The sequence below is a fragment of the Pseudomonas sp. VEM90 genome (genome assembly GCF_054611535.1).
In genome coordinates this window covers 1-55768 of sequence record NZ_JBTRAR010000026.1, presented here as the reverse complement: position 1 = coordinate 55768, position 55768 = coordinate 1, and the positions used below count along the sequence as shown (strand labels likewise).

52 protein-coding genes and 2 pseudogenes (1 of these 54 cut by a window edge) are annotated in these 55768 nt (G+C 62.3%); 26 read left to right on the top strand and 28 right to left on the bottom strand.

Going from position 1 to position 55768, the window contains the following annotated elements; genetic code table 11:
* Positions 1-129, top strand: partial view of a SirB1 family protein gene (locus ACYCCG_RS21870; RefSeq protein WP_209963528.1) — the 3' portion only. It extends 678 nt beyond the left edge of the window; the window shows 129 of its 807 coding nt (coding positions 679-807); its start codon lies off the left edge, out of view; it ends in the stop codon at positions 127-129.
* On the opposite strand, the gene maiA is transcribed toward ACYCCG_RS21870, so the two are convergent.
* The 3 genes from maiA to hmgA are packed head-to-tail and all read right to left on the bottom strand — an operon-like array spanning position 123 to position 3365.
* Positions 123-755, bottom strand: a complete 633-nt coding sequence (gene maiA / locus ACYCCG_RS21865) for a maleylacetoacetate isomerase (protein WP_209963526.1) — start codon at positions 753-755, stop codon at positions 123-125. The genes ACYCCG_RS21870 and maiA overlap by 7 nt on opposite strands.
* Before the next feature lie 12 nt (positions 756-767).
* Positions 768-2060, bottom strand: a complete 1293-nt coding sequence (gene fahA / locus ACYCCG_RS21860) for a fumarylacetoacetase (RefSeq protein WP_209963523.1) — start codon at positions 2058-2060, stop codon at positions 768-770.
* A 3-nt stretch (positions 2061-2063) separates the two neighbouring features.
* Complete coding sequence (gene hmgA, locus ACYCCG_RS21855; protein WP_019436969.1) at positions 2064-3365, bottom strand: homogentisate 1,2-dioxygenase; 1302 nt, start codon at positions 3363-3365, stop codon at positions 2064-2066.
* Between the two features lie 112 nt (positions 3366-3477).
* On the opposite strand from hmgA, the gene ACYCCG_RS21850 reads away from it, so the two are divergent.
* Positions 3478-4311 (top strand): IclR family transcriptional regulator, encoded by an 834-nt coding sequence (locus ACYCCG_RS21850; protein WP_209963520.1) that lies wholly within the window; start codon positions 3478-3480, stop codon positions 4309-4311.
* Here the strand turns inward: ACYCCG_RS21850 and ACYCCG_RS21845 are convergent.
* The 4 genes from ACYCCG_RS21845 to ACYCCG_RS21830 all read right to left on the bottom strand — a co-directional run bounded on the left by ACYCCG_RS21845 (position 4242) and on the right by ACYCCG_RS21830 (position 10001).
* Positions 4242-7466, bottom strand: coding sequence for a hypothetical protein (locus ACYCCG_RS21845; protein WP_459671748.1), 3225 nt, complete (start codon positions 7464-7466; stop codon positions 4242-4244). The two genes, ACYCCG_RS21850 and ACYCCG_RS21845, sit on opposite strands and share 70 nt — an antisense overlap.
* Before the next feature lie 390 nt (positions 7467-7856).
* Positions 7857-8762, bottom strand: a complete 906-nt coding sequence (locus ACYCCG_RS21840) for an alpha/beta fold hydrolase (RefSeq protein ID WP_392514572.1) — start codon at positions 8760-8762, stop codon at positions 7857-7859.
* 176 nt (positions 8763-8938) lie between these two features.
* Complete coding sequence (locus ACYCCG_RS21835) at positions 8939-9625, bottom strand: LrgB family protein (RefSeq protein WP_459671746.1); 687 nt, start codon at positions 9623-9625, stop codon at positions 8939-8941.
* Entirely contained in the window at positions 9615-10001 is a 387-nt protein-coding gene (locus ACYCCG_RS21830) for a CidA/LrgA family protein (RefSeq protein ID WP_176682534.1), read from the bottom strand. Before ACYCCG_RS21830 ends, ACYCCG_RS21835 begins: the two co-directional genes overlap by 11 nt.
* A gap of 97 nt (positions 10002-10098) precedes the next feature.
* Here ACYCCG_RS21830 and ACYCCG_RS21825 point away from each other — a divergent pair, with 97 nt between their 5' ends.
* The gene (locus ACYCCG_RS21825; protein WP_209963514.1) at positions 10099-10980 is read left to right on the top strand and encodes a LysR family transcriptional regulator; all 882 of its coding nucleotides are present in this window, start codon (positions 10099-10101) and stop codon (positions 10978-10980) included.
* Positions 10981-11001: 21 nt separating this feature from the next.
* On the opposite strand, the gene ACYCCG_RS21820 is transcribed toward ACYCCG_RS21825, so the two are convergent.
* Positions 11002-11457, bottom strand: coding sequence for a flavodoxin (locus tag ACYCCG_RS21820; protein WP_003251656.1), 456 nt, complete (start codon positions 11455-11457; stop codon positions 11002-11004).
* A gap of 115 nt (positions 11458-11572) precedes the next feature.
* On the opposite strand from ACYCCG_RS21820, the gene ACYCCG_RS21815 reads away from it, so the two are divergent.
* Complete coding sequence (locus ACYCCG_RS21815) at positions 11573-12001, top strand: PAS domain-containing protein (RefSeq protein ID WP_209963510.1); 429 nt, start codon at positions 11573-11575, stop codon at positions 11999-12001.
* 59 nt (positions 12002-12060) lie between these two features.
* Positions 12061-12678 carry a hypothetical protein gene (locus tag ACYCCG_RS21810; protein WP_209963507.1) on the top strand — a complete coding sequence of 206 codons (618 nt, stop codon included), beginning with the start codon at positions 12061-12063 and terminating at the stop codon, positions 12676-12678.
* On the opposite strand, the gene ACYCCG_RS21805 is transcribed toward ACYCCG_RS21810, so the two are convergent.
* Positions 12663-13598, bottom strand: a complete 936-nt coding sequence (locus ACYCCG_RS21805; RefSeq protein WP_459671744.1) for a MerR family transcriptional regulator — start codon at positions 13596-13598, stop codon at positions 12663-12665. The two genes, ACYCCG_RS21810 and ACYCCG_RS21805, sit on opposite strands and share 16 nt — an antisense overlap.
* 219 nt (positions 13599-13817) lie before the next feature.
* Between ACYCCG_RS21805 and ACYCCG_RS21800 the strand changes: the two genes are divergently transcribed.
* Genes ACYCCG_RS21800 through ACYCCG_RS21785 form a run of 4 tightly spaced genes read left to right on the top strand, consistent with a single transcriptional unit; the run spans position 13818 to position 15789 of the window.
* The gene (locus tag ACYCCG_RS21800; protein ID WP_209963501.1) at positions 13818-14378 is read left to right on the top strand and encodes an antibiotic biosynthesis monooxygenase; all 561 of its coding nucleotides are present in this window, start codon (positions 13818-13820) and stop codon (positions 14376-14378) included.
* Positions 14379-14411: 33 nt separating this feature from the next.
* Positions 14412-15149: a dihydromonapterin reductase gene (gene folM / locus ACYCCG_RS21795; RefSeq protein WP_209963498.1), complete on the top strand. Its 738-nt coding sequence runs from the start codon at positions 14412-14414 to the stop codon at positions 15147-15149.
* Between the two features lie 9 nt (positions 15150-15158).
* The gene (locus ACYCCG_RS21790; RefSeq protein WP_003260708.1) at positions 15159-15455 is read left to right on the top strand and encodes a DUF1244 domain-containing protein; all 297 of its coding nucleotides are present in this window, start codon (positions 15159-15161) and stop codon (positions 15453-15455) included.
* The gene (locus ACYCCG_RS21785) at positions 15448-15789 is read left to right on the top strand and encodes a HopJ type III effector protein (RefSeq protein ID WP_003251646.1); all 342 of its coding nucleotides are present in this window, start codon (positions 15448-15450) and stop codon (positions 15787-15789) included. Before ACYCCG_RS21790 ends, ACYCCG_RS21785 begins: the two co-directional genes overlap by 8 nt.
* A gap of 44 nt (positions 15790-15833) precedes the next feature.
* On the opposite strand, the pseudogene ACYCCG_RS21780 reads toward ACYCCG_RS21785, so the two are convergent.
* Both ACYCCG_RS21780 and fabV read right to left on the bottom strand, forming a co-directional pair.
* Positions 15834-16743 (bottom strand): annotated as a pseudogene (locus ACYCCG_RS21780) (alpha/beta hydrolase family protein).
* A 143-nt stretch (positions 16744-16886) separates the two neighbouring features.
* Positions 16887-18098, bottom strand: a complete 1212-nt coding sequence (fabV, locus tag ACYCCG_RS21775; RefSeq protein WP_176682524.1) for an enoyl-ACP reductase FabV — start codon at positions 18096-18098, stop codon at positions 16887-16889.
* 301 nt (positions 18099-18399) lie between these two features.
* On the opposite strand from fabV, the gene ACYCCG_RS21770 reads away from it, so the two are divergent.
* Positions 18400-19578 carry an acetyl-CoA C-acetyltransferase gene (locus ACYCCG_RS21770; RefSeq protein ID WP_176682523.1) on the top strand — a complete coding sequence of 393 codons (1179 nt, stop codon included), beginning with the start codon at positions 18400-18402 and terminating at the stop codon, positions 19576-19578.
* A 407-nt stretch (positions 19579-19985) separates the two neighbouring features.
* Here ACYCCG_RS21770 and ACYCCG_RS21765 read toward each other — a convergent pair whose 3' ends face one another.
* The gene (locus ACYCCG_RS21765; protein WP_176682522.1) at positions 19986-20810 is read right to left on the bottom strand and encodes a 5-methyltetrahydropteroyltriglutamate--homocysteine methyltransferase; all 825 of its coding nucleotides are present in this window, start codon (positions 20808-20810) and stop codon (positions 19986-19988) included.
* 231 nt (positions 20811-21041) lie between these two features.
* Between ACYCCG_RS21765 and ACYCCG_RS21760 the strand changes: the two genes are divergently transcribed.
* Entirely contained in the window at positions 21042-22529 is a 1488-nt protein-coding gene (locus ACYCCG_RS21760; RefSeq protein WP_339444713.1) for a methylenetetrahydrofolate reductase C-terminal domain-containing protein, read from the top strand.
* Here the strand turns inward: ACYCCG_RS21760 and yjiA are convergent.
* From yjiA to ACYCCG_RS21745, 3 genes are all read right to left on the bottom strand, one after another.
* Positions 22489-23466 carry a GTPase gene (gene yjiA / locus ACYCCG_RS21755; protein ID WP_339444712.1) on the bottom strand — a complete coding sequence of 326 codons (978 nt, stop codon included), beginning with the start codon at positions 23464-23466 and terminating at the stop codon, positions 22489-22491. The genes ACYCCG_RS21760 and yjiA overlap by 41 nt on opposite strands.
* A gap of 77 nt (positions 23467-23543) precedes the next feature.
* Positions 23544-23741 (bottom strand): YbdD/YjiX family protein, encoded by a 198-nt coding sequence (locus ACYCCG_RS21750; RefSeq protein ID WP_003251633.1) that lies wholly within the window; start codon positions 23739-23741, stop codon positions 23544-23546.
* A gap of 17 nt (positions 23742-23758) precedes the next feature.
* Positions 23759-25825: a carbon starvation CstA family protein gene (locus ACYCCG_RS21745; protein WP_176682519.1), complete on the bottom strand. Its 2067-nt coding sequence runs from the start codon at positions 25823-25825 to the stop codon at positions 23759-23761.
* A gap of 176 nt (positions 25826-26001) precedes the next feature.
* On the opposite strand from ACYCCG_RS21745, the gene ACYCCG_RS21740 reads away from it, so the two are divergent.
* Together ACYCCG_RS21740 and ACYCCG_RS21735 are read left to right on the top strand one after the other, a co-directional pair.
* Positions 26002-26364 carry a PilZ domain-containing protein gene (locus ACYCCG_RS21740; RefSeq protein WP_176682518.1) on the top strand — a complete coding sequence of 121 codons (363 nt, stop codon included), beginning with the start codon at positions 26002-26004 and terminating at the stop codon, positions 26362-26364.
* 263 nt (positions 26365-26627) lie between these two features.
* Positions 26628-28145 (top strand): nucleobase:cation symporter-2 family protein, encoded by a 1518-nt coding sequence (locus ACYCCG_RS21735; RefSeq protein ID WP_176682517.1) that lies wholly within the window; start codon positions 26628-26630, stop codon positions 28143-28145.
* A 35-nt stretch (positions 28146-28180) separates the two neighbouring features.
* Here ACYCCG_RS21735 and radA read toward each other — a convergent pair whose 3' ends face one another.
* Entirely contained in the window at positions 28181-29551 is a 1371-nt protein-coding gene (gene radA, locus ACYCCG_RS21730; protein ID WP_003251626.1) for a DNA repair protein RadA, read from the bottom strand.
* A 176-nt stretch (positions 29552-29727) separates the two neighbouring features.
* On the opposite strand from radA, the gene mscL reads away from it, so the two are divergent.
* The gene (gene mscL, locus ACYCCG_RS21725) at positions 29728-30147 is read left to right on the top strand and encodes a large-conductance mechanosensitive channel protein MscL (protein WP_176682516.1); all 420 of its coding nucleotides are present in this window, start codon (positions 29728-29730) and stop codon (positions 30145-30147) included.
* A 526-nt stretch (positions 30148-30673) separates the two neighbouring features.
* Here the strand turns inward: mscL and ACYCCG_RS21720 are convergent.
* Positions 30674-31450, bottom strand: a complete 777-nt coding sequence (locus ACYCCG_RS21720) for a ferredoxin--NADP reductase (protein WP_459671737.1) — start codon at positions 31448-31450, stop codon at positions 30674-30676.
* 216 nt (positions 31451-31666) lie between these two features.
* On the opposite strand from ACYCCG_RS21720, the gene ACYCCG_RS21715 reads away from it, so the two are divergent.
* A complete protein-coding gene (locus ACYCCG_RS21715; protein ID WP_459671736.1) occupies positions 31667-32374 on the top strand; it encodes an autoinducer binding domain-containing protein in 708 nt (235 codons plus the stop codon).
* A gap of 96 nt (positions 32375-32470) precedes the next feature.
* Positions 32471-33595 carry a methyltransferase gene (locus ACYCCG_RS21710; protein WP_176682513.1) on the top strand — a complete coding sequence of 375 codons (1125 nt, stop codon included), beginning with the start codon at positions 32471-32473 and terminating at the stop codon, positions 33593-33595.
* A gap of 105 nt (positions 33596-33700) precedes the next feature.
* Here the strand turns inward: ACYCCG_RS21710 and ACYCCG_RS21705 are convergent, their stop codons facing one another.
* From ACYCCG_RS21705 to ACYCCG_RS21695, 3 genes are read right to left on the bottom strand one after another with little or no spacing between them, the layout of a single operon-like run.
* Entirely contained in the window at positions 33701-33856 is a 156-nt protein-coding gene (locus ACYCCG_RS21705; protein ID WP_012274180.1) for a DUF2474 domain-containing protein, read from the bottom strand.
* Positions 33857-33865: 9 nt separating this feature from the next.
* Positions 33866-34873 (bottom strand): cytochrome d ubiquinol oxidase subunit II, encoded by a 1008-nt coding sequence (gene cydB, locus ACYCCG_RS21700; protein ID WP_003251612.1) that lies wholly within the window; start codon positions 34871-34873, stop codon positions 33866-33868.
* 3 nt (positions 34874-34876) lie between these two features.
* On the bottom strand, positions 34877-36313 hold the full coding sequence (locus ACYCCG_RS21695; RefSeq protein ID WP_459671734.1) for a cytochrome ubiquinol oxidase subunit I: 1437 nt from the start codon (positions 36311-36313) through the stop codon (positions 34877-34879).
* Between the two features lie 343 nt (positions 36314-36656).
* Between ACYCCG_RS21695 and ACYCCG_RS21690 the strand changes: the two genes are divergently transcribed.
* The 3 genes from ACYCCG_RS21690 (at position 36657) to trmA (ending at position 40484) form a co-directional block, all read left to right on the top strand.
* Positions 36657-37877 carry an MFS transporter gene (locus ACYCCG_RS21690; RefSeq protein ID WP_010955310.1) on the top strand — a complete coding sequence of 407 codons (1221 nt, stop codon included), beginning with the start codon at positions 36657-36659 and terminating at the stop codon, positions 37875-37877.
* 229 nt (positions 37878-38106) lie between these two features.
* A complete protein-coding gene (locus tag ACYCCG_RS21685) occupies positions 38107-39402 on the top strand; it encodes an NCS2 family permease (RefSeq protein WP_176682511.1) in 1296 nt (431 codons plus the stop codon).
* The gene (gene trmA, locus ACYCCG_RS21680; protein ID WP_209963482.1) at positions 39399-40484 is read left to right on the top strand and encodes a tRNA (uridine(54)-C5)-methyltransferase TrmA; all 1086 of its coding nucleotides are present in this window, start codon (positions 39399-39401) and stop codon (positions 40482-40484) included. The genes ACYCCG_RS21685 and trmA overlap by 4 nt, the downstream gene beginning before the upstream one ends.
* 137 nt (positions 40485-40621) lie before the next feature.
* On the opposite strand, the gene pcaG is transcribed toward trmA, so the two are convergent.
* Both pcaG and pcaH read right to left on the bottom strand, forming a co-directional pair.
* Positions 40622-41227, bottom strand: a complete 606-nt coding sequence (pcaG, locus tag ACYCCG_RS21675; RefSeq protein ID WP_459671731.1) for a protocatechuate 3,4-dioxygenase subunit alpha — start codon at positions 41225-41227, stop codon at positions 40622-40624.
* Between the two features lie 10 nt (positions 41228-41237).
* On the bottom strand, positions 41238-41957 hold the full coding sequence (gene pcaH, locus ACYCCG_RS21670) for a protocatechuate 3,4-dioxygenase subunit beta (protein ID WP_009682255.1): 720 nt from the start codon (positions 41955-41957) through the stop codon (positions 41238-41240).
* Between the two features lie 200 nt (positions 41958-42157).
* Between pcaH and ypfJ the strand changes: the two genes are divergently transcribed.
* The 3 genes and pseudogenes from ypfJ (at position 42158) to ACYCCG_RS21655 (ending at position 45232) form a co-directional block, all read left to right on the top strand.
* Complete coding sequence (ypfJ, locus tag ACYCCG_RS21665) at positions 42158-43045, top strand: KPN_02809 family neutral zinc metallopeptidase (RefSeq protein WP_459671728.1); 888 nt, start codon at positions 42158-42160, stop codon at positions 43043-43045.
* Positions 43046-43312: 267 nt separating this feature from the next.
* Positions 43313-44377 (top strand): annotated as a pseudogene (locus ACYCCG_RS21660) (methyl-accepting chemotaxis protein); the annotation flags it as partial.
* Entirely contained in the window at positions 44369-45232 is an 864-nt protein-coding gene (locus ACYCCG_RS21655; protein WP_414814068.1) for a methyl-accepting chemotaxis protein, read from the top strand. The pseudogene ACYCCG_RS21660 and the gene ACYCCG_RS21655, both read left to right, overlap by 9 nt.
* An 87-nt stretch (positions 45233-45319) precedes the next feature.
* Here the strand turns inward: ACYCCG_RS21655 and ggt are convergent, their stop codons facing one another.
* The 3 genes from ggt to ACYCCG_RS21640 form a co-directional block, all read right to left on the bottom strand.
* The gene (ggt, locus tag ACYCCG_RS21650; RefSeq protein ID WP_021784305.1) at positions 45320-46987 is read right to left on the bottom strand and encodes a gamma-glutamyltransferase; all 1668 of its coding nucleotides are present in this window, start codon (positions 46985-46987) and stop codon (positions 45320-45322) included.
* A gap of 117 nt (positions 46988-47104) precedes the next feature.
* Entirely contained in the window at positions 47105-48001 is an 897-nt protein-coding gene (locus ACYCCG_RS21645; protein WP_014592364.1) for a LysR family transcriptional regulator, read from the bottom strand.
* A gap of 183 nt (positions 48002-48184) precedes the next feature.
* The gene (locus tag ACYCCG_RS21640) at positions 48185-48775 is read right to left on the bottom strand and encodes an NADPH:quinone oxidoreductase MdaB (protein WP_176682506.1); all 591 of its coding nucleotides are present in this window, start codon (positions 48773-48775) and stop codon (positions 48185-48187) included.
* 163 nt (positions 48776-48938) lie between these two features.
* On the opposite strand from ACYCCG_RS21640, the gene ACYCCG_RS21635 reads away from it, so the two are divergent.
* Positions 48939-49253 carry a putative quinol monooxygenase gene (locus ACYCCG_RS21635; RefSeq protein WP_176682505.1) on the top strand — a complete coding sequence of 105 codons (315 nt, stop codon included), beginning with the start codon at positions 48939-48941 and terminating at the stop codon, positions 49251-49253.
* Here ACYCCG_RS21635 and ACYCCG_RS21630 read toward each other — a convergent pair.
* Positions 49243-50007, bottom strand: coding sequence for a sulfite exporter TauE/SafE family protein (locus tag ACYCCG_RS21630; protein ID WP_209963472.1), 765 nt, complete (start codon positions 50005-50007; stop codon positions 49243-49245). The genes ACYCCG_RS21635 and ACYCCG_RS21630 overlap by 11 nt on opposite strands.
* Positions 50008-50085: 78 nt before the next feature.
* Here ACYCCG_RS21630 and ACYCCG_RS21625 point away from each other — a divergent pair, with 78 nt between their 5' ends.
* Positions 50086-50967, top strand: a complete 882-nt coding sequence (locus tag ACYCCG_RS21625; RefSeq protein WP_459671725.1) for a LysR family transcriptional regulator — start codon at positions 50086-50088, stop codon at positions 50965-50967.
* 141 nt (positions 50968-51108) lie between these two features.
* Positions 51109-51453, top strand: coding sequence for a cupin domain-containing protein (locus ACYCCG_RS21620; RefSeq protein ID WP_003251579.1), 345 nt, complete (start codon positions 51109-51111; stop codon positions 51451-51453).
* A gap of 192 nt (positions 51454-51645) precedes the next feature.
* Here the strand turns inward: ACYCCG_RS21620 and mmsB are convergent, their stop codons facing one another.
* Both mmsB and ACYCCG_RS21610 read right to left on the bottom strand, forming a co-directional pair.
* Positions 51646-52533 (bottom strand): 3-hydroxyisobutyrate dehydrogenase, encoded by an 888-nt coding sequence (mmsB, locus tag ACYCCG_RS21615; RefSeq protein WP_176682502.1) that lies wholly within the window; start codon positions 52531-52533, stop codon positions 51646-51648.
* Positions 52534-52543: 10 nt separating this feature from the next.
* The gene (locus ACYCCG_RS21610; RefSeq protein ID WP_010955322.1) at positions 52544-54070 is read right to left on the bottom strand and encodes a CoA-acylating methylmalonate-semialdehyde dehydrogenase; all 1527 of its coding nucleotides are present in this window, start codon (positions 54068-54070) and stop codon (positions 52544-52546) included.
* Between the two features lie 132 nt (positions 54071-54202).
* Between ACYCCG_RS21610 and ACYCCG_RS21605 the strand changes: the two genes are divergently transcribed.
* Entirely contained in the window at positions 54203-55153 is a 951-nt protein-coding gene (locus ACYCCG_RS21605; protein WP_459671721.1) for a LysR family transcriptional regulator, read from the top strand.
* Positions 55154-55768: the final 615 nt, after the last annotated feature.

Genomic DNA, 55768 nt, shown 5'->3' with positions numbered 1-55768 from the left:
CTGGATTGCCCGCAGGCCGAGCGCTTCGACCTGGAGCATGCGTTGCTACTGACGGAAGACCCGGTCCAGCGCCTGAAGCTGTCCGAGCAAATCGGCAAGCTTCCGGCGGCGAACCGTTCACTTCACTGAGCCGGGCTGTCCGGTTGCTGGGCGGGGTGGGCCTTGGTGAACGCCGGGTGCGCGGCCGCCAATGCGGCAACCCGCAGGATGCGTGGGAAGCTGTGGAGGTCGATGTTGAAACGTTCGGCCGCGTACAACTGCGGGATCAGGTACACATCCGCCAGCCCTGGTGTGTCGCCAAAGCAGAAACCGTGATCGCCAATCAGTTGTTCCACTGCCGCAAGCCCCTGGGTGATCCAGTGGCCGATCCACTGGTTGACCTGCCCTTCGTCCTGACCGGCCTGGCGCAGCCGGTTGAGCACGCTGACGTTGTGTAGCGGGTGAATGTCGCAGCCAATGATGGCCGCCACCCCCCGTACCTTGGCCCGTGCCTCGGCTGTGGCCGGCAGCAACGCAGGCTGTGGATAAACCTCTTCCAGGTACTCGATGATCGCCGGCGACTGCACCAGCACCTCACCACCATCAGTGCGCAAGGCCGGTACGCGGCCCTGCGGGTTGACGGCTACATAGCCCTCACCGCGCTGCTCACCCTGCAGCAGGTTGACCGGCAGGGACTGGTAAGCCAGCCCCTTCAGCGCCAGGGCAATGCGCACCCGGTAGGACGAGGTGGAACGGTAATAGGTGTACAGCTCCATACCCCTGCCTCCTCAGTTGGCTGCGATGACCGTGCCGCGGCATTCGCCGAAACCGATGCTGGCCACGCCGTCACGTGTGCAGCGGGCACGCAGGATGATTTCGTCGCCGTCTTCAAGGAATTTGCGCACCTCGCCGCTGGCCAGCTCGATCGGCAGTTTGCCGCCTTCGGTGATCTCCAGCAGGCTACCGAACGATCCCGGCGTGGCACCCGACAGCGTGCCCGAACCGAACAAGTCACCCGGCTGCAGCTGGCAGCCGTTGACGCTGTGGTGCGCCACCAGCTGCGCCACGGTCCAGTACATGCTGCGGGTGTTGCTCAAGGTCAGACGGTGCGGGGCAATGCCCTGTTCGCGCATGCGCTCGGTCAGCAGCAGCACTTCGAGTTCGATATCGAATGCACCGCTGGCCTGGTCGCGCTTGTCCAGCAGGTACGACAGTGGCTGCGGGTCGCCTTCCGGGCGGGCCGGCTGGGCGCAGCGGAACGGCTCCAATGCTTCGGCGGTGACAACCCAGGGCGAAATGGTGGTGATGAAGCTTTTGGACAGGAACGGCCCCAGTGGCTGGTATTCCCAAGCCTGGATATCGCGCGCCGACCAGTCGTTGAGCAGGCACAGGCCGGCTATGTGCTCGGCGGCATCGCCTACCGGAATTGCCTGGCCCATGTCATTGCCCTGGCCAATCCAGATACCCAGTTCCAGTTCGTAGTCCAGACGAGCGCAAGGGCCGAAGCTAGGCTCGGTGTGCCCGGCCGGCAGGGTCTGGCCCTTGGGCCGGCGCACGTCGGTGCCGGACGGGCGGATGGTGGAGGCGCGGCCGTGATAACCGATCGGCACGTACTTGTAGTTGGGCAGCAGTGGGTTGTCGGGGCGGAACAGTTTGCCCACGTTCTTCGCATGCTCGATACCAACGTAGAAATCGGTGTAGTCACCGATCTGCGCTGGCACGTGCAGCTGGCAGTCGCTGGCCGGGAGCAGCGCCGGCTTCAGGGCTGCCTGGTGTTCGCTGTGCTCGCCCAGCAGCACCTGCAAACGCTCGCGCAGGGCTACGCGGGCGTTGCGGCCCAAAGCGAAGAATGCGTTCAGAGCCCCACCGCGGGTAGCTTCAACGGCGGCCTTGGCCGCCCCGTCGAACAGGCCGGCGGCCAGCACCGCCTCCAGGTCGAGGATCGCGTCGCCGATGGCCACGCCACAGCGCCTGGCTTCACCCGGCCGGCTGAAGATGCCCAATGGCAGGTTCTGCAGCGGGAAGTCGCTGTGCCCGTTGGCGTGCTCGACCCAACTACGGGCATTGGCAGTGTGGTTCATGGGTTATCTCCGGTTCGGGTTGAAGGTGCTCGGCAAGGTTGCCCAGCAACTATCGTAGTCGGCCTGCAATTGCGGGCATTCAAGGGCTTGCAGGCTCGGGCGCAACACTTGGCTGGTCTCGAACATGAAGGCCATGGTGTTGTCGATCTTGTGCGGCGCCAGGTCAGCGGCAATGGCCTTCTCACAGGTTTCGGCGTCGGGGCCATGGGCACTCATCACCCCGTGCAACGAGGCACCACCCGGCAGGAAGCCCTCGGCCTTGGCGTCGTAGGCGCCATTGATCAGGCCCATGAACTCGTTCATCAGGTTGCGGTGGAACCATGGCGGACGGAAGGTGTTCTCGGCCACCATCCAGCGTGGCGGGAAGATCACGAAGTCCATGTTGGCCATGCCATGCACGCTGGTTGGCGAGGTGAGCACGGTGAAGATCGAGGGGTCCGGGTGGTCGAAGCTGACGGTGCCGATGGTGTTGAAGCGGCGCAGGTCATACTTGTACGGCACGTTGCTGCCATGCCAGGCCACAACGTCCAGTGGCGAGTGCTGCAGCTCGCAGGCCCAGTGCTCACCCAGGAACTTCTGTACCAGTTGCACCGGGCCTTCGGCTTCTTCGTAGTGGGCCACAGGCGTGAGGAAGTCGCGGGGGTTGGCCAGCCCGTTGCTGCCGATCGGGCCCAGGTCCGGCAGGCGCAGCGGCGCACCGTGGTTTTCCGCGATATAGCCACGGGCCTGGCCGTCGAGCAGTTCGACGCGAAACTTCATGCCACGTGGGATCACCGCAATTTCCAACGGTTCGACCTCCATCACGCCCAGCTCGGTGGCGATACGCAAGCGGCCCTGTTCCGGCACCAGCAGTAGCTCACCGTCAGCGTTGAAGAACACCCGTTCCATGGACCGGTTGGCGCGGTAGATGTAGATGCTCACGCCAGCCGGTTTTTCCGCTGCGGCGTTGGCGACCATGGGCAGCCAACCTTCGATGAAATCGGTCGGTTCAGCAGGAATCGGCTGCGGGCTCCAGCGCAGGCGATTGGGGTTGATGCCACCCAGTGGCCCACCGAGCGGCTGGCGCGCCAGACGCTCGAAGCGTGGGTGCAAGGCAGAAGGCCGAATGCGGTATAGCCAGGTACGGCGCAGCTCGCTGCGGGTCATGGTGAACGCCGTGCCCGACAGCAGCTCGGCATACAGGCCGTACGGGGCCTTCTGCGGGGAGTTCTGCCCGACAGGCAGCGCCCCGGGCAATGCTTCGCTGGCGAATTCGTTGCCGAAGCCGCTCAGGTAGTGAAGGTCGGGCGACGTGTCGCGGTTCATCGATGCCTCCGGATTTTGTTTTTATCGTAATCAGATTACGAATAACGTAATTTGCTCCGCTCAAGGCGTCAAGCTATAAAGGCGACACGATAAATCCGGAACCTCCCCTCCCATGGCCAAAGCCAACTCCCCCACCGACACCGGCAAGCAGAAGGTCCGCTCGGCGGAAGTCGGCACCGACATCCTCAAGGCCCTCGCAGAACTCTCACCCTCGACTTCACTATCACGCCTGGCCGAGCACGTGCAGATGCCTGCAAGCAAAGTGCATCGCTACCTGCAGGCGTTGATTGCCAGTGGCTTTGCCGAGCAGGATGCCGCCACCAACCATTATGGGCTGGGGCGTGAGGCACTGCGGGTGGGGCTGGCGGCGTTGGGCAGCATCGATGTGCTCAAGGTGGCGGCAATGCCGTTGTCGCAGTTGCGAGATGAACTCAACGAAAGTTGCTTCATCGCCGTGTGGGGTAACCAGGGGGCCACGGTGGTAAGCATCGAACCTGCCGTGCGCGCGGTCACCGTGGTGACCCAGATCGGTTCGGTGCTGCCATTGCTCAGTTCGTCCACCGGGCTGGTATTCGCCGCCTATCTGCCCGAGCGAGAAACCCAGGAGCTGCGCGACAGGGAACTGGCCGCTTTGCAACAAACCGCCAGTGACTACCACACACTGCTGGCCGGCATCCGCGAAAAGGGCCTGCACCATGTGCATGGCCTGCTGATGCCGGGAGTGGATGCGCTGTCGGCGCCGGTATTCAACGCCATGGGGCAGATCGCCGCGGTGATGACCGTGGTCGGGCCGACGTCGATCTTCCATGCCGATGAACATGGGCCGGCGGCGCAGCGCCTGCTCACGGCCGCACGAACCGTGAGCTGGCGCATGGGTTACGCGGGCAACCCACACTGCGCTTCGACGTCTAGCGTTTCCTCCTCGACCAGCCAGAGCAGTTCCTGAGAGAAACCGTCATAAAGGGCGGGCGCCACCTCGCTCACCAAATCGCCGTAGTCATCGCATAGCCGCCCGATCACACGCGAGAAGGCCGTGGGCTGAGACACCTCTGCCCGGGAAAGCACGGTGATGTATTTCTGTGCGGCACCGAACAGCCGCACCAAGACCCCCGTGGAAGCCACCGTTCCTACAACCCCCGCCGCGAACGACAGCAAGGCGGCGGAACGGTCGCCATCGCTCCACGCGGTGGCCCCGGTGACGAAGGACCTGGCCGCACAGAAAAGCCCGACGGCCATGGCCGCCGGTGGAAACGGCACCGTGAGGATGCCAGCCAGTACGATCCCCCACTCCACCACCACGGCCGAAATACGCTCGGCAGCGTCGGCGCTGTCTTCAGCGGCTTCGTTGATCATCCGCCTGATACGTTTCTCCAGGTCCTGGACAGGATCCCCGATACGCCCGGTCTCCCCTATCGGCGCCCGCACGCCCCTGCCTCGGGCAACGGCGTCCAGCACCACCTCAATGCCATCTCCGGCGCGCAGTTGCTCTTCGATCAATGCGTTCATGCGCGACTGGCTCGATAACGGCACGCGGTCCTGGCAATAACCTGCCAAGTCGTGCTCACGCCAGGTCCTTGCCAGCTCACTGAGGGTCCGCAGAGTGGGCCCTTGCTCGATTTCTGGCAGATAGACCAGAGGCTCAAGTTCGCGGTCCCGAGCAGGTTTCAGCAGGTAGGCACCCTGGACGGGGCAATCGTCCATCCATAACGGATAAAGGTTGCACGCCGCGTCGATCGAGGTCCCGGAAAAGCTGTCGATCACTGACGCCAGCCACTGCGCATGGCGACCCGACAAGCTGCCCTGAAGTTTCTCGCTGAGCACGGCACGCCTGATCTTCAAAGCGAAGAGCGTGCGATAACACTGCCTGAGCCTTTCATATTCAGGCCTGGAACGGTCGAGTAACTGCGCTTTCACTTCTTCGATGTACTTGTTGCCCAGGTCGGCAGCGCGGATGTAGCTCCCCAGCAGCGCCGGGCTCAGGTGCGAGATATCCTGGCCCGTAGCCGAGGTGATGCGGGCAAAGCCGGAAAAATTGTAATACGTGGGATACCCTTTGATGACGGTCTGCGTCAGTGTGCGAAAAGCATCCTCTTCCAGCGCTATCAATACCTGATCCGGGTTGATTGGGCCGCCGCGATTGCCCGGGTATGAATTGACCTTTTCCGTCACCTGTCGATGAGCGAAGGTGCGAAAGCTCGGCATCTTCATCAGCGACTGATACCTGGTCTGTGCCAGCTTGAGCAGTTGGTCGATATCAACCAGTGCCTGCTGCTCGGTACGACTGGCTTTGATGAACCAGCTTGGCGTGGTGGCCTGCTGATCCTCGATCAGGGCAGTGATCTTGCGCTTGGCCAGGGCATTGAGCACATCCGGCCACTGCTGCGACTTGACCGGCGCGAGCGTCACGCTGTGCATGGACCAGTCGGTGGGCAGCATCCCGACCTTGCGCAAATGGCGCTTGAGCGAATCATGCTGGGCCCGCGAGCATTGCCCCAGCAGGTACTCACTGCCTACCGGCAACAAGGTCCAGCTACCGATTTCGAGCGCCATTTTTTCGAGTGAGTCGAAAAGATGAAAATCGCCTCCCGGTGCGCCGGGGGCATAGAGCAGGTACTGATCGCCCTGTACCAGGCACAGCAGGTCCTTCAAGGGCGTTGGCGCACCATTGAGGCAAACCAGACCGGCGCTGATGCCATTGGCCTGCATTTCCCCCCGGCGTGCGTGGTGCAACAGATCGAACGCCGCCGGGTGAAAACCCTGATGACGAGCGGCCTGATTGGCCAGCGCCAGCCGCGCATCAAGCACCTCACACAGTGCGGCCATGGTCAACGTGTCGTCATAGAGCGTACGGATCTGTTTGACGTAGCTGACGCGCAAATCCAGTTTCTCGATCACCCGCTGGACAGAGGTGCCCCCCAACAATGAACGGTGCCGCTCACCCAGGACTTCGACCTTGAGCTGGCACCCGCTGTAGCCACCACTCAACGCCCAATCGAGCAGGGTGTGTTTCATCGCCTGCTCAGGGTCATCGACGTGACTGACTCGCAGCCGCACCTGCTCGGGGTCGATATTCAGCCCAAGGGCTTGCTTGACCTGTTTCTGGGCGAAGCTGCGCAGGTCGCGCCATTGCGCCAGACGCTCGGTGCAACGCTTCTCCTTCACCTGCAGATCATCTTCCAGTTGTCGATAGGCTTGCAGTCCCTCGCCCTGCATGAACCGCCGCCATTCGGGCAGCAGGCTGGTGCGGTACGCGCGCACATGCCGCGTCGCACGTTTCTGCAGCGCAGCCACCAGAGGCTCAAGCCGGGCCGCACTGTCGAGCAGAGTGAGACGCCGGGCGTCATCGACCTTGATCCGCAGGCTGCGCCGGGTGGCTTCAAGCTGGATAGCCTGCAGATCACGGATGAAATACCTGTGAAGTGGCACCTGCAGCGGCACGAAATCGAGTGTCAAACCCTCCGTAGACAACGCCGCCCGCTCTTGCGAAGACAACAGCCAACGCAACGGGCTGCCTTCAGCAAAGGCAGGGGCGAGTTCACGGGCTGCGCGCGCGCGTTCAGTGTCGAACCAGCAACCGCAGGCCAGGCTGTAGATCAGGAAATCCGCAGGTGCGTCCGGGTTCTGTTCGAGGTCATGACTGCTGGCAACGACACCCGGCAAACGAAAACGCAAATCGCCGGCAACCAGGTGCACCTCATGCTTGTTTACGTCCCCGCCCTGCTCGAGGGCCTCGATACCGGCTTCCCAGGCCTTGAACGTAAGGGCCTTGAGGCGCGTTTCAGCAAACATCAGCTGGATCAAATGGGACGCCAGGGTAAGCGGTTTCGAACTTAACCTGGACTGTTGCTCCCACCACTGGTCAAGAACCGCCTGCCTTTGCGGCACAAGCGACTCGACAACCGCCAACGGCAAACGCTTCTGCTCGGTGAACTGTTGTCGATGAGCCTCCGGGATCAGGCTGGCCAGTTGCGCAACCGTAGCCATCAGCTGTTGTAGCTCCTGGGCGTGAGCCATCATGGCCTTCACCTGTTCTTTCACAGAGCGTGCATCCGGGCACCCCTGACCGAAATTGGTGATACCAAGATTGAAATCGAAAGACATGAACTGCGCTCCAAAACAAGGGAGCAGCAGAGTGAACGGATGACAAAGGCAATAGCGCAGGGAAGCTTACCCAGCACTTGGCACTGTTGCCTGAAACGTAAAGGTGAATGTCGACAGAAGCTATTTTTCCAGACGGATCAAGCGCTTATTCTTAACTCACTGGCCGGCTTGAAGGGCTCTCCCCCCCGCCTTTCAAGCCTGCGAGGTTCACCGACGTAGATTTTGAAGCTCCTTGATCTGACGTCTCGATTGGCCGCTGCGGCTTGCAGCGGCCTTTTTTTTGGCGACTGAAAATGCACGCTGGCTGTCAGGTGACCGTCGATATTTTCAGCGTCGATGAGACCGAGCGCCGCACGGACAGCGCTCTGTCCCGTTAGCGCAAAGGCCCCGTCATGACCACGCCACTTTCGGCGGGTAATAGCTCAGCGGCCGCTCACGAAAGGCCAGGTAGTGGCGCAGTACCTGCACTGGCGCTTCCGTATGCGGGTAATGGCCAATGCCCAGTAACTGCACGGTGTCTGGCTCCGGCACCAGTTGCCGGTAGCGCTCAAGCATGTGCGCGCCGGAAAGCGGGTCGACAATGCCATTGATCAAGCGCAGCGGCACGCCTCTACATTGCATCGCCCCTACCCAGCGTTCGCGGTGCAACCTGCGCTCCGGCATGTAGCCCACCAGCTTGTGCAGGATGCGCGTGCCCCGGTTGGCAGCGATCAGGCTCCAGAAGTCATCCAGCGCGCTTTCACTGGGATGGGTGCAGGGGCCGTAGACCTGCATCACATTACGCACCAGATCGTCACGCCCGAACGAGCGCCCGACCAGCCAGCCAAACCGGCTGAGCAGCAGCTTCTGGATCAGTAGCATGCGGCAGCTTTCGGGGAACAGCCCGCTGTTGAGGAACACACAGCTGCCAATGTCGGCACGCTGCTCATGGTGTCGCGCCAGCAGTTCCTGCGCGACGCTGCCACCGTAGTCGTGAGCCAACAGGTGCACCGGCTCCGTGACCTGCAGGTGGGCAAGCAATGCCTGCTGCAGGTCTGCTTGCTCCATCAGGCTGTAAGTGTGATCGACGGGCTTGTCCGAATCACCAAAGCCGAGCATGTCGCAAGCGATCACCCGGAAACGTTGGCTCAGAGGGCCCCACAGGTAGTGCCAGTCCCAACTGGCGGTGGGGAAACCGTGTAACAGAAGCAGAGGCTCTCCTTGCCCTGCGGTCCAGTAGCGGATGCTCTGGCCCCGGAAGATGAAACTCTGTGCCCGGGTACGCCAGACGCACAATGGAATCTCGGCCATAGGCATCAGATGGGTCCCGGTTTAGTGGTGTTGTCGGAATAGGGCAAGGCTGCGTTCATTGCATGTCACCTCGGCACTTACATGTGCTCTCTATGTCGAGGCAAAGTCTAGCCAGCAGCCCATTGGCTGGAACTTGCGTTGCCAGCCAGCTTGATGACTGAGCGAGTCAGTGGCACGAACGGTCAGAGGAGCAAGGCCAACAACGGTGCCGCGAACAGGTTGAGTAGCCCGGTCAGGACCATCACCAGGCCGGCCACCGAGCCTTCCTCACGGCCCACTTCCTGTGCCCGGCTGACCCCGGCACCATGCGCGCCAACACCGAACAGCGCTCCCCGTGCCAACGGTGTGCGCAGCGGCAGCCAACGCAATAGCACACCGCCGAACATGGCACCGAGCACGCCGGTGAACATCACGAACACCGCTGTCAGCTCTGGCACCCCACCCAGGTCATGGGCCAGCGGCATGGCAAAGGGCGTGGTGATCGAGCGCGGCACCAGCGACAGGCTGGTTGCGCTGTCCAGCGCCAACAGGTGTGCCAGCCCCCAGGAGCTGGCGATCGAGGCACTGCTGCCAGCGACCATGCCCACCATCAAGGCCGGCCAGTGGCGCGCCAGCATGGCCCGCTGCTGCCAGATCGGCACCGCGAAGGCTACGGTCACCGGGCCGAGCACGCTCATCAACCAGTGGGTGTTGCGCGCATACTCGGCATAGGCTGTATGCAGTGGCACGGCCACAGCCAGCAGCAACAACGGCACCAGGATCAACGGTGACAGCAGGTAGCGTTTGCTACGCCGGTACAACCAGCGGCTGCCCAGGTAAGCCAGCAAGGTCAAGGCCAACCAGAACAGCGGCATGGGTTCAAGGCTCATGGCGCAACCTCCAGCGGCACACCAGCTCAACGGTCATGGCGGTCACTATCATCACCATCAGCGTGCTCACGGCGATCACCAGCAAGATGCGCCAGCCCTCATCACGGATCAGTGAGCCATAGTCGAGCAAACTCATCAGCGCCGGGATGAAGAACAACAGCATCTCAGCCATCAGCCAGCCAGCACCCAGTTGCAGCATGGCCGGTTTGAGCACACCTGAAGCGAACAGTATCAACAGCAGTGCCAGGCCCATCACACCACCGGGGATCGGCCAGCCCAGCCAACTGGCAATCTGGCCACCAAGCAGGAACAGCGCACAGAGAACCGCCAGCTCGACAAACAGGCGCAGGGCTTTTTTCAATAATGCAGGTTTCATGGCGGGGTTCCTCGACAGGCCCTCATTCTAAGATTTGGCTGCCTAGGCCAGAAGCGAATTGTTAGACTACTCGCCATTCCAAAATGGAATTCGACTCATGGAGTTCAAACAACTGCGCAGCTTCATTGAAGTTGTGCACCGCGGCGGTTTTACCCAGGCGGCACAGACCCTGCACATCAGCCAGTCGGCCGTGAGCAAGCAGGTGGCCCAGCTTGAGCAAGATGTGGGCCAGCCGCTGCTGGAGCGCCAGGCGTCGCACCTGCACCTGACCGCTGCCGGGCGCATCGTGCTGGAACGTGGCGAAGCCCTGCTGCGCATGCGCCAGGCGCTGCTCAACGAGCTGGACGATCTCAGCCAGATGGAGCGTGGCGAACTACGCCTGGGCTTGCCGATGCTTGGCAGCGACACATTGTTCGCCGGCTTGTTCGCCGAGTACCGGCGGCGTCATCCGAACATCGCCATCCAGCTGCTTGAAGGCGGCAGCCGCAACGTCGAACAGGCCGTCAGAAGTGGCGAACTGGAACTGGGCGGCTGCTTGACGCCCACCGACGAGGCATTCGACTACCAGCCCTTCTGCAACGAGCCGCTGGATGCCTTGCTGCCGGCTGGCCATGCCCTGGCGGGCCTGGACGCCGTGGGCCTGAGGCAACTGGCCGATACACCGTTCCTGCTGTACCAGCGCAGTTTCGTGCTCAACGACCGGCTGCTGAAGGCGTGCCAGCAGCAGGGCTTCACCCCCAAGGAAGGCGGGCGCAGCGGCCAGGCGGATTTTTTGGCGGCGCTGGTGGCAGCCGGCCAGGGCGTGGTGATGCTGCCCCGGGTGGTGGCAAAAGCGCTGGAACGCCCCGGGGTGGTGCGTGTGCCGTTGAATACGCAGGAGGATTTGCGTTGGGATATCGCGTTTATCTGGCGACGCGGCGCCTACCTGTCACGGGCGGCGCAGGCGTGGTTGGCCTTGTTGCGCGAGCCCCACGGCTAACACGCCTGCACAGGTGTCGGGTCAGGCGTTCAGTGCGCTCGCCAACTCAGCCAGCCAAGGCTCGGCATCCGCTTCCGGGGTCACCGTCTCGCTCGCATCCAGGCGCAGCATTGGCTGCACTTCGCGCACGCCCAGTTCGGCGAACAGCTCACGCATCTGCTCGCCACCACCGCAATAGGTATCGCCATAACTGGAGTCGCCCAGCGCGATCACCGCGCCAGGCAAGCCGCGCCAGGCCGCGGGCAGCGTGTCACGAAGGGTGCTGTACAGCGGCATGAGGTTGTCCGGCAGCTCACCCATACCGGTGGTCGAGGTCACGGCCAGCAAGGCGTCAGGGGCAAAACCCTGAAGATCCTGAAGGGTGGCACGCGCAGCATGCCAAGCCTCGAAACCTGCCGCCTTGAGCAGCGATTCAGCGTGACGGGCGACTTCTTCGGCGGTGCCATAGACCGAGCCGGAAATAATGGCGACTTTCATCGAGTAGAGGATTCCGAAACTGAGTGAAAACGTAGGATACTAGCATTCAACGCTGGCAAAAGGCCGCCCTTACCAAAGTCGCCATCTTCCGTTTTCCTTCACCTATGGCCCGGACATGATCAACGCGCAATTGCTGCAATCGATGGTCGATGCGTCCAATGACGGCATCGTGGTTGCCGAAAAGGAAGGCGACGACACCATCCTGATCTACGTGAACGCCGCTTTCGAATGCCTCACTGGCTACAACCGTGACGAGATTCTCTATCAGGATTGCCGGTTCCTGCAGGCTGACGACCGTGACCAGCTTGGCCGCGCACGCATCCGCAAGGCCATGGCCGAGGGCCGCCCATGCCGCGAAGTGCTGCGTAACTATCGCAAGGATGGCAGCGCCTTCTGGAACGAGCTGTCGATCACGCCGGTGAAGAGCGGCTTCGACCAGCGCACTTACTTCATCGGCATCCAGAAAGACGTCAGCCGCCAGGTCGAACTGGAACGGGAGCTGGCAGAACTGCGCGCTCATCTGAAACCCGACGAACGCGCCTGAACCAAGTCCGCCACGCACGGTCAATTCCGTTGAAGAAATCGCCACCACCGAGTTCGATCATGCAAGCAGACGCGCTCCTGACCCAGGACGAGCTGGATTTCATACAGAACATGCAGCATTCGCCGCAACTGAACCTGGCTGACACCATGTCGAGCCTGCTGGTCAATGGCGACCGCCGCATACAAAGCTTGCTCACCCGGTTGGTGGCTAACGAGCAGGTGACCTTGCAGGCCCAGTTCAACAACCAGCAAATCAGTTTCCCGCTGCAGTTGGTAGAGGACGAGTTCCACGCCCTGCACCTGCAACTGGGTTCACCGGAAATCTACGAAGACGGCCCCATGCTGCGCCCATGGCGCCTGTCGATGGACCAGCCGAGCGCACTGCTCGATGCCCATGACGAAACAAGCGGCCTGTGGGTACGCGAGATTTCCTTCAAGGGTGTGCTGCTGGAAGTCCGTGATTTGCCAACAGCACCCGCCCGCTTCGCGCTGCGCTTCGCCCCGGGCGGCATCAACCCGATCGAACTGCATGGTGTGTTGGGCCGGCGCATCGGCTCGGACCTGGCTGCCTACGACCTCAGCCAAAGCCCAGCCGAAGAAATCGAACGCCTGCGCGACTACATCCTCCAGGCCCACCGTCAGGCCCACCCCGAGTTGCACACTCAGGTATCGAGCTGACGGGCCAGAAACTGCCGCAAGCGCTGGCGCATCACACTGCCCTGCGCGCCCAGGCAGGCTACAGGGCTGCCAGCCAGGCTGTCCTGTACCGCTTCAGCCGCTTCGCCGGCCAGTAACAACGGACACTCCAGCATCGACGCCAGGCGCTTGAAGTGCCGCGTGAGTTCTGCTGTGGGCGACTGATGGGAAAACAGCACCAGGGCGTCCGGCTTCAGCCGTTCGCAGACCAGCGCAAGCTCTTGCAGCGGCTGCCCGTTCGCCAACGGGATCACGCGAACTTCGTCGCTATCCAGGATCAGGCTGGTTACCAGCAACTCAAGCTCATGGCACTGCCCCGGCAATGGCGCCAATAGCACGGTGCGGCTACACGGCACACGGGCCAGCTGCAAGCGGGCGAAAACCCGACCGCGCAGGAACTGGTCATAGAACAGCCATTCGCTGGCCTGCCCATAGCCGCCTTGCCGGACTACCATGTCATGCCACACCGGCATGAGTACATCCGCGAAAACCTGATCCAGGGTGCTGGCTGCGAACACCTCGTCATAAAGGCGATTCAGGCCCGCCACATCGAAGTGCTGTACCGCCAGGCGAATCTGGTTTTGCCAGCACAGGCTAGTGTCCACCGCGCCGCCAGCCTGCCCGGAGAGGGCATGGCCGCGAGCCAGAATACTGCCCACCTTGCTGACCGCCACGCCGCGCTCCAGCCACCCGAGGATACGGCGGATTTCATCGATATCAGCCTGGGAATACAGGCGGTGACCACTGTCGGTACGGATGGGCTGGATCAGTCCATAACGGCGCTCCCAGGCACGAAGGGTGACGGCGTTGACACCGGTCAAGCGTGACACTTCACGAATCGGAAACAGCTCCTGCTGCTCGAAGCTTGCATCGATCAACGGTTTACGTCCCTGTTCGTTCATCTGCACGAAGTACCCTGAGTGCGAAAAACTGGGCACATAGCTTACTACGACTGTGTCGGTCTGTTGGTGCCACCGTTTAACTGCCGATATTTGCCGAAGATCGCAACTGCGCGATAATGCGCGCCCGATTCTTGCATGCACGACTGCGTCGCCCATCACCCCGGGCCACACAGCCAAAGGGGCCAGCTACCCGCCAGCCCCGTTGCCAGGAGATACACGATGTCTACCCCACCCGTTACCCTCATGGTGTCGCGCCGCGCCGCCCATGGCCGCTACCAGGACCTGCTGGCCTGGCTGCACGAAGGCGAACAGCTGGCCACCGACTTCCCTGGCTACCTCGGCTCGGGCATCCTTGCCCCGCCTCAGGATAGCGACGAATTTCAGATCATCTTCCGCTTCAGCGACGAGCCGACCCTGCATGCCTGGGAGCACTCCGCCTCTCGCCGCGCATGGTTACAACGCGGCAACGGCCTGTTCGAGCGCCCCAAAGAGGCGCGCGTCAGCGGTATCGACGACTGGTTTGGCACCAACAGGGTGCAAAAACCGCCACGCTGGAAGCAGGCCGTGGCCATCTGGCTGGCGTTTTTCCCAGTCTCGCTGGCCTTCAACCTGTTGTTCGGCCATTGGTTGGCGGCACTCGACCTCGTTCCCCGGGTACTGCTCAGCACCCTGGCCCTGACGCCGGTGATGGTGTACCTGTTCATACCGCTGTCCACCCGCCTGCTATCCAGTTGGCTGCAGGCCTCCCCGGCCACTGCCGGCGCCTTGCGCAGCCGCTGAGGCCAGGCCATACAACAGGGAAACAGTTCGGGTATGCTGGGTGGCAACCAAAGGACAGACAAGTTGACCACCCCGAACATGAACAGCCCCATTCTCGTTACCGGAGCCAGCCAGCGCGTCGGGCTGGCCCTGGCCCTCGAACTGGCACAGGCCGGCCATACGGTGGTCAGTGCCAGCCGCAGCATCCAGCCGCAGGCAGCCCACCCCAACATCGTGCAGTTTCAGGCCGACCTGTGCCACGCGGGCGACCGCCAGGCGCTGATCGATCACCTGCACGATCGTTACGACGGACTGCGCGCCATCATCCACAACGCCTCACTATGGCTCGACGATAGCCTCGACAACCTCGAGACCATGTTCCGCCTGCACGTCGAAGCGCCCTACCACCTCAACCTGGCCCTGGGCGACCTGCTGGCCAAGGTGGAAAAGGCCGACATCATCCACATCTGCGACGAAACCTCTTCGCGCGGCAGTAAAAGCCACATCGGCTATGCCGCCACCAAGGCCGCGCTGCAGAACATGGTGCTGTCATTCGCCGAAAAATATGCGCCCAGGGTGCATGTGAACGGTATCCTGCCTGGGCTGCTGATCCTCAAGGAAGGGGGGGACGAAGCCTACCGCCAGCAAACCCTGAAAAAGGCCCTGCTGGAATTCGAACCCGGCGCCGGCCCGCTGATCGAGACCGTCAAGTACCTGCTCGCCAGCCAGTACAGCACCGGCAGCCAGGTGGTCATCAACGGTGGCCGCCACCTGAAGAACCGCATGACTTGAGAGAAGACCATGACCCCACAACAACAGCTTGAGCTCGAGGCGGCCGCATTCCGGCGCCTGGTTGAACACCTGCAAAAGCGCACCGATGTACAGAACATCGACCTGATGAACCTGTCCGGCTTCTGCCGCAACTGCCTGTCCAAGTGGTACAAGGCCGCCGCTGACGAGCGTCAGCTGGACCTGAGCCTGGATGATGCCCGCGAAGCGGTGTACGGCATGCCCTACGCCGAGTGGAAAGCCCAATACCAGAAAGAAGCCAGCGCCGATCAACAAGCGGCGTTCGAAAAAGGAAAACCTCGTGACTGATCTGAATACCCTGCGCGCAAGCCTGGCCAGCGGCCAACATGTTTTTGCCGATACCTTGGCGTTCATTGCCGACAATTACAGCTACCAGCCGCAGGCCTTCAACAACGGCGGCGTGGAGAATGCGGCAGGGCAGAACGAAGGTTCGTGCAAAACCCTGGGCCTGGCCTTGCTTGAAGGGCTGAGCGACCAGGAAGCGCTGCTGGCCTTCGGCGAGCACTACCGTGATGTGGTGGCCACGCCTGAGGGTAGCGACCATGGCAACATCCGTGCGCTGATCAAACACGGTCTGGCGGGTGTGAAGTTTGCTGCGCAGCCGCTTGCGCGCAAGGCTTGAGATAGCCGGGGCCGCTTTGCGGCCCCACTGTCCTGCGCCCACCATCAATCCATGATGGTGCCAGGCCCCCCACCTTCCAGCCTCCCCTGCCGCAACCACTGCAAGGCCACCGGCCACAGGTTTTCGCGAAACCGGTCATGGAAGAACGCGAAATGGCCAATTTCCTCGGCCGAGATATCCACAGGTGCAATGCGCAGGTGCTGGCGCTCGCCCCCCTGTAGATAACCCAATAAACGCTCGGTCGCCGCCACGGTCCCAAAAGGGTCGTCAGTCAGACTGATGGCCAGCGTCGTCGCACGCACCTGGGCGAACGGTAGCGCCGCCAACGCCCGCCCGCTGGGGCGGTGCTCATAACGTGGGGTGCGTGTGGTCCAGTCATGCACCACACCGGCTGGCGTGTCTTCCAGCCAACCCAGGCGCTTGCCGGGAAAGTAGCCGAATACCCGGGTCAGCAGCGGCATGACCACATGCCACTTGCCGAACAGTTGCCAGCGCTGGCTGGCCGCGTAGTCGCGCCAGTAGGCGAACTGCGCGCCAACCATCACGACCCGTCGGATCTGGCCAGCCGACGGTGCCAGGCCTACTGCACAACCGCCGAAACTGTGCCCCACCACGTCCACCGGCTGACCTGGGAAATGCGCTGCCGCATGCGCCATGCATGGCTTCGAAATCCAGCCGGCCCCAGTCGCTCCAGGAGGCCTGGAAACCACGCAGCGACGCAGGCCGGGATTCGCCGATACCACGGTAGTCATAGGTCAGCACATCGCAGCCGTGGGCGAACAGGTAGTCGGCAAAGCGGGCGTAATAGCGGCAGCGTACCGAAGTGGCAGCGTTGATGATCACCAGCGGGCGCTGGGGGTCAGGTTGGGCGTGGCGCCAGCAGAAGCCGCCGAGGCGGTAGCCGTCGGCCGCGGGGTGGTGAAATGGGGTAGCGGGTTGGGTGAGGCTACTCATGGCGCATTCCCTGTCGTTGTGCGCCAAAACTAGCAAAGATTTTGTAGCCTGTACCGGCCTCTTCGCGGGCAAGCCCGCTCCTACAGGGGGAGAACCTGTGGGAGCGGGCTTGCCCGCGAAGAGGCCGGTACAGGCTTACCCGATTACAGCTCGACGCAGTCGAACTTCACATCGGTGGCTACGTCTTCGTCGTAGTTGACGTCAGCGCGCTCGAAGCCGAACAGGTTGAGGAACTGCTTCTTGTAACCGGCGTAGTCGGTCAGCTCGAACAGGTTCTCGGTGGTCACCTTGGGCCACAGGGCCTTGCAAGCGTTCTGCACGTCGTCACGCAGCTCCCAGTCGTCCAGGCGCAGGCGACCCTTCTCGTCGACTTCTGCCGGCGCACCGTCGGTACGGTACATACGGTCGCGGTACATGCGGTCAAGCTGGTCCTGAGTGCCTTCGTGAACACCTTTCTCCTGCATGATCTTGAAGACCATCGACAGGTACAGTGGCATCACCGGGATGGCCGAGCTGGCCTGGGTAACCACCGACTTGAGCACCGCCACATTGGCGCCGCCTTTCACTTCACCGGCCAGCTTCTGGTTCAGACGCAGGGCGGTTTCATCCAGGTCCTGCTTGGCCTGGCCCAGTGCACCGTGCCAGTAGATCGGCCAGGTGATATCGCTGCCGATATAGCTGAAGGCCACGGTGCGAGCGCCTTCGGCAAGTACATTGGCGCCAGCCAGCGCATCGATCCACAGTTGCCAGTCCTGGCCACCCATGACGGTGACGGTGTCGGCAATTTCCTGCTCGGTGGCCGGCTCGATGCTGGCCTCGATGATGGTGTCCTTGTTGGTGTCGATGGCGGTCGACTTGTATGGCTGGCCGATCGGCTTGAGTGCCGAGCGGATGACTTCACCCGTCTGCGGCAGCTTGCGCACGGGCGAAGCCAGCGAATAGATGACCAGGTCGACCTTGCCACCCATTTCGTTCTTGATCAGCTCGATAACCTTGGCGCGAGCTTCGTCGGAGAAGGCGTCACCGTTGATCGACTTGCTGTACAGGCCCTCGGCCTTGGCGAACTTGTCGAAGGCAGCAGCGTTGTACCAGCCGGCAGTGCCGGCCTTGGTCTCGGTGCCTGGCTTTTCGAAGAACACGCCCAGGGTGTCGGCCTTGAAGCCGAACGCCGCCGTGATGCGGGCTGCCAGGCCGTAGCCGCTGGAAGCACCGATGACCAGGACCTTCTTCGGGCCATCCTCGCGTACGCCCAGCTTGCGGGTGGCTTCGATCTGGTCACGGACGTTGAGCTCGCAGCCCTTCGGGTGAGTCGTGGTGCAGATGAAACCGCGAACCTTAGGATGAATGATGGCCAATGTCTGTACCTCGTCAGGTTTATGCCGGGGAAGCGCCGCTTGGGGCGATTCCGATTGATCAGAGGGTGAGACTACCCCCGCAGGTTATCCGACACATATTAAGGGGTGATCATGGGGATGCAAAACCAGAGTTCTTATGTGCAGGAGGCTCACAGCTCCACGAAATCCAGATTGGCTGGTTAGAACCTTCGCCACCCATTGATTTGTTTTTCACATCAATTCGAAAGAAAAACAAACTTAACAAATAAGCCAAACCCGCCGATGCTGGCGGCACTACGCCCATTGCACGGAGAACAACAACATGAACGACGTGGTGATCGTCGCCGCAACCCGTACCGCCATCGGCAGCTTCCAGGGCGCCTTGGCCAGTGTGCCTGCAGTCGACCTCGGCGCCGCCGTGATCAAGCAACTGCTGAAACAAACCGGGCTGGACCCGGCCCAGGTCGACGAAGTCATCCTCGGCCAAGTGCTTACGGCCGGTGCCGGTCAGAACCCTGCCCGCCAGGCGGCGATCAAGGCTGGCCTGCCCTTCAGCGTACCGGCCCTGACCCTGAACAAGGTCTGCGGCTCGGGCCTCAAGGCCCTGCACCTGGCGGCCCAGGCGATCCGCTGCGGCGATGCCGAGGTGGTGATTGCCGGTGGCCAGGAAAACATGAGCCTTGCCCCCTACGTGATGCCCTCGGCCCGTACCGGCCAGCGCATGGGCCATGGCCAACTGATCGACAGCATGATCACGGACGGCTTGTGGGATGCCTTCAATGATTACCACATGGGCATCACTGCCGAAAACCTGGTGGACAAGTACGGTCTAACCCGTGAACAGCAGGATGCCTTCGCTGCCGAATCGCAGCGCAAGGCAGTGGCGGCGATCGAGGCCGGCCGTTTCGACGCTGAAATCACCCCCATCGTGCTGCCGCAGAGAAAGGGAGAGCCCAAGGTTTTTGCCCGTGACGAGCAACCACGCCCGGACACCACCGCCGAGTCCCTGGGCAAACTGCGCCCGGCCTTCAAGAAGGACGGCAGCGTTACCGCAGGCAATGCTTCCAGCCTGAACGACGGCGCCGCCGCCGTGCTTCTGATGAGCGCAGCGAAGGCCGAGGCTTTGGGCCTGCCGGTGCTGGCGAAGATCGCCGCCTATGCCAGTGCCGGGGTAGACCCCGCGATCATGGGTATCGGTCCGGTTTCGGCGACCCAGCGTTGCCTGGACAAGGCCGGTTGGCAACTGGCCGAACTGGACCTGATCGAAGCCAACGAAGCCTTTGCCGCCCAGGCGCTGGCCGTGGGCAATGCGCTGGCATGGGATGCCGCGCGGGTTAACGTCAATGGAGGGGCGATTGCCCTGGGCCACCCGATTGGTGCTTCCGGGTGCAGGGTGCTGGTGACCCTGCTGCACGAGATGATCAAACGGGATGCCCAGAAAGGCCTGGCCACCTTGTGCATTGGTGGCGGGCAAGGGGTGGCGCTGGCCATCGAGCGCTGATTGATTCAAGCAGGCCCGGCCTCTTCGCGGATAAACCCCAGCCTACAGGTAAGTAAATCCTCGTAGGAGCGGGTTTACCCGCGAAAGGGCCGGGCCTGCTGGCCAATCTCCACCAGCCATTCACCGTTGCATTCGCCACCGTATTCGCGGGTAAACCCGCTCCTACACTGATCGGTGGTGGGCACACATCGGTGATTGGGCGCAGGCCATTGTAGGAGCGGGTTCACCCGCGAAAGGGCCGGACCTGCTGGCCAATCTCCACCAGCCATTCACCGTTGCATTCGCCACCGTATTCGCGGGTAAACCCGCTCCTACACCGATCGGTGGTGGACACACATCGGTGATTGGGCGCAGGCCGTTGTATGAGCGGGTTCACCCGCGAAGAGGCCGGCACAGGCAGCAACCGTTCAAGCCGCGGCTCGGTCCTGCTCCAGCGAAGCAGCCAGCACCGCCACTTCCTGGCACTTCTGCACGGCCAGATCCACTGGGCTCTCCAGCAGCGAACAGGCCGGCGCCAACCACAGCCGCTCACCCAGGCGTTCATGGGCCTCGTGCAGCAGCCCCAGGGTCTTGCCCAGATCGCAAGGCAAGTCGTTGCGACCGTCGACCAGGCCCAGCGACAGTATCTTGTAAGCCGGCAGGCGGTCGAGAATGCTCTGGTATTGCTCAGGGGCTTGAACCAGATCGACGTGCAAGCCATCCACTGGCAGGTTGGCGGCCAGGCCGAGGTTGCCGTCAAGGCCACCGAAGTACGTGGCGATCAGCTTCTTCAACGGTGCGCGTTGAAGGATGTTGTAGACGCGTTCATAGGCATTTTTCCAGTCCTGGGGCAGCGCCTGGGCGAGGATGGGTTCATCGATCTGCACCCATTCAACGCCCAAGGCGGCCAGGCGGTTGAGGAGCTGGTCATACACGGGCAGCAGGCGGTCAAGCAGCTCCAGCTTGTCGAAGTCACCGCCCAGGGTCTGGCCCTGCCACAGGTAGGTCAAGGGGCCGATCACTACCGGCTTGACTGCATGGCCCAGAGCCTTGGCGTGCTCCACTTCTTCGAACAGTGGTTCCCAGTTCAGAACGAACGGCTGATCGCCTGCGCTAAGCACGTGGCTGTCCCAGGCGAAGTCGCCGACCGGCAGCAGCTCGATGCCAGCGTCTTTCTGCACCTGCCAGTGGCGGGCACGCAGCTCGCGGTCACGGCCGATGTGTGGAAAGCCCAGGTTATGTGCCAGTGCCATGTCTTGTCCCTTCAGCATGCTTGAATGAATGAGGGGGATTCTCCAGCTGGTGGGGGTATTGAGACAAACTCATTAAATTTGAGATGAACCCAAGAAATCTTCATGATCATGCTGCCATGATCTTCGCGCCCCCCATGTCTCATTCAGATCACCACCTTGCGCATCCGGACATGACCCGGCTCGCCTTCTGCCGCACAATGCCACCCTGACCACACCAGGTGCCCGGCCAACATGAGCCTGCTGAAAACCGCCCTGCGCGAAAAGAACTTCGTCTGCGTCATGGAGTTCGTCCCCAAACCTTCCGCAGAACGCTTTGCCGCCATGGAAGCGATCATGGCCCGTGCGCACCTGTGCGGCTGGCCTATGACCGTGGCCATCGGTGATCGTGTCGGCAGCCCGCTGGACATGTCACCGCTGGACGCCCTCGCCTCGTTCAGCAACCCGGTGCCTGCCCTGCCGCATTTTTCGGGCAAGGATCGCGAGCGCCACCACCTGCTCGCCCAACTGCAGCGCATGGACGCCGCCGGCCTCGACCAGCTGTTACTGCTGACTGGCGACCGCCTGCCCGGCCATGAACCTGGCCAGCGCCCGGTGCGCTATCTGGAATCGGTCGCTGCCCTGCAGATTGCCCGCCAGGCTTGCCCGCACTGGCTGCTGGGCGCGGCGCTGAACCCGTTCAAGTACCACGAGGAAGAAGGCGGCGCCCAGTATTTCAAGGCCGAGAAAAAGCTGGCAGCGGGGGCTGACTTCTTCACCTTGCAGCTGGGCTTCGATGCCGCCAAGCACCAGGAAGCCATACACTGGATGCGCCGCCAGGCGTCACCCAAGCCCATGCTGGCCTGCCTCATGAGCCTCACCCACGGGCGCGCAGCGATGCTCGACCACGTGGCCGGCGTCACTGTCACGCTCTCCATGCGCGACATGCTCGAAGCGGAAACGGCGCAGTCCAAGGCCTTTGCCCAGGCGCGCAGTGTTGACCGGCTGGCCCTGCAGATTATCGGTACAAAGCTGATGGGTTACGCCGGTGTGCACCTGTCAGGGGTTCACACACTCGAACAGCTGCTGGCCCTCGAGGCCCGTATCGAGCACTGGCAAACCCAGGTTCAGTCAATGGAGCAATGGACACCGGCCTGGCACGCCAGCTGGCAGATGCCCGGCCTGCCAGCGGTAACCTTCCATCCGCCACAGGCGGGCTGGCGCCTGGGCGAGTCACGGGTCGATGCCTCATTCAAGGAAAAAGCCCGCTATCACCTGATGCATGGCATGCATTCACTGCTGTTCAGCCGGCGCAACGGCCTGAGCAAGGCCTTCGGTTGGGCAGTGCGCCAGCCTCTATGGGCAACACGCGTTGGCGCACAAGTGCTGCACACGCTCGAGCGCAGTGTGAAGCGCCCGCTGGTGGGTTGCGACACCTGCGGCCGTTGCCGCCTGGAAGACACCTTGTACACCTGCCCGGAAACCTGCCCTAAAGGCCTGGCCAATGGCCCCTGCGGCGGAACCGCCCTGAACCGCTGCGAGTTCGGCGACCGCGAGTGCATCCACAGCGTCAAATACCGCACCGCCAAAGCAGTGCGGCAAACCGCTGTGCTGACCGAACGCCTGATCCCGTGCATCGAGGTCGAAACCCGCCACCGCAGCTCATGGCCGCAGTGGTTCGCAGGGCAGGCGCCGCAGCGGATCAGCCCGCAGCCATTGCCTCGAAGCCAGCCCGAATCGTAGCCTCGGGCAGTTCATCGGCAATGAACACCATCACGCTCTCGCGCGCTTCGCCTGCGGCCCACTCGGCGTCCCAGTCGAAGCCATAAAGCTTGAGCACGCCCTGGAACACCAGCTTGCGCTCCTCGCCGGCAATGTTAAGCACGCCCTTGTAGCGCAGCAGCTGTTTGCCGTGGGTTTCCAGCAGCGCGTTCATGAAGCTGCTGAGGCGGTCGATATCCAGCGGCGCTTCAGTGCGCAGCACCATCGTGGAGATGCGGTCCGGGGTGGCAGGCTTGAGCACGGGTCGCAACATCGGTTTCAGGTTTACCCCAAGGTCAGGGTTGAGGTTGAAACCGCGCACATCCAGTAGTTCAGCCAGGTCGATGCAGCCGTGTTCGACCACACGGATCGCAGCCCTGCTATTGATGCGGCCCAGGCGTTCGCGCAGGGCTTCAACCGCAGCTGGCTCGACCAGGTCGGTCTTGCTCAGCAGCAGACGGTCGGCAAAGCCGACCTGGGCCTGAGCGATGGTCTGGGTCAGGTGCAGTTCGGCATGCGCGGCATCGACGAGGGTGATGATGCCGTCGAGGATGTAGCGCTCACGCAGCTCCTCGTCGATGAAGAACGTTTGCGCTACCGGCGCCGGGTCGGCCAGGCCGGTGCACTCGATCACCAGGCGGTCGAAGGCAATCTCGCCGGCATCCAGACGTTCAAGCAGCAGGTACAGGGCGCGGGTCAAGTCGCCATGGATGCTGCAGCATACACAGCCGTTGGCCAAGGTCATTACCTGCACCGGCTGATCACCCAGCAGTTGGCTGTCGATGCCGGCCTCGCTGAATTCGTTTTCGATCACGGCGAGCTTCAGGCCATGCTCGGCCTTGAGCATGTGCCTGAGCAAGGTAGTCTTGCCGGCACCGAGGAAGCCAGTGAGGACGGTTACGGGAATGGGCGTCTGCACGCAAAATACTCCTGAATCTGAAAATGACTGTGGGAGCCGGTTACCCAGGCTCCCACAGGTTCACACGTACCGCAGGCTCAACAGCACTTGGGGCCGGATTTGCCACCGTAACGTGCTTCCTGGCGTTCGCGGAAGAACGCCTCGTAGCTCATCACCGGCTTGTCCGGATGCGTTTTCTGCATGTGTTCGACATAGTTGTCGTAGTCGGGCATGCCGACCATCAGGCGGGCTGCCTGCCCCAGGTATTTTCCCAGTCGACCCAGGTCGTTGAACATGATTGCAGTCCTCTCTATTACGCGTCAGGCAGCGCCTGGAACGGGGTTTCCTTGTCGCTGCGCTCCTTGCGGCCCAGGGCGACGTAGCCGACCTTGATGGCGAAGAACAGGATGCTGAAGACCACCAGCAGGAACAAGACCGTCAGGCCCGCGTTGGTGTAGGCGTTGAAGATCACGTGCTGCATCTGCCCGATGTCTTTGGCCGGGGCCAGTACCTGGCCGGCGTCCAGCGCAGTGCTGTACTTCTTGGCCAGGGCCAGGAAGCCGACAGCCGGGTTCGGGTCGAACAGCTTGATCAGGCCTGCTGCAGTGGTGCAGATCAACAGCCACACGGCCGGCAGCAGGGTGACCCAGATGTAGCGCTGACGCTTCATCTTGATCAGCACCACAGTACCGAGCATCAAGGCGATACCGGCCAGCATCTGGTTGGAGATACCAAACAGCGGCCACAGGGTGTTGATGCCGCCCAGCGGGTCGATTACGCCCTGGTACAGCAGATAGCCCCAGAGTGCCACGCAGCCAGCGGTGGCGAGCAGGTTGGCCCCCCACGAGTCGGTGCGCTTGAGCGCCGGCACGAAGCTGCCCAGCAGGTCTTGCAACATGAAGCGCCCGGCACGGGTACCGGCATCCACCGCAGTGAGGATGAACAGCGCCTCGAACAAGATCGCGAAGTGGTACCAGAAGGCCATGGTGTTTTCACCTGGCAACACCTGGTGCAGGATCTGCGCGATACCGACCGCCAGGGTTGGCGCACCGCCAGCACGGGCCAGGACGGTGTGCTCGCCGATGTCACGGGCGACCGCTTCGAGCTGCTCAGGTGTAATCAGGAAGCCCCAACTGCTGACCGTCTGCGCTACCGACACAACATCGGAACCGACCACGGCAGCCGGGCTGTTCATGGCGAAGTACACGCCCGGCTCGATCACCGAGGCCGCAACCATGGCCATGATGGCGACGAACGATTCCATCAGCATGCCGCCATAGCCGATATAGCGGGCGTTGGTTTCGTTATCCAGCAGCTTCGGGGTGGTCCCCGAGGAAATCAGCGCGTGGAAGCCAGACACCGCACCACAGGCAATGGTGATGAACAGGAACGGGAACAGGGTACCCTTCCACACCGGGCCGGTGCCGTCGGTGAACTGGGTCAGCGCCGGCATTTTCAGCTCGGGTGCGATGATCAGGATACCGATGGCCAGGCCAAGGATCGTACCGATCTTGAGGAAGGTCGACAGGTAGTCACGCGGCGCCAGTACCAGCCATACCGGCAGCACGGCGGCGACAAACCCGTAGCCCACCAGCATCCAGGTGATCTGTACGCCGGTGAACGTGAACGCCGGGCCCCACACCGGATCCGCAGCGATCACGCCCCCCAGCCAGATGGAAGCCAGCAGCAGTACCACGCCAACCACCGAGATTTCGCCAATACGGCCCGGACGGATGTAGCGCATATAAATGCCCATGAACATCGCGATCGGGATGGTCGCCATCACCGTGAACATGCCCCACGGGCTTTCGGCCAGGGCCTTGACCACGATCAGCGCCAGCACCGCAAGGATGATGATCATGATCAGGAAGCAGCCGAACAGGGCGATGGTGCCCGGGATTTTGCCCATCTCCTCGCGCACCATGTCGCCCAGCGAGCGGCCATTGCGGCGGGTAGACATGAACAGAACCATGAAGTCCTGCACCGCACCGGCCAGCACCACGCCGGCGATCAGCCAAAGCGTGCCGGGCAGGTAGCCCATTTGCGCGGCGAGTACCGGCCCGACCAAGGGGCCTGCGCCGGCGATGGCGGCGAAGTGGTGGCCGAAAAGAATGTGTTTGTTGGTCGGAACGTAGTCCAGGCCATCGTTGTTGAGCACCGCCGGGGTGGCACGGCGCGGGTCGAGTTGCATCACCTTGGTGGCGATGAACAGGCTGTAGTAACGATAGGCGACCAGGTAGATGGCCACCGCCGCGACCACGATCCACAAGGCGTTGATCGCCTCGCCGCGACGCAGGGCAACCACACCCAGTGCGCAGGCGCCTATGACTGCCAGCGCCAGCCACGGAATATGGCGTAGCAGGCTATTATTGTTGTTCATGGTTAGCTTCCAGCTGGTGGATTGGAAAGACCGCCCACCGAGTCTAGGGCGAGTCAAGCGGCATTGCCACACTTGCTTTGTTCTAGAGCCTCTGCGGCCAGATTGCAGTACCTGATGCACATGCAGTTCTAAATATAGTCAGGATGACACCTGACGACCTATTGAGGATCCATGCCATGAGCGATCACGACGAACGCCGCCGCTTTCAACGCATCGACTTCGATGCGCCCGCCGAGCTACACCAGGGACTGAAACGCTGGCCTGCAAAACTGCTGGACCTTTCACTCAAAGGCTTGCTGATAGAACGCCCGGCAGATTGGGATGCCGACCTGACGCAGGACTTCGACGCCATCATCCACCTGGGCGAAGATGCCCGCGTGCAGATGCAGGTCGAACTGCGCCACGAGGAAGCGGACCGCCTGGGCTTCATCTGCCTCTACATCGACCTCGACTCGCTGAGCCACTTGCACCGTCTTGTGGAACTGAACGTGGCTGACAGCACCGAAATGATGCGTGAGCTGCGCGAACTCATCGAATAATGAAATCTCTTAGCTAGCTAATAGCCTCCCCACAGAGTGTTTCTTGTCTACCCAGACAGCTTTAAGCCTGGGTAGCGTTGCTTTGTACACACCCTTCTAATACAGCTTCTGCCAAGTTGGTACGCCTTCTGCATTGGGTTTTAGCACGCCCTGCGGCCGGATCTGTTCGCGCTCCGATCAAAATATTGTATACAATTCTTGTAGCAATCAATTGAGTGAAGTGTCTACAGTAGCGGCACAACAATAAACAGAGAGCCTGCTCCATGACTACGTCCCCTAGCACGTCTCCCGCCAAGCGACCCGAGGATGAAAACCTCGGCCTTGGTGCCAACCTGGCCTATGGTCTGCAGCATGTGCTGACCATGTATGGTGGGATCGTCGCAGTACCCCTGATCCTGGGGCAGGCCGCGGGCCTGAATGGTGCCGAAATCGGCATGCTGATCGCCGCCTCGCTGTTTGCCGGTGGCCTGGCCACCCTTCTGCAGACCCTTGGTCTGCCGTTCTTTGGTTGCCAGTTGCCGCTGGTACAAGGCGTGTCGTTCGCCGGTGTGGCGACCATGGGGGCGATTCTGAGCAGCGAGGGGGGCGGTGGCCTGCCAGGCGTACTCGGCGCGGTCATGGCAGCGTCGCTGATCGGCTTTCTGATCACGCCGGTGTTCTCGCGCATCACCAAGTTCTTCCCGCCGCTGGTGACCGGTATCGTCATCACCACCATCGGCCTGACCCTGATGCCGGTTGCCGCACGCTGGGTGATGGGTGGCAACAGCGCCTCGCCGGAGTTCGGCAGCATGGCCAACATCGGCCTGGCCGGGCTGACCTTCGCCATCGTGCTGCTGCTGAGCAAGCTTGGCAACGCAACCATCTCACGCCTGTCGATCCTGCTGGCCATGGTGGTCGGCACGTTGATCGCCTGGGCATTGGGCATGACCGATTTCAGCAAGGTCAGCGAAGGCCCGATGTTCGCCTTCCCCTCGCCGTTCCACTTTGGCATGCCGGAGTTCCACATCGCCGCGATCCTGTCGATGTGCATCGTGATCATGGTGACCCTGGTGGAAACGTCGGCCGATATCCTCGCCGTCGGTGAGATCATCGACACCAAGGTGGACTCAAAGCGCCTGGGCAACGGCCTGCGCGCCGACATGGCATCGAGCATCCTGGCGCCGATTTTCGGTTCGTTCACCCAGAGCGCGTTCGCCCAGAACGTTGGCCTTGTGGCGGTGACCGGGGTCAAGAGCCGCTACGTGGTGGCTACCGGCGGCGTGATTCTGGTGGTACTCGGCCTGCTGCCGGTCATGGGCCGGGTGATTGCCGCCGTGCCTACCCCGGTACTGGGCGGCGCCGGTATCGTGCTGTTCGGCACCGTGGCGGCCAGCGGTATCCGCACCCTGTCCAAGGTCAGCTACAAGAACAACGTCAACCTGATCATCGTTGCCGCCTCGCTGGGCTTCGGCATGATCCCGATTGCCGCGCCGACCTTCTACCACCACTTCCCGAACTGGTTCGAGACCATCTTCCACTCCGGCATCAGCTCGGCGGCGATCATGGCCATCCTGCTGAACCTGATCTTCAACCACTTCACCACCGGCAACTCGGAAAACCAGTCAGTGTTCGCTGCCGCCTACGAGCGGACCATCCAGTATTCGGACATTTCCGCGCTGCGTGATGGGGACTACTTCAAGGATGGCAAGCTGTTCGATGCCGAGGGTAACGAAGTGCCGATGCTGGAACTGGACGAGCATGGCAATGAAACGGTCAAGCGCACGCCAGTTGCCGAGCATTGACTGTGTGCAGGAGCGAGCTTGCTCGCTCCTGCACATTATTCGAACAACGCATCCAGCGCCTGTTCCAGGCGGGTAACGGCAATCACCTGCAAACCCGCCGGCGCTTCTTTCGGCGCATTGCCCTTGGGTACGATGGCACGCTTGAAGCCGTGCTTGGCCGCTTCCTTCAAGCGCTCCTGGCCACTGGGCACCGGCCGTACCTCGCCCGACAAGCCAATCTCGCCAAACACCAGCAAACCATGGGCCAGTGGCCGGTTACGCAAGCTGGACATCACCGCCGCCAGCAGCGCCAGGTCCGAAGCCGTTTCCAGCACCTTCACCCCGCCGACCACGTTGAGAAACACGTCCTGGTCATGGGTCGGGATACCGCCATGACGGTGGAGTACCGCCAACAACATGGCCAGGCGGTTCTGGTCCAGGCCCAAGGTCACCCGCCGCGGGTTGGCCAGATGGCTATCGTCGACCAGCGCCTGCACCTCGACCAGCATCGGCCGGGTCCCCTCCCAGGTTGCCATCACCACGCTCCCCGGCACCTCTTCCTGGGTACGGTTGAGGAAGATCGCCGACGGGTTCGAGACCTCCTTGAGGCCACGATCGGTCATGCCGAACACGCCCAGTTCGTTGACCGCGCCAAAGCGGTTCTTGACCGCCCGCAGCAAGCGCAGGCGGCCATCGGACTCACCTTCGAAATACAGCACAGTGTCGACCATGTGCTCCAGCACCCTTGGGCCAGCCAGCGAGCCTTCCTTGGTCACGTGGCCGACCAGGAAGATTGCCGTACCGCTTTGCTTGGCGTAGCGCACCAGCAACGCTGTGCTTTCGCGCACCTGGGCCACGCCGCCCGGGGCCGATTGCAACTGCTCGGTGAAAATGGTCTGGATCGAGTCGATCACCATTACCCTCGGCTTCTCGACCCGCGCCGTGGCAATGATCGTCTCGATGCAGGTTTCGGTCATCACCTTGAGCTGGTCCTGGGGCAGGCCCAGCCGCCGGGAGCGCATGGCCACCTGCTGCTGCGACTCCTCCCCTGTGACATACAGTGCCGGCATGCCCACGGCGATGTTGCACAAGGTCTGTAGCAAAATGGTCGATTTGCCGATGCCGGGGTCACCGCCGATCAGCACCACCGAGCCATCCACCAGGCCGCCACCCAGCACACGGTCCAGTTCGGTGCTGCTGGTCGTGAAACGCGGGATTTCCTCGACACTGACTTCGGCCAGGGTCTTGATCTGCGCCTGCTGTCCCGTCCAGCCAGCGCGGCCACTGCTGGGTGCAGCAGCGCCGCCGCTTTCGATCATGGTTTCGACCAGGGTATTCCAGGCCCCGCATTCGCCGCACTGGCCGGCCCATTTGGGGAAAGTCGCGCCGCATTCGGTGCAGCCATACAAGCGCTTGGCCTTGGCCATGGGTGGGGTCTCCTGGAAAAATTCGCCATGATAGCCGAGCAGGACGTGTCTCGAACGCCTCGGGATGCGACAAAACTATTCGTTCTAACTGCAGTCAGTAGCCCTGAACACAACGCATGAAGCGTTTTAGTGGCTTACACTGCCTTAACCTTACCTTTTGTTACAAGGAACCAAACATGGGCATGCTCAACGAGTTCAAGGCTTTCGCAGTCAAAGGCAATGTCGTCGACATGGCGGTCGGTATCATCATCGGCGCGGCCTTCGGCAAGATCGTCTCGTCCTTCGTCGGCGACGTGATCATGCCGCCACTGGGCCTGTTGATCGGTGGCGTGGACTTCAGCGACCTGGCCATTACCCTGAAGGCTGCCGAAGGTGACTTGCCAGCGGTGATGCTGGCGTATGGCAAGTTCATCCAGACCGTGATCGACTTCGTGATCGTGGCCTTTGCCATCTTCATGGGCGTGAAAGCAATCAACAAGCTCAAGCGTGAAGAAGCCGTGGCACCGACTACGCCGCCTGTGCCTTCGGCTGAAGAGACGCTGCTGACCGAAATTCGCGATTTGCTCAAGACGCAGAACCAGAACCGCTTGCCTTGAAAATTGCCGGAGGCGCTGTGGGGAGCGGGCATGCTCGCGAAGAAAGCAATATACACGGCGGGCTGTGTCCAACCTCCGATGTGTGTCCACCCCCCATCTGTGTAGGAACGGGTTTACCCGCGAATACGGTGGCGACAGCAAAGGTGAACGGCGGGTGGAGATTGGCCAGCAGGCCCGGCCTCTTCGCGGGTGAACCCGCTCCTACGGCGGCCTGTGTCCAACCTCCGATGTGTGTCCACCCCCCATCTGTGTAGGAAGGGGTTACCCGCGAATACGGTGGCGACAGCAACGGTGAACGGCGGGTGGAGATTGGCCAGCAGGCCCGGCCTCTTCGCGGGTGAACCCGCTCCTACGGCGGCCTGTGTCCAACCTCCGATGTGTGTCCACCCCCATCTGTGTAGGAGCGGGTTCACCCGCGAATACGGTGGCGACGGCAAAGGTGAACGGCGGGTGAAGATTGGCCAGCAGGCCCAGCCCTTTCGCGGGTAAACCCGCTCCTACAGGCCCCACAACGGCCGCAATGGTCTTACCAGTAGTTCTCGACAGCCACCTGCCCGGGCCGCTTGCTCAGGCTCAGTTGCAGGTCTCGCGCCTTGAGGACCTTGCGGGTTTCGTCGATCATTTCCGGGTTACCGCACAGCATCACCCGCGAATGCTCCGGCGACAGCTCAAGCCCCGCCGCCTTCTCCAGCTCGCCATTCTCGATCAACGTGGTAATGCGCTGATTCAACGCCCCGGGGTGCTGTTCACGGGTCACCACGGGAATGAACTGCAACTTGCCCGCGTACTCAGCCAGATAATCGCGCTGTTCCAACCCGGCAATCTCATCCACATAGGCCAGCTCCTTGGCTTCGCGTACCGAATACACCAGCTTGATGCTGTCGAAACGCTCCCAGGCCTCGAAGTCCTGCAGGATCGACATAAAGGGCGCAATGCCGGTACCGGTGGCCAGCAGCCATAGATCACGACCACCGACGAAGCGGTCGAGGGTGAGGAAGCCGAACGCCTGGCGGTCGATCAGCAACGTATCGCCTGCCCCCAAACGGCTCAGCTCACTGGTGAACTCACCACCTGGCACCACGATGGAAAAGAAGTCCAGATACTCATCATGGGGCGCGCTGACCATGGAATAGGCGCGCCACACCACGCTACCATCGGCCTTGGTCACACCTAGCCGGGCAAATTGGCCGGAACGGAAGCGGAACCCCGCGTCGCGCGTAACCCGCAGGCTGAAGAGGTTCGGCGTCAGTGGCTGAACATCGAGCAGTGTCTGGCGGGTGAACTTGTCGGCGCTAGCGGTCATATCGGGCTCCAGGGTTGGCGTGTGCACAGTGTCGCCTAAAGTGGCCAGGATAAAAACCACCGCTTTGTAGGGCCTCATAGAGTGCAACCGGGCCGAAGTCGCAGAAAATCCTGATCGCTATAACAAAAAATTCCCAACAGGATGGTAGGTCTTTTCCTACAATCTTCCGGGTACTCAAACGGATTGGATTCTGCGCGCCTCCAAGGAGTGCCTCAGATGTATCAATGGAAACCTGAACATCTTCATGCATTCGTCAGCGAACGGAGCCCGCAGAAGCTGTTCGACATCGCAGTCCACCTGGCTCAGGGCCTGGGCATGGATTACCTTGGGCTGAACATCCGTATTCAGATCGCTACGCAAACGCCAAGGCTGTACCTCTACAGCAACTACCCAAGTGAGTGGATCGAGCGCTACCAGCGCGACGACTTCTACAAGCAGGACCCGGCGGCGAACCTCAGCCACAGCTCGACGACGCCGGTGCTGTGGACCGATGAACTGTACAAGGAAGCCCCGCAATTTCGCGAAATGGCCTGCCAGCATGGCTTGCGCCACGGCTGGACACAGTCGCTTCACGATCTGCAGCACAACGAAAGCCAGATCAGTGTCGCTCGACCAAACGACCACATCGATGTGTTCGAGCTGTACGACAAAGCCGGTAGTGTGCAGTGGCTGTGCCACACCCTTCACGCGGTACTGGGCGAGCATCACCTGAACGCACTGTGCCCACCCCAACCGAAAATGAGCGAGCGTGAACTGGAAGTGCTGAAATGGTCTGCCGCCGGCAAGACCGCTGCCGATGTAGCCTGCATCCTCTCCCTGTCGCAAAGCACGGTCAACTTCCATATCCGCAGCGTGATCACCAAGACCAATGCAGCCAACAAGGCCGGAGCCATCGCCATTGCCGCCTTGCGTGGCTGGATCTGACCTCCAAGCCTGCGGCCTTGGGCAAAGCCCTGTAGAATCGCCCGGCAAAGCCCGGGGCGAACCGCAACGGGCAGTTTCGTACCCGAGCCAGACGCCATGCCCCTGTTGACCACCCCCTACGCCGAACTCGACCTGATCCGCCAGCCGGAGCAGGCCAACGACCCGTTGCAGGCTTTCGATGCCGCCGACGAGTACCTGCTTGCGCAGCTACACGATCAGGCACCTGACGCCAATTGCCGGGTACTGGTGCTCAATGACAGCTTCGGTGCCCTGGCAGCCAGCCTGGCGGGCCAGCTGCAGGTGGTCAGCAGCGGTGACTCGCACCTGGGGCATCTGGCCCTGGAAAAGAACCTGGCGCGCAATGGCCTGCCATTCGACAGTGTGCCGTTCGTACCGGCCAGCGAGCACTGGCAAGGCCCGTTTGATCGGGTGCTGGTGCGTGTACCCAAGACCCTGGCCCTGCTCGAAGAACAACTGATCCGCCTGCAAGGCCAGCTGGCCCCCGGTGCGCAGGTGATTGCCGGGGCGATGATCAAGCACCTGCCACGGGCGGCCGGCGACCTGATGGAGAAGTACATCGGCCCCGTACAGGCTTCGCTGGCACAGAAAAAAGCCCGCTTGCTGACTGCAACGGTTGCCGAGCGGCCGCTCGCCAAGTCCCCCTACCCTAGCGGCTACCGCCTCGACGTGCCGGCACTGGAATTGATCAACCACGCCAACGTGTTCTGCCGTGAAGGCCTGGATATCGGTACCCGGGCGTTCCTCCCGCATCTGCCACGCGACCTCGGCCGTGCGCGGGTGGCAGACCTGGGCTGCGGTAACGGCGTACTCGCGATTGCCAGCGCCCTGGCCAACCCGGAGGCCGAGTACACCCTGGTCGACGAGTCGTACATGGCGGTGCAATCGGCGCAGGAGAACTGGCAGGCAGCGTTGGGCGAGCGCCCGGCGACCTTCGTCGCGGCCGATGGCCTGGCCGGGCTGGAGAAGCAGTCGCTGGACGTGGTGCTGTGCAACCCGCCGTTCCACCAACAGCAGGTAGTAGGTGATTTCCTGGCCTGGCGCATGTTCCAGCAGGCGCGTGAAGCGCTGGTGGTAGGTGGGGCGCTGTACATCGTGGGTAACCGGCACCTGGGCTATCACAGCAAGCTGGCGCGGTTGTTCCGCGGCGTTGAGCAGGTGGCGGCTACGCCCAAGTTCGTCATTCTGAAAGCCCGCAAGTAAGCGCGCCACCGCCCCCGTAGGAGCGGGCTTGCCCGCGAACACCGGCAACGCCGGTGCCATCTAGCGCGTTGCCTGCTTCGCGGGCAAGCCCGCTGCCGCTCTTTATCAATGTGTGGTCAGGCCCGCCGCCCCCATGAACAGCCGCATCACCCAGGCCGCCACACCCAGCGCCGCGACGCTCATCGCCCAGATCAGCAACAGCCAACCCAGTCGCTGCCACAGCGGTTTCTTGTCTTCCAAGCCATGCTTGCCAGTCATCATGCGGCCCTCCTAGTGATAGCCGTCTTCGTGGGTCACCTTGCCGCGGAACACGTAGTAGCTCCAGAAGGTATACATGAGGATAAACGGCAGGATGAACAGGGTACCCACCAGCATGAAGCCCTGGCTTTGCGGTGGCGCTGCGGCATCCCAGATCGAGATCGACGGCGGGATGATGTTAGGCCACAGGCTGATTCCCAAGCCGCTGTAGCCAAGGAAGATCAATACCAGCGTGAGCAGGAACGGCGTGTAGTGCGCGTTGCGCGCCACCGCTTTGAGCAACCCGTAGAACGTCACCAGCACCAGCAGCGGTACCGGCATGAACCAGATCAGGTTGGGCATGCTGAACCAGCGGTCGGCAATCTGCGGGTAGGCGATTGGGGTCCACAGGCTGACGATACCGATCACCACCAGCAGCACCAGCGCCAGCGGCCGGGCCATGTCGTGCATCTTCTGTTGCAGCGGCCCTTCAGTCTTCATGATCAGCCAGGTACAACCCAGCAGGGTGTAGGCCACGATCAACCCCAGCCCGCAGAACAGGCTGAACGGGGTCAGCCAGTCCAGGGTGCCACCGGCGAAATGCCGGTCGACCACCTTGAAGCCTTCCAGGAACGCACCCAACGCCACGCCCTGGAAGAAGGTGGCAATCAGCGAACCCCAGATGAAAGCCTTGTCCCAGATATGCCGCTTGTCAGCCTTGGCCTTGAAGCGGAACTCGAAGGCCACGCCCCGGAAGATCAGGCCGATCAGCATCAGGATCAGGGGCAGGTACAGGGCCTCGAGGACCACGGCATAGGCCATCGGGAAGGCCCCGAACAGTCCGGCACCGCCCAGGATCAACCAGGTTTCGTTGCCGTCCCATACCGGCGCGACAGTGTTCATCATTACATCACGGTCCTGCTCGCCCTTGACGAAGGGGAAGAGCATGCCGATCCCCAGGTCGAATCCGTCCATCACCACGTACATCATGACGCCGAAGATGATGATCACGGCCCAGATCAGTGGAAGGTCGATACCCATGGTTCAGTTCCCCTTGTTCAAGCTGGCAGAGGTGGCCTCGCGGCCATCATCGGCGGCGGACAAAGGCCGTGCCGGCGTGCGTTTCTGGCCTGGGCCTCCCGGTGTGTGCTCGTCACCCTCGCCGGTCTGCGGCCCTTTGCGCACCAGGCGCATCATGTAGCCAAGGCCGGTGCCAAACAGGGCGAAGTACACCACCACGAACGCCACAAGGGTGAAGCCGAGCTGGGCGTAACTGTGGTTGGAAACACCGTCCGCCGTGCGCATCAGGCCGTACACCACCCAAGGCTGGCGGCCAATTTCGGTGGTGAACCAACCGGCCAGTAGCGCGACCAGCCCGGATGGGCCCATCCACAGCGCCACATACAAGAACGGTCGCGAACTGTACAGCGTGCCGCGTTTGCGCAACCACAGGCTCCACAGGCCGACGAAGATCATCAGGAAACCAAGCCCGACCATGATCCGGAACGACCAGAATACGATGGTCGAGTTAGGCCGGTCCTCGGGCGGAAACTCCTTCATCGCCGGCACCTGCTTGTCCAGGCTATGGGTCAGGATCAGGCTGCCGAGCGCCGGGATCTCGATCTTGAACCGGGTAGTCTCGGCCTCCATGTCGGGAATGCCAAACAGGATCAGCGGAGTCGGCTCACCGGGCACGTTCTCCCAGTGGCCTTCGATCGCGGCAATTTTCACCGGCTGGTGCTTGAGGGTATTGAGGCCGTGGAAATCACCGATCACTGCCTGAATCGGGGCGACGATCAGTGCCATCCACATGGCCATCGACAGCATCTTGCGTACGGCCGGGTTGTCACGCCCGCGCAGCAGGTGCCAGGCCGCCGAGGCACCGACGAAGAACGCGGTGGAAACGAACGCGGCAGTGGCCATGTGCATCAGGCGGTAGGGGAACGAGGGGTTGAACACCACCGCAAACCAGTCCACCGGCACCACCCGACCATCGATGATCTCGTGACCTTGCGGGGTTTGCATCCAGCTGTTCGAGGCGAGAATCCAGAAGGTCGAAACCAGCGTACCGAGCGCTACCATCACCGTGGAGAAGAAGTGCAGACCACGGCCGACGCGATTCCAGCCAAACAGCATGACGCCCAGGAAGCCGGCCTCGAGGAAGAACGCAGTCAGTACTTCGTAGGTGAGCAGCGGGCCGGTGACGGCGCCGGCAAAGTCGGAGAAGCGGCTCCAGTTGGTGCCGAACTGGTAGGCCATGACCAGGCCGGAGACCACGCCCATGCCGAAGTTGACGGCGAAGATCTTCGACCAGAAGTGATAGAGGTCACGGTAAACCTGGTTGTGGGTCCGCAGCCAGAGGCCTTCAAGGACTGCCAGGTAGCTCGCCAGGCCAATGGTGATGGCCGGGAACAGGATGTGGAATGACACGGTAAAGGCAAACTGCATTCGGGCGAGCTCTAAGGCCTCTATTCCGAACATGGTGCTTCCTCTTCAGATAATCCGGCGTCCGGGCTTGTGGCCCCAGTCGCCCACTGCCCCCACTGGGTCGAGTACGGCGTGTTGGAATTGTTCTGTTCGATCGCAGGGATTCCGGCCAGACGGCCAATTCATTGATCTGGAACGATTGACCCAGATCAATGAATGCTTGGAAGCATAGTCCCGAATGGCCCGATGGGGCGTGTGGTGGATTGCCGCGTGACCTGTTGCCTCACCCTCTTTAATAAACAGTAGAAAAGTGCCGACCTGAGCAAACAGTAACTGCTTGTTACAAACAGGTGATACGCTGCGCGCCCCTCTACTGCGCCGAGGCCACTGATTTCCGATGTCCGATTCCGCACCGCAGTTGTTGCGTCACCATCGTCCTTTTCTGGCCTTCTGGCTGGCCCGTGTGTTCACCGCCAGCGGCTTCCAGATGCTCACCGTGGCCATCGGCTGGCACCTCTACCAATTGACCGGCAACGTACTGGACCTGGGCCTGGTCGGCCTGGTCGAGTTCGCCCCACGGGTGCTGTTCATGCTGCACACCGGCCATGTCGCCGACCGCTATGACAGGCGCAAGGTCGCCGCCCTGTGCCAGAGCCTTCAGGGGCTGATTGCCCTGGCACTGGCGGTGGGCAGCGCTACCGACAACGTCACCCGCGAACTGATCTTTGCCCTGGCCTTCCTGCTCGGCGCCAGCCGCTCATTCGAAATGCCGGCAACCCAGGCGCTGTTGCCCAATGTGGTACCGGCCGGGCTGTTCCCGCGGGCAGTGGCGGCGTCGGCCTCGGCCACCCAGTCGGCGACCATCGTGGCGCCGGCGGTGGGCGGTTTCCTGTATGCCTTTGGCAGCATGTGGGTGTATGGCCCGACGGTGGCCCTGTACGCCATTGCCTGCGTGCTGACCCTGAGCCTGCAGGCGCGTGGCCAGGTCGCCCAGCGCGGGCGCGCCAGCATCGAATCGCTGCTGGCTGGCATCCGCTTCATTCGCAGCCGGCCCGACATCCTCGGCGCCATCTCGCTGGACCTGTTCGCAGTATTGCTGGGCGGGGCCACCGCGTTGCTGCCGGTATTTGCCAAGGACATCCTGCTGACCGGCCCGATGGGACTTGGCCTGTTGCGCTCGGCGCCAGCGGTGGGGGCGTTGCTGATGTCGCTCTGGCTGGCGCGCTTCCCGTTCCAGCGCAACGTCGGGCGGACGATGTTCACTGCGGTCGGCGTGTTCGGCGTGGCGACCATCGCCTTCGGCCTGTCGACCTCGTTCTGGTTCTCGCTGGCGGTACTGGTGGTACTGGGTGCGGCAGACATGATCAGCATGGTCATTCGCAGTTCGTTCGTGCAGCTGGAGACACCGGATGAAATGCGTGGGCGGGTGAGCGCAGTGAACGGCTTGTTCATCGGTGCCTCGAACCAGCTCGGTGAGTTCGAATCGGGGGTGACCGCGCACTGGTTTGGTACAGTGCCGGCGGTGGTGCTGGGTGGGGTGGGCACCTTGGTGGTGACCGGGGTGTGGATAAAACTGTTCCCTACCCTGGCCAAGCGGGATCGGTTGCATAACGGGTGATGGGTTACCTGTGCCGGACTCTTCGCGGGCAAGCCCGCGCCTACAGGGGACCTTACCCGCGAAGAGCCAGAAAAACCCATTCCCCAACGGCCATAGGCCCCCGCCATGCATGCTGGTATGATGCGCGGCTTTTTTCCTCCCCACACAAAACCACGGCATCCGGTACGGTCTGTGCTTTGCTGATGGGGTCGATACATTCATGGCGCCGGGGGCGCCTTGGGGAGCGGGAATGCTGGAAAGGCTGTTTCAACTAAGAGCACACAACACCAACGTGCGCACCGAGATTCTCGCGGGCGTCACCACCTTCCTGGCCATGGCCTACATCCTGTTCGTCAACCCGAGCATCCTCGGCGAGACCGGCATGGACAAGGGCGCGATCTTCGTCGCCACCTGCCTGGCAGCGGCCATCGGCTCCGCCACCATGGGCCTGATTGCCAACTACCCGATCGCCCTGGCACCGGGCATGGGCCTGAACGCGTTCTTCACCTACACCGTAGTGCTGCACATGGGCCACACCTGGCAGGTGGCATTGGGTGCCGTGTTCCTGTCGGCGGTGATGTTCTTCCTGCTGTCGATCTTCCGCATCCGCGAGTGGATCGTGAACAGCATTCCGCTGCCGCTGCGTTCGGCGATTGCCGCCGGTATCGGCCTGTTCCTGGCATTGATCGCCCTGAATAACGCCGGCATCGTCGTCGATAACCCAGCCACTTTGGTGGGCATGGGCGACCTCAAGCAGCCTTCGGTGATTCTCGCCACGCTGGGCTTCTTCCTGATCGTCGGCCTTGAGTCGCTGAAGGTGCGCGGCGCGGTATTGATCGGCATCCTGGCCGTCACCGTCGCGTCGATCGCCATGGGCGTCACGCCGTTCGGCGGGATCGTGTCGATGCCACCGTCGCTGGCACCCACCTTCCTGCAGCTGGACATCGCCGGCGCCCTCGATGTGGGCCTTGTCAGCGTGATCTTCGCGTTCCTGTTCGTCGACCTGTTCGACAACTCCGGCACCCTGATCGCCGTGGCCAAGCGCGCGGGCCTGATGGGCAAGGACGGCCACATGCCGAAGATGGGCCGGGCCCTGATCGCCGACAGCACCGCTGCCATGGCCGGTTCGCTGCTGGGTACCTCGACCACCACCAGCTACATCGAATCTGCTGCAGGTGTGAGCGCCGGTGGCCGTACCGGCCTGACTGCCATCGTGGTTGCCGTGCTGTTCCTGCTGGCGCTGTTCTTCGCTCCGCTGGCCGGTAGCGTACCGGCCTTCGCCACGGCCCCGGCGTTGCTGTTCGTCGCCGTGCTGATGGCCTCGGGCCTGGCAGAAATAAACTGGGACGACGTGACCGAAGCCGCGCCGGTTGTCGTGACTGCCCTGGCCATGCCGCTGACCTACTCGATCGCCAACGGCATCGCCTTCGGCTTCATCGCCTGGACCGCCGTCAAGCTGATTTCGGGCCGCCACCGCGACCTGAACCCGGCGCTGGTGATCCTTTCCATCCTGTTCGTCATCAAGCTAGGCTGGTTCAACGCATGAGTGCTGCTTTCGACCCCTCCTCCTACGCCCCCCAGCTGGATGCCAAAGTGGCCCGGCTGCGCGAGCTGCTGGCGCCGTTCGGCGCGCCGGAGCCGACTGTTTTCGACTCACCGCGCGAGCATTACCGCCTGCGCGCCGAGTTCCGCCTGTGGCGCGAGGATGGCCAGCGCCACTACGCCATGTTCGCCCCGGGCGAGAAGCACAAGGCAATCCTGATCGACGATTTCCCCATTGCCAGCCAGCGCATCAACGCACTGATGCCGCGCCTGAAGGCGGCCTGGCAAGCCAGCGAAGAACTGAGCAACCGCCTGTTCCAGGTGGAGTTCCTCACCACCCTGGCTGGCGATGCAATGATCACGATGTGTTATCACCGCCCGCTGGACGAGGCCTGGGAAGTGGAGGCACGGCAACTGGCGGAAGCGCTGGGCGTGAGCGTCATTGGCCGTTCCAAGGGCAAGCGCCTGGTTATCGGACGCGACTACGCGGTGGAAAAGCTCGACGTGGCTGGCCGCGTGTTCAGCTATCGCCAGCCTGAGGGGGCGTTCACCCAGCCCAACGGCGCAGTGAACCAGAAGATGCTCAGCTGGGCCTTCGAGGCCATTGGCGAGCGTGAGGATGACCTGCTGGAGCTGTATTGCGGCAACGGCAACTTCACCCTGCCGCTGGCCACGCGTGTACGCCAGGTGCTGGCCACCGAAATCAGCAAGACGTCGGTCAATGCTGCACTGAGCAACCTCGACGAGAACGCTGTGGATAACGTGCGGCTGGTACGTTTGTCGGCAGAGGAACTGACCCAGGCACTCAATGAGGTGCGGCCGTTCCGTCGCCTGGAAGGCATCGACCTGAAGAGTTATCAGTTCGGTACCGTGTTCGTCGACCCACCGCGTGCGGGGATGGACCCGGATACCTGCGAGCTGACCCGTCGTTTCGAACGCATCCTGTACATCTCGTGCAACCCGGAAACACTGGCAGCGAACATTGCCCAGTTGCAGGATACCCACCGCATCGAGCGCTGTGCATTGTTTGACCAGTTCCCGTATACCCACCATATGGAAAGTGGGGTTCTGCTGGTTCGGCGCTGATCGTTGTATTGCCGGGGCTGCTTTGCAGCCCATTCGCGGGCAAGCCCGCTCCCACATTGATCGGCGTCGGTGTACGCAGATCGTTGTAGGAGCGGGCTTGCCCGCGAATGGGCCGCAAAGCGGCCCCAAGCTTCACCTCAGAAGTCGAAGAAGACGGTCTCCCCTTCCCCCTGAATACGGATATCGAAGCGATATGCCGTCTTCCCGTCCACTTCACAACGCTTGGCAATCAAGGTTTCACGCCGCTGCGGCTGCTCGATCAGGTTGAGCACCGGGCACTTGGCATTGGCCTGGGCTTCATCATCGAAATACAGGCGCGTGTGCAGGTGGATATTGATCCCACGAGCAAACAGGCTGATGTTGATGTGCGGTGCCATCGGCACGCCAGCAGCGTTGTTCACCACACCCGGCTTGACCGTTTGCAGCGTCCACTCACCGGCATCGAAGGTGGTAGCCGTGCGGCCAAAGCTGTTGAAGGCGTATTCCAGGTTGTAGGCATCCTGGTACTCACCGTTGGCGTCGGCCTGCCACACTTCCAGGAACGAATCGCGCACCAGGTGGCCGTTCCCGTCGTATACATGGCCGATCAGCAGAATGTGCTCGCCCGGGGCGTCTGGCTTGGCCAGGCAGTTCCAGATTTCCTGGTCGCGGGTCGGGTTGCCGGCGGCTTCCAGGGCCAGGCCGATGTGCACGTAGGGGCCGGCAGTCTGCGAAGGGGTTTCCGGCAGCAGTTCGATTGGCATGGCGGGGTCCTCAGCAGTTTTCGAAGTGGGTCTTGCGCTGGCCGCGCAGCACGATGTCGAAGCGGTAGGCCAGGCAGTCCATCGGGTTGGCGTTGCTCATGTCGAGCTTGGCGATCAACTGCTGCACGGCTTGCGGGTTGGCGATCGACTTGACGATCGGGCACATCGGGATCAGCGGGTCACCTTCGAAATACAACTGGGTGATCAGCTTGGTGGCGATCGACGGGCCGCTGATGGCGAAGTGGATATGCGCCGGGCGCCAATCGTTCGGGCCGTTGCGCCATGGGTACGGGCCCGGCTTGATGGTGCGGAAGCTGTAGTAGCCGTCGCGGTCGGTCAGGCACCGGCCAACACCGCCGAAGTTCGGGTCCAGTGGCGCCAGATAGCGGTCGTTCTTGTGGCGATAGCGGCCGCCGGCGTTGGCCTGCCACATCTCCACCAAGGTGTTCGGCACAGGCTTGCCGTACTGGTCGACGACACGACCGGCGACGATGATGCGCTCGCCGATTGGCAGGCCACCGTTATTGAAATTCAGCAGCAGATCATGGTCGTGGGCGCCGAAGCCCAGGTGGGAAAAGTCCGGACCAGTGGTTTCGCTGATCGACTGCGGAATGCTGACCAGGGCCTGGCGCGGCGAGCGGGCAACGGAGGTCTTGTAGTCAGGCGTAAGGGCTTTGGGGTGCCAGTTGCGATCACGGATCACGAAGCGGCTGTTGTCCTGGGCGGGCATGCCGGTTTCCTCTCTTGGAATTGTGAGAACGCCTGGGCGTGGCAGGCGGACTTGCAGTTTCCGGCAGGCGGTACGCGATGAATATTGAAATCGACCACTTGATACATAACCAAATGGTTATGTATCAACACCTCAGCCTGACACGTACCGCCTTCGTGAACTAATCTTTGTCTTCTTGTTTCACGCTCGGGAGAGCACTCATGGAATGGCGAAAAGGCCGACGCAGCGACAACGTGGTCGATGCCAGAGGTGGCGGTGGCGGCGGCATGCGTTTCGGCGGCGGCAAAGGGCTGGGCCTCGGGGCGATTCTGCTGATCGTCGGCATCGGCTGGCTCACCGGGCAGGACCCGTTGCAGATTCTTGGCCAGCTTGCCGGCCAGATGGAGCAGCAACAACAGCAGACGGCGCCCAGTGGTGCGGGCGGCAAGGCGCCACCGGCTAACGACCAGCAAGCCGAGTTCGTTGCCTCTGTGCTGGGCGACACCGAGGACACCTGGAAAGCGCTCTTTGCCGAAGCCGGCAAGCAATACCGCGACCCCAAACTGGTGCTGTTCAGCGGCCAGGTCAACTCGGCCTGTGGTTTTGCCTCGGCAGCGGTCGGGCCGTTCTATTGCCCGGCGGACCAGCGGGTGTATCTGGACATGTCGTTCTTCCGCGAAATGGAAACCCGCTTCGCTGCAGCTGGCGACTTCGCCCAGGCCTACGTGATCGCCCACGAAATCGGTCACCATGTGCAGACACTGCTGGGGGTTTCGGCCAAGGTCGATGCCGCACGACGCAGCGGCCAGCGTATGGAGGGCGACAACGGCCTGTTGGTGCGCCAGGAGTTGCAGGCCGACTGCCTGGCCGGGGTATGGGCCTACCAGGCGCAGAAACGCCTGAACTGGCTGGAGCCAGGCGATGTCGAGGAAGCGCTGAATGCAGCCAATGCCATTGGCGACGACCGCCTGCAGCAGCAAGGCCGCGGGCGCGTGGTGCCGGACTCGTTCACCCATGGCACTTCCGCGCAGCGGGTGCGTTGGTTCAAGATCGGGTTTGCCGAAGGTGAAGTGAACCGCTGCGATACCTTCAGTGCGCGCAACCTCTGATACTCGGTCCAACAGGCAGACGCGGTCCTTGTAGGGCGTTAGCCGCGAACACCGGCAAAGCCGGTGCCATTCACGGCGTCGCCTGCTTCGCGGGTGAACCCTCTCCCACAGGGACCGAGCGAGACCGCTTGCTGATATTTTGCTGAAAAAGCGTTTCAGCTTCCCTATCCATTGCCGATAACCCCTGCACGAATCAGCGGGCATCCAGAACAACAACGCCTGGCGATCGAAGATCAAGAGAGCGAAATCAACTTCTGGAGAGCGTGCATGAACAGCTGGTTCGCCAACATCAGCGTCAACCTCAAACTCGGCCTGGGCTTCGGCCTGGTGCTGGTCCTCACCGGCCTGCTGGCCCTCACCGGCTGGACCAGCCTGGGCAGCCTGATCGACCGCAGCAACTGGATGGGCGATATCGGCCAGTTGAACAAGGACCTCACCAACCTGCGCATTGCGCGCCTGCAGTACATGATCGCCAACGGCGACGATACCGCCGCCGCCAACACCCTGGCCAAGCTGGATGCATTCAGCAAGCAGCAGGCCTACCTGGCCACCACCTTCAAAAGCCCGGAGAACATCAAGCTGTTGGGTGAACTGGGCGAAACCATCAGCGCCTACAAGGTGTCGCTGAACAAGATGCGCCAGGGCTATGACGCCACCCGCGCGGCGCGCGTTTCCATGGACAGCTCGGCCATCCGCGCCGACCAGGCCATGGATGCGCTCAGCCGGGAGGTGATGGCTCGCCCCGAGGCTGACAGCGTGCGCCTGGCCCAGTACCAGCTGATCAGCAAGGCCCGCCAGCAATTGCTGCAGGTACGCATCGATGTGCGTGGCTACATCGCCGACAACAGCAGCGCCAACGAGCAGGCTGCCCTGCGCCAGCTGGATGCAGCACTGGCCGATACCGACAACCTCAAGCGCCAGCTGCCCAGCGAAGACACGCGCCTGCAACAGTTCGAAAACGCGGTACTGGCCTATCGTGAGGCCGTGCGCCAGTTCCGCGACGCGGTTGCCAACATCACCACCTCGCGCGCCGAAATGACCGTGCAAGGCGCCGACATCGTCAAGCGCAGCGACGCGCTGTACCAGATCCAGTTAGAGCGCCGTGACATCGAGAGCACCCAGGCCCGCAGCCTGCAGGCCATCGCTACACTGCTGGCGCTGCTGGTCGGCGTGCTGGCGGCGGTGCTGATCACCCGCCAGATCACTCGCCCCTTGCAAGACACCCTGATGGCCGTGGAAAAGATCGCCAGCGGCGACCTTACCCAGCATATGCGCGTCACCCGCCGCGACGAACTGGGCGTACTGCAGCAAGGCATCGCACGTATGGGCACCACCCTGCGCGAGCTGATCAGCGGCATCCGCGATGGCGTCACCCAGATCGCCAGCGCCGCCGAAGAGCTGTCGGCAGTCACCGAACAGACCAGCGCCGGCGCCAACAGCCAGAAAGTCGAGACCGACCAGGTGGCCACCGCCATGCACGAAATGGCCGCTACCGTTCAGGAAGTGGCGCGCAATGCCGAGCAGGCCTCACATGCAGCCACCGGTGCCGATGACGAAGCCCGGGCCGGCGACCGCGTGGTGGGCGAAGCGATTGGCCAGATCGAACGCTTGGCCGAAGACATGCACCGCTCTACCGAGGCCATGAACCTGCTGCAGCAGGAAAGCCAGAAGATTGGAAGCGTGATGGACGTGATCAAGTCGGTGGCCGAACAGACCAACCTGCTGGCGCTCAATGCAGCGATCGAGGCGGCACGCGCCGGCGAGGCGGGCCGTGGCTTTGCTGTGGTTGCCGACGAAGTGCGCGGCCTGGCCCAGCGCACACAGAAGTCTACCGAAGAGATCGAAGAGCTGATTGCCAGCCTGCAGCACGGCACCCAGCAAGTGGCGAGTGCCATGCAGGGCAGCCGCACCCTGACCGACAGCAGCGTCGAACTGGCGCGCAAGGCCGGGTCATCGCTGGAGAGCATTACCAGTACGGTATCGAGCATCCAGTCGATGAACCAGCAGATTGCTGCGGCGGCAGAGCAGCAGAGTGCGGTGGCTGAAGAGATCAGCCGAAGCATCCTGAATGTGCGTGATGTGTCAGAGCAAACCGCGGCAGCCAGTGACGAGACGGCAGCGTCGAGTGTGGAGCTGGCGCGGTTGGGTGGGCAGTTGCAGACATTGGTCAGCCAGTTCCGCGTCTGACCGACCGCCCGGATTCGCGGGTAAACCCGCCCCTACAGATGTAGCAGGGGGTTTACCCGCGCATGCGTCAGCACGGCTTGCACAGCATCACTTGACGATCATCCCCACACCACGCCCACGTGGATCAGAAGCGGTCTCAAGCTTCGCTCCATCGACTCGAATCGCCTGGATGTCACCCATCTCCCAGCCCTGGTCCTCCAGCACATAGCCCATCTTCTTCAGCTCGTCAGCTACCGGACCGGTCAGCGGCGCATAGCTATCGAAGTAGATGGTGTCCTTGGGCAGCAACTGATGGTGCACGCGCTGCGCCGCCACCGCCTTGTCCAGCGGCATGCCGTAGTCGTACAGGTTGTTCATCACCTGGAAGATCGAGGTAAAGATCCGTGAACCACCCGGGGTACCGATAACCAGCTCGACCTTGCCATCGCGGGTCATCAGGCTGGGACTCATCGACGACAGCATGCGCTTGCCCGGTTCGATCGCGTTGGCATCACCGCCGACCACGCCAAAGGCGTTCGCCGCCCCCGGTTTGGCGCTGAAATCATCCATCTCGTCGTTGAGCAGGAAACCGGCGCCCTTCACCACCACCCCACTGCCGTAGTCGAGGTTGAGGGTGTAGGTATTGCTGACCGCGTTGCCCTGCTTGTCGATGATCGAAAAATGCGTGGTCTGGTGCGGTTCGAGGCCCGGCTTGACCTTGTCGGTCTCGGAGATGGCCTTCGGGTTGACCTGGGCTGCGCGCTTGGCCAGGTAATCCTTGGCCACCAGCTGGTCCACCGGCACCTTGGTGAAGGCCGGGTCGCCCAGGTAGTCGGCGCGGTCGGCAAACACCCGTTTCTCGATCTCGGCCAACAGGTGGATGTACTGTGCCGAGTTATGCGCCACCCCTTTGAAGTCGGCCGCGCGGTCTTCCTTGATGCCCAGCAACTGGGCCAGCGCCACACCGCCGGAGCTCGGTGGCGGCGCGGTATACACCACATTGCCACGCCAGCTCACGGCCATCGGTTCACGCCATACCGCCTTGTAATCCTTAAGGTCGTCTTTGGTAATCAGGCCTTTGTCAGCCTGCATCTGCGCCACCAGTAAATCGGCGGTCTTGCCTTGATAGAACTCGCTCACGCCCTTGTCGGCTATGCGCTCCAGGGTCTGGGCCATTTCCGGCTGCTTGAACAGCTCGCCGACCTTCATGTTGCCGAAGTAATCGTTGAAGTTGGTCGCCGTCTTGAACATGCCCTGGGCATCGTTGCGGTACTGGTACTGCTTTTCCGCCACCTTGAAGCCGTTTTTCGCATAGCCGATGGCCGGGGTCAGCAACTCGCTCCAGGGCAGCTTGCCGAACTTCTGGTGCGCCTCCCACAGGCCCATTACCGTACCAGGTACACCTGCGGCACGTGCCCCGACCAGGCTGAGGTTCTCGATGACCTCGCCCTTGTCGTCCAGGTACATGTTGCGCGTGGCGGCCTTGGGCGCGACTTCGCGGTAGTCGAGGAAGTAAGGCTTGCCATCGACGAACAGGGTCATGAAGCCGCCACCGCCGATGTTACCGGCCTCCGGGTAAGTCACCGCCAGGGTGAAGGCGGTCGCCACTGCCGCGTCTACCGCGTTGCCGCCCTTTTTCAGAATATCGGCGGCCACCTGTGCACCATATTGATCGGGGGCGGCCACCGCGCCGCCCTCCAGCGTGGCGGCGTAAACCGAGGAACAGCTCAGGATCGCGGCTGCGAGAGCCAGGTACTGGAAAGGGACAATGCGCATGACACTTCCTTGGTGTTGTTTTTGTCGAGCAGTCAGTAAGGCCGAAGCGCTTCGACTGTGCAATCAACCGTCGGAAGTTTCGCCGCCTGTGGACAGAATTTGTCGTGTTCAGGCAACTCAGCAGGCGTACATGGCCAGCTTGCGCTGGATGAAATCCAGGAAGCACTGGATGCGCAGCGCCAACTGGGTGTTGCGGTAATACACCGCATGGATCGGCTGACGGTAGCCATTGTTGGCCTCGCTCAGCAGCACCTGCAGGCGCCCTGTGCGGATATCTTCGTGGGTCATGAAGTGCGACAGGCTGACGATGCCCTCCCCGGCCAGCGCCAACTGGCGCAGGGTTTCGCCGCTGGAAGCGACCAGCGCCGGGCGGATGCTCCAGCGATCGCCCTGAGCGTGGCGTAGCGGCCAGTGATTGAGCGACTCAGGTTGGCTGAAGCCGAGCAGACAGTGGTCGGCCAGCTCCTCGACCTGCCGTGGCGTGCCGTGCTGCTCCAGGTAGGCCGGACTGGCCAGCACCTGCACCGGGCTGCAACCCAGGCTGCGCGCATGCAGGCTGGAGTCGGCCAGTTCACCGATGCGGATCGCCACATCGGTGCTCTGCTCCAGCAGGTCGATGATCAGGTCGTCAGTGTTGAGCTCCAGTTCGATGCCCGGGTACTGGCGGCGGAACTCGCCGATCCACGGCAGGATGGCATGCAGCATGAACGGCGCCGCAGCATTGATGCGCAATCGCCCGGTCGGGGTCTGGCGGTTCATCGACAGACGCTCTTCCATCTCGTCCATCTGCTGCAGGATCAGCCGCGAGCGCTCAAGAAAGTAGCGCCCCTCTTCGGTAAGGTCCATGCGCCGGGTGGTGCGGTTGACCAGCGTGGTGCCCAGCTTGCCCTCCAGACGCGACAGGGTGCGGCTGACGGCAGACGGGGTCTGGCCCATCTGCTCGGCAGCAGCGGAAATCGAGCCGCAGTCGATGACGGCGACGAATACCTGGAGTTCTTCGGATCGGGTTTTCACATCTGGGCCTGTGGTTGGTCTGTGCAAGGATTAGATAACCGCTTGTCTAAGCCAAGTCCAGCGGCGCCTGTACGGGCCTATTCGCGGGCTTGCCCGCTCCCACAGGTATTACGCAGGTTTCAAGGACTTTGCAGTACTTGTGGGAGCGGGCAAGCCCGCGAATAGGCCCGTACAGGCATAAAATTACTGTGCCTTGCCAAACACCTTGTCCAGATGAGCCTCATAAGCTGCCAACGCCGCCGGCACATCCGGGCGCTTCATCACATCCACAGCCAGGAAGGTCGGCAGGCCGGTCATGCCGAGGAACTGGTTGGCCTTGTGGAACGGGAAGTACACGGCATCCACCCCTTTGCCTTCAAAGAAATCGCTCGGGTCATCGAACGCCTGCTGCGGCGCGTTCCAGGTCAGCGACAACATGTATTGCTTGCCGTGCACCAGACCACCGCTGCCGTATTTCTGCGAGTGGTCCGATCGGGTACGACCGTCATTGGCATACAGGCTGCCGTGGCCGGCAGTGAACACCTCGTCGATGTACTTTTTCACGGTCCACGGCGCCCCCATCCACCAGCCGGGCATCTGATAGATCACCACATCGGCCCAGAGGAATTTCTCCACCTCTTCCTGGGCATCGTAACCGCCATCGATGAACGTCTGGCGCACATCGAAACCGGCGCGGTCCAGGTGAGCGATGGCCGCGTCGTGCAAGGTCGCGTTGAGGCGGCCTTCGGAGTGAGCGAACTGTTTACCACCGTTGAGCAGAAGGATCTTTTTCATGCTGGCCTCCACGGCCGAATCAAAAATTGATGCCGGCAGGTTAGAGGCTCGCGGGGGCGGGATACAGCGGTGACGGGGCAAAATACAATTGACCAGAAGTCACGAATGAGTAATGCATTATTGCCGTAGAATCGACTCACCACCCATCACCGAGTAGCGCCCCATGAGTGAGCCGTTCGCCTTTATCCTCAAAGCCAAGACCCGCCCGGAAATGGCTGATGCGTTCGAAAAGCTGTTCCGTCCCTACGTCGAGCCAAGCCGCCAGGAACCCGGCTGCATCGAGTACCACATGCTGCGCGACCAGCAGGACCCGAGCCTGTTTGTGTTCTTCGAAGTGTGGGCCGACAAGGCCGCGCTGGACGTGCACTCGGCCCTCCCGCACATGGCCGCCTTCTTCGAAAAGCGCATGGATTACCTGGAGCGCGATTTCGATATCCAGAGGGTCGACATGCTCAGCGCTTCGTCCGCTAACCGTTGATCAGCAGGTGGCCGCCGAGTGCGGCCAGGCCGATGAAAAAACAACGCTTGAACAGCAGCGCGCTGATCCGCTGACGCAGCCACTGCCCCGCCAGCATGCCGAGCAAGGCCGGCGCCAGCATCAGCAGCGACGCTCCTAGCGCCTGGCCACCCAAGGCATCCTGCCCGGCCAGGCCTAGGGCCAAGGCCAGGGTCGACACCGTAAACGACAAGCCCAGGGCCTGGATCATCTGCTCGCGGTTCAAACCCAGGCTCTGCAGGTAAGGCACCGCTGGCATCACGAACACCCCGGTCGACGCCGTGACCACACCCGTGACCAGCCCGCACAGCGGTCCCAGCCAGCGCTCGTGTCCCGGGGTCACCTGCAAGCCCGGGCCGACCAACCCATACAACGCATAGACCAGCAAGGCGCCCCCCAACGCGTGCGCAGCCCAGGGGCCACTGTTGATTCCCAGCCACACGCTGCCCAGCAAGGTGCCGACAAAGATCAGTACCAGCATCGGCCCCAGACGGATCAACAACCCTCGCAGGTGCCCGCCGCAGGCCAACTGCCACAGGTTGGTGAGCGTCGAGGGCACGATCAGCAATGCGGCAGCCTGCGCCGGCGACATAGCCAGGCCCAACAGGCCCATGGCAATGGTCGGCAGGCCCAGACCGATGACCCCCTTCACTGCGCCAGCCAGCAGGAAGGTCAGTACAACCAGCAACGACAGTGCCGGGCCAATGTTCTGGTAGAAAGCGAGCAAGGTAGTCATGGGGCCGATGATGGCGCACCCCGGGCAACGTGAGAATCTGCCATATACTCAGCCAGCCTCTTGCCAGGACAGAGCCACATGCATTTCGACCTGACCGACCTCAAGCTGTTCCAGCACACCCTGGAGTGCGGCAACATCACCGCCGGCGCCAGCCGCAGCCATCTGTCGCTGCCGGCAGCCAGTGCGCGCATCCGCGCCATGGAAGCATCGCTGGGCATTCCCTTGCTGGAACGTAACCGCCGTGGCGTACAACCAACGCCGGCTGGCCAGGCACTGTTGCAGCATGCACGACTGATAACGCAGCAGGTCGAACGCCTGCAGTTCGACCTGGGCCAATACGCGCAAGGGCAGCAAGGCCAAGTGCGCCTGCTGTGCAACACCGCAGCGCTGACCGAATACTTGCCCGAACTGCTGGCCAGCTATCTGGCTGAAAACCCGGGCGTCAGCGTGGACGTGCAAGAGCTGCCAAGTTTGCGCATCGTGCAGGCAATTACCCAAGGCATGGCCGACCTGGGCATCGTGTCCACAGCCGCCCCCAGCGAGCACCTGCAGACCAAGCCGTTTCGAGATGACCCGCTGGTGCTAGTGACGCCACAGGGCCACCCCCTGGCCAGTGCGCTGGCGCCAAGCTTCGTCGACAGCCTGGCCCATGGCTATGTCGGCCTGGGGGCCGGCAGTGCATTGGGGTTGTACCTGGAAGAGCAAGCGCTGCACGAGGGGCAGCGCATGCAGGTCCGGGTGCGTGCGGAGGGGTTTGATGGGGTGATCCGCATGGTCGCGGGCGGGGCCGGAATCGGGGTGGTGCCGCTGGCAGCGGTGCAGCGCTGGCAAGGCATGCTGCCGTTGCACTGGGTGGCGCTGCAGGAGCCATGGGCCAACCGCCGGTTGCTGGTGTGCGCGCGGGATTTTGCGGCATTACCAGGCTATGCCGCAGAACTGGTAGCCACCTTTACTGGCTGACGCGCAGGGGCGCACCCCACTGTCGAGGCAAACCGCCTGCCATAGCGCGACCAGACACCTGGACGTCGAGCCCAGGCAACTGCGGCTCGGCCGTTGGGCCTATGGTGACCAGTCATTCAGCCAGTCACCAGGAGTTGTGCCATGTCCGATTTCATCACCGTCCTGCGCGAAACCTGCCCGACGCCGGTCGTGGACGCCACCAAGTGGAAGCGCATCGGCGGCGATCCGCATACCGTCAACCTCAATGCCTACCTGTCGGCCGACGGCAGCAAGATCATGGGCACCTGGATCTGCACCCCGGGCAAGTTCGAGGTCAACTACGATAAATGGGAGTTCTGCCACTTCCTCGATGGCTACTGCATCATCACCCCGGAAGGCGAAGAGCCGAAACACCTGAAAGCGGGTGATGTGTTCGTGATCGAGCCAGGCATGAAAGGTACCTGGGAAGTGGTCGAGACTGTACGCAAGTATTTCGTCTTCGCCTGACTTGTAGGCGCGGGTTTACCTGCGAATGAGGCGGTGAGGCTTCTGTAGCATTCGCGGGTGAACCCGCTCCTACCACGGCCGCGCAATACCTGTAAGCGTGGACGAAAAAAATCGCGGAGCAGACGCCCTTCCCTCTGGTGCGCAGTTACAGAGGGAAGGCCGCCTGGCCCGCGATGAAATCCACCTCTTGCATCACTCCTTCTTGCGATAACCCTCGACGATGGCCGAGAAGTCCTTGCCACCTTCGCCTCGCAGGCTCATGGCCTGGTACAACTGCTGGGCCACGGCACCGAGAATCACCGGTTGGTGTGCCTGGCGTGCCGCTTCGGTAGCCAGCCCCAGGTCCTTGAGCATGAGCTCCGCGCCAAAGCCACCGGTGTAGCCACGCGATGCCGGTGCGGTTTCGATGATGCCCGGCCACGGGTTATAGGTGTCCGAGCTCCAGCAACGTCCGGTCGAACTGTTGATGATGCCGGCCAGCACCTTGGTATCGATACCCAGCGCGTTACCCAGGGCCATGGCCTCGGACACGCCGATCATCGAAATGCCTAACAGTAGGTTGTTGCAGATCTTGGCGATCTGGCCGGTACCGACTTCCCCGCAGTGCACGATGTTGCGGCCCATCTGCTCCAGTACCGGCTTGAGGCTGGCGAACAACTCGGTACTGGCGCCAACCATGAACGTCAGGGTGCCGGCCGCGGCGCCGCCAGTGCCACCGGAAACCGGTGCATCACCCATGTCCACGCCCTTGGCCGCTGCAGCCCTGGACACATCACGTGCGGTCTGCGGGTCGATGGTGCTGCAGTCAACGGTCGGCGTGCCAGGACGAATGCCGGCCAATACGCCGTCCTCGTTCAAGTACACGCTACGCACATGGGCTGCGGCCGGCAGCATGGTGATCACCAGCTCGCTGTTGGCTGCCGCGTCCTTGGGCGAGGGGCTGATCTGCCCGCCCAGTTCTGCCAGTTCGGCCAGCACGGCCTTGTTCAGGTCGAACAGGTTCAGCTGATGCCCGGCCTTGATCAGGTTGCGGGCCATGGGCGCGCCCATGTTGCCCAGGCCGATGAATGCGATACGCATGACGTACTCCTTAGCGCAGGCTAATGGTGGTGTTCACACCGTCGTTGACGCTGTCGTCATCGAACCAGCGAGCAGTGACAGTCTTGGTCTGAGTGTAGAACTGCACCACTTGCTTGCCGTACGGCCCGAGGTCACCGAGCTTGGAACCACGCGAGCCGGTGAAGCTGAAGAACGGTACGGGTACCGGGATCGGGATGTTGATGCCGACCTGGCCGATATCGATTTCGCTCTGGAACTTGCGTGCTGCCGCGCCGCTCTGGGTGAACAGGCCGGTGCCGTTGCCGAACGGGTTGGCGTTGACCAGGGCGATGGCCTCGTCGAGCGTGTCGACTTCCAGGGTCACCAGCACCGGGCCGAAGATTTCCTGGGTATACACCTGCATGTCGGTCTTCACGCCCGAGAACAGGGTCGGGCCGACGAAGTTGCCTTGCTCATAGCCAGGTACCTTGACGTCACGGCCGTCGAGTTCCAGCTTGGCGCCTTCCTTGATACCGCTTTCGATCAGGCCCAGCACACGCTCCTTGGCACGCTTGGAAACCACCGGGCCAACGTCGGTGCCCGGCTCGCAGCCAGCATTGACCTTCAGCTTGCTTGCAGCCTCCTTGATATCCGGCAACCATTCGCGGGCCTTGCCCACCAACACCGCCACCGAGGTAGCCATGCAGCGCTGGCCCGCCGCGCCGAATGCAGCACCGACCAGCGCATTGATGGTTTGCGTGCGGTTGGCATCAGGCAACACCACCGCGTGGTTCTTGGCGCCCATCATTGACTGCACACGCTTGCCATGCTGGCTGCCGAGGTTGTACACGTGCGTGCCGACTTCAGTAGAGCCCACGAAGGAAATCGCCTTGATGTCCTGGTGGGTGCAAATGGCATCCACCACCTGCTTACCGCCGTGCACCACGTTCAGCACGCCGGCCGGTACGCCGGCTTCCAGCGCCAGCTCGACCAGAAGCATGGTCGACAGCGGGTCCTGCTCGGACGGTTTGAGCACAAAGGTGTTGCCGCAGACGATGGCCATGGGGAACATCCACAGCGGGATCATTGCCGGGAAGTTGAACGGGGTGATGCCAGCGCATACGCCGATCGGCTGGCGCAAGGTGTAGGTATCGACACCGCCGGCGACGTTCTCGGCGAATTCGCCCATCTGCAGGGTACCAATGGACGCAGCATGCTCGACCACTTCCAGGCCGCGGAAGATATCGCCTTCAGCGTCGGCCAGGGTCTTGCCCTGCTCGGCGCTGAGCACCTGGGCAATGCGTTTGGTGTGTTCGCGGATCAGCGCCTGCAGCTTGAGCATGATGCGCATGCGGGCGCCGATCGGGGTGTTACGCCAGGTCTGGAATGCGCGTTGCGCGGCGGCCACGGCTGCGTCGACTTCCTCGACGGTGGCGAACGGTACGCGCGCCAGCACCTCTTGGGTGGCCGGGTTGACGATGTCACGCCATTCGGTGGTTTTGGACTCGACCCACTGGCCGTCGATCAGCAGCTTGACCTGCTCAACCTTGGTGCTGTTAGGGGATTGCGGTGCGTTCATCTGCGTTCTCCTTGGAATTGTTGTCGGGACGAGATCGCCAGCGCCGGGCAAACGCGAGGTGGCGTCCTGAGGCTTGTTTCGAGTATAGATGTGCAAACATCCAACAAGAACGCACAAAAAAACCGGATCATCATGCAAAAAGACCTCACATCCCTGAGCGCGCTCAACTGGGACGATTTGAAGTTTTTCCTCGAAGTGGCTCGCACCCGCAAGGCCAGCAGTGCTGCCAAGCGGCTGAGCGTGGACTACACCACCGTGTCGCGACGCATCAGCTCGCTGGAGGGCGCGCTGGGCACCTTGCTGTTCGAAAAGTCGCGCACCAACGGCTTTGTGCTGACCGCCGAGGGCCAGCGCCTGTTGGGATATGCCGAATCCATCGAGAGCACGCTGCACATGGCTTGCGAGCAGGTGTCCGGGTCGGGGGTGGCATTGTCGGGCCATGTGCGCATGGGCTGCACCGAGGGCTTTGGCAGCTTCTTCATCACGCCGCAGCTAAGCCACTTCGTCGACGCCTACCCGGCGATTTCGGTGGACATCCTGCCGCTGCCGCACTTCATCAGCCTGTCCAAGCGTGAGGCGGACATCGTCATCGCGCTGGAGCGGCCCGAGCATGGGCCTTATGTGTGCTGCAAGCTGTGCGACTACCGCTTGCGCCTGTACGCGACCCAGGATTACCTGGACAGCCACGCGCCGATCCGCCAGGTGGGGGATTTGGCCAAACACCCGTTCATCAGTTACGTGGATGACCTGGCGTTCAGCTCCGAGCTGCTGTACCTGGCCAACCTGATCCCCAACGCCAGCGCGCATCTGCGCAGTACCAGCGTGATCGCGCAGTACACCGCAGCGCTGCAGGGGCGTGGGCTGGCGATATTGCCGTGCTTCCTCGCTGCGCAGGACCCGCGATTGGTCACGGTGTTGCCGGAGGAGATCGAGGTGACGCGGCAATTCTGGATGTACTGCCGGGAGGATTTGCGCAAGTTGAAGCGGATTACCTTGCTGTGGGATTACATCCGGTCGGTGACCGAGGCGAATGCGCCATTGTTGATGGGGCAAACCCGCAAGATACGCTTTGCCCAGGACTGATGGGCCTGCGCATTTCCGAAGGCAACACAGCCCCTGTAGGAGCGGGCTTGCCCGCGAACACCGGCGAAGCCGGTGCCAAACACCGCGTTGCCTGCTTCGCGGGCACGCCCGCTCCCACTGGGGATATGTGACTGATGGGCCTGCGCATTTCCAAAGACAAGCACAGATACTGTGGGAGCGGGCTTGCCCGCGAACACCGGCGAAGCCGGTGCCAGAAACCGCGTTGCCTGCTTCGCGGGCACGCCCGCTCCCACTGGGGATATGTGACTGATGGGCCTGCGCATTTCCAAAGACAAGCACAGATCCTGTAGGAGCGGGCTTGCCCGCGAACACCGGCGAAGCCGGTGCCAAACACCGCGTTGCCTGCTTCGCGGGCACGCCCGCTCCCACTGAGGATATGTGACTGATGGGCCTGCGCATTTCCAAAGACAAGCACAGATACTGTGGGAGCGGGCTTGCCCGCGAACACCGGCGAAGCCGGTGCCAGGCACCGCGTTGCCTGCTTCGCGGGCACGCCCGCTCCCACTGGGGATATGTGACTGATGGGCCTGCGCATTTCCAAAGACAAGCACAGATACTGTGGGAGCGGGCTTGCCCGCGAACACCGGCGAAGCC

Excerpts from the sequence above, each read along its gene's own strand:
- ggt (WP_021784305.1), bottom strand. The coding sequence starts at position 46,987 with ATGCGCATTGTCCCTTTCCAGTACCTGGCTCTCGCAGCCGCGATCCTG.
- ACYCCG_RS21750 (WP_003251633.1), bottom strand. The coding sequence starts at position 23,741 with ATGTTCAACGACCTGGGTCGACTGGGAAAATACCTGGGGCAGGCAGCC.
- ACYCCG_RS21800 (WP_209963501.1), top strand. The coding sequence starts at position 13,818 with ATGTCTACCCCACCCGTTACCCTCATGGTGTCGCGCCGCGCCGCCCAT.
- ACYCCG_RS21625 (WP_459671725.1), top strand. The coding sequence starts at position 50,086 with ATGCATTTCGACCTGACCGACCTCAAGCTGTTCCAGCACACCCTGGAG.
- ACYCCG_RS21810 (WP_209963507.1), top strand. The coding sequence starts at position 12,061 with ATGCAAGCAGACGCGCTCCTGACCCAGGACGAGCTGGATTTCATACAG.
- ACYCCG_RS21820 (WP_003251656.1), bottom strand. The coding sequence starts at position 11,457 with ATGAAAGTCGCCATTATTTCCGGCTCGGTCTATGGCACCGCCGAAGAA.
- ACYCCG_RS21765 (WP_176682522.1), bottom strand. The coding sequence starts at position 20,810 with ATGGCACTGGCACATAACCTGGGCTTTCCACACATCGGCCGTGACCGC.
- ACYCCG_RS21760 (WP_339444713.1), top strand. The coding sequence starts at position 21,042 with ATGAGCCTGCTGAAAACCGCCCTGCGCGAAAAGAACTTCGTCTGCGTC.
- ACYCCG_RS21640 (WP_176682506.1), bottom strand. The coding sequence starts at position 48,775 with ATGAAAAAGATCCTTCTGCTCAACGGTGGTAAACAGTTCGCTCACTCC.
- ACYCCG_RS21655 (WP_414814068.1), top strand. The coding sequence starts at position 44,369 with ATGGGCACCACCCTGCGCGAGCTGATCAGCGGCATCCGCGATGGCGTC.
- ACYCCG_RS21695 (WP_459671734.1), bottom strand. The coding sequence starts at position 36,313 with ATGTTCGGAATAGAGGCCTTAGAGCTCGCCCGAATGCAGTTTGCCTTT.
- ACYCCG_RS21710 (WP_176682513.1), top strand. The coding sequence starts at position 32,471 with ATGCCCCTGTTGACCACCCCCTACGCCGAACTCGACCTGATCCGCCAG.
- maiA (WP_209963526.1), bottom strand. The coding sequence starts at position 755 with ATGGAGCTGTACACCTATTACCGTTCCACCTCGTCCTACCGGGTGCGC.
- pcaG (WP_459671731.1), bottom strand. The coding sequence starts at position 41,227 with ATGCCAATCGAACTGCTGCCGGAAACCCCTTCGCAGACTGCCGGCCCC.
- ACYCCG_RS21805 (WP_459671744.1), bottom strand. The coding sequence starts at position 13,598 with ATGAACGAACAGGGACGTAAACCGTTGATCGATGCAAGCTTCGAGCAG.
- ACYCCG_RS21635 (WP_176682505.1), top strand. The coding sequence starts at position 48,939 with ATGAGTGAGCCGTTCGCCTTTATCCTCAAAGCCAAGACCCGCCCGGAA.
- ACYCCG_RS21825 (WP_209963514.1), top strand. The coding sequence starts at position 10,099 with ATGGAGTTCAAACAACTGCGCAGCTTCATTGAAGTTGTGCACCGCGGC.
- fahA (WP_209963523.1), bottom strand. The coding sequence starts at position 2,060 with ATGAACCACACTGCCAATGCCCGTAGTTGGGTCGAGCACGCCAACGGG.
- ACYCCG_RS21720 (WP_459671737.1), bottom strand. The coding sequence starts at position 31,450 with ATGACCGCTAGCGCCGACAAGTTCACCCGCCAGACACTGCTCGATGTT.
- ACYCCG_RS21745 (WP_176682519.1), bottom strand. The coding sequence starts at position 25,825 with ATGAACAACAATAATAGCCTGCTACGCCATATTCCGTGGCTGGCGCTG.
- trmA (WP_209963482.1), top strand. The coding sequence starts at position 39,399 with ATGAGTGCTGCTTTCGACCCCTCCTCCTACGCCCCCCAGCTGGATGCC.
- folM (WP_209963498.1), top strand. The coding sequence starts at position 14,412 with ATGCTGGGTGGCAACCAAAGGACAGACAAGTTGACCACCCCGAACATG.
- ACYCCG_RS21850 (WP_209963520.1), top strand. The coding sequence starts at position 3,478 with ATGGCCAAAGCCAACTCCCCCACCGACACCGGCAAGCAGAAGGTCCGC.
- ACYCCG_RS21735 (WP_176682517.1), top strand. The coding sequence starts at position 26,628 with ATGACTACGTCCCCTAGCACGTCTCCCGCCAAGCGACCCGAGGATGAA.
- ACYCCG_RS21840 (WP_392514572.1), bottom strand. The coding sequence starts at position 8,762 with ATGCCTATGGCCGAGATTCCATTGTGCGTCTGGCGTACCCGGGCACAG.
- pcaH (WP_009682255.1), bottom strand. The coding sequence starts at position 41,957 with ATGCCCGCCCAGGACAACAGCCGCTTCGTGATCCGTGATCGCAACTGG.
- ACYCCG_RS21815 (WP_209963510.1), top strand. The coding sequence starts at position 11,573 with ATGATCAACGCGCAATTGCTGCAATCGATGGTCGATGCGTCCAATGAC.
- ACYCCG_RS21715 (WP_459671736.1), top strand. The coding sequence starts at position 31,667 with ATGTATCAATGGAAACCTGAACATCTTCATGCATTCGTCAGCGAACGG.
- ACYCCG_RS21690 (WP_010955310.1), top strand. The coding sequence starts at position 36,657 with ATGTCCGATTCCGCACCGCAGTTGTTGCGTCACCATCGTCCTTTTCTG.
- cydB (WP_003251612.1), bottom strand. The coding sequence starts at position 34,873 with ATGGGTATCGACCTTCCACTGATCTGGGCCGTGATCATCATCTTCGGC.
- ACYCCG_RS21610 (WP_010955322.1), bottom strand. The coding sequence starts at position 54,070 with ATGAACGCACCGCAATCCCCTAACAGCACCAAGGTTGAGCAGGTCAAG.
- radA (WP_003251626.1), bottom strand. The coding sequence starts at position 29,551 with ATGGCCAAGGCCAAGCGCTTGTATGGCTGCACCGAATGCGGCGCGACT.
- mmsB (WP_176682502.1), bottom strand. The coding sequence starts at position 52,533 with ATGCGTATCGCATTCATCGGCCTGGGCAACATGGGCGCGCCCATGGCC.
- mscL (WP_176682516.1), top strand. The coding sequence starts at position 29,728 with ATGGGCATGCTCAACGAGTTCAAGGCTTTCGCAGTCAAAGGCAATGTC.
- ACYCCG_RS21620 (WP_003251579.1), top strand. The coding sequence starts at position 51,109 with ATGTCCGATTTCATCACCGTCCTGCGCGAAACCTGCCCGACGCCGGTC.
- ACYCCG_RS21705 (WP_012274180.1), bottom strand. The coding sequence starts at position 33,856 with ATGATGACTGGCAAGCATGGCTTGGAAGACAAGAAACCGCTGTGGCAG.
- ypfJ (WP_459671728.1), top strand. The coding sequence starts at position 42,158 with ATGGAATGGCGAAAAGGCCGACGCAGCGACAACGTGGTCGATGCCAGA.
- ACYCCG_RS21630 (WP_209963472.1), bottom strand. The coding sequence starts at position 50,007 with ATGACTACCTTGCTCGCTTTCTACCAGAACATTGGCCCGGCACTGTCG.
- ACYCCG_RS21740 (WP_176682518.1), top strand. The coding sequence starts at position 26,002 with ATGAGCGATCACGACGAACGCCGCCGCTTTCAACGCATCGACTTCGAT.
- ACYCCG_RS21605 (WP_459671721.1), top strand. The coding sequence starts at position 54,203 with ATGCAAAAAGACCTCACATCCCTGAGCGCGCTCAACTGGGACGATTTG.
- ACYCCG_RS21845 (WP_459671748.1), bottom strand. The coding sequence starts at position 7,466 with ATGTCTTTCGATTTCAATCTTGGTATCACCAATTTCGGTCAGGGGTGC.
- ACYCCG_RS21770 (WP_176682523.1), top strand. The coding sequence starts at position 18,400 with ATGAACGACGTGGTGATCGTCGCCGCAACCCGTACCGCCATCGGCAGC.
- ACYCCG_RS21685 (WP_176682511.1), top strand. The coding sequence starts at position 38,107 with ATGCTGGAAAGGCTGTTTCAACTAAGAGCACACAACACCAACGTGCGC.
- ACYCCG_RS21835 (WP_459671746.1), bottom strand. The coding sequence starts at position 9,625 with ATGAGCCTTGAACCCATGCCGCTGTTCTGGTTGGCCTTGACCTTGCTG.
- hmgA (WP_019436969.1), bottom strand. The coding sequence starts at position 3,365 with ATGAACCGCGACACGTCGCCCGACCTTCACTACCTGAGCGGCTTCGGC.
- ACYCCG_RS21830 (WP_176682534.1), bottom strand. The coding sequence starts at position 10,001 with ATGAAACCTGCATTATTGAAAAAAGCCCTGCGCCTGTTTGTCGAGCTG.
- ACYCCG_RS21790 (WP_003260708.1), top strand. The coding sequence starts at position 15,159 with ATGACCCCACAACAACAGCTTGAGCTCGAGGCGGCCGCATTCCGGCGC.